This is a genomic window from Bradyrhizobium centrosematis, assembly GCF_045571495.1.
Taxonomy (GTDB): domain Bacteria; phylum Pseudomonadota; class Alphaproteobacteria; order Rhizobiales; family Xanthobacteraceae; genus Bradyrhizobium; species Bradyrhizobium centrosematis.
The window spans coordinates 847,952-904,557 of sequence record NZ_CP120703.1 but is presented as its reverse complement, the minus strand read 5'-3'; the positions used below and the strand labels follow the sequence as shown (position 1 = coordinate 904,557).

Annotated in this window: 50 protein-coding genes (2 of these 50 running past the window's edge); 32 read left to right on the top strand and 18 right to left on the bottom strand. The window is 65.7% G+C overall.

All coding sequences use genetic code 11. From position 1 onward, the window contains the following. A protein-coding gene (locus tag P6U31_RS04245; RefSeq protein ID WP_145630671.1) for a nuclear transport factor 2 family protein crosses the window boundary here: on the bottom strand, positions 1 to 367 show its 5' portion. The gene continues 20 nt to the left of window position 1, outside the view; the window shows 367 of its 387 coding nt (coding positions 1-367); it begins with the start codon at positions 365 to 367; the stop codon falls past the left edge of the window. A gap of 197 nt (positions 368 to 564) precedes the next feature. Here P6U31_RS04245 and P6U31_RS04240 point away from each other — a divergent pair, with 197 nt between their 5' ends. From P6U31_RS04240 to P6U31_RS04225, 4 genes are all read left to right on the top strand, one after another. Beyond that, the gene (locus P6U31_RS04240; RefSeq protein WP_407187014.1) at positions 565 to 1,152 is read left to right on the top strand and encodes a PadR family transcriptional regulator; all 588 of its coding nucleotides are present in this window, start codon (positions 565 to 567) and stop codon (positions 1,150 to 1,152) included. 340 nt (positions 1,153 to 1,492) lie between these two features. Further along, complete coding sequence (locus tag P6U31_RS04235; protein ID WP_407187013.1) at positions 1,493 to 4,921, top strand: hypothetical protein; 3,429 nt, start codon at positions 1,493 to 1,495, stop codon at positions 4,919 to 4,921. A gap of 347 nt (positions 4,922 to 5,268) precedes the next feature. After that, a complete protein-coding gene (locus P6U31_RS04230) occupies positions 5,269 to 6,186 on the top strand; it encodes a sulfite exporter TauE/SafE family protein (protein WP_407187012.1) in 918 nt (305 codons plus the stop codon). Continuing rightward, on the top strand, positions 6,183 to 6,953 hold the full coding sequence (locus P6U31_RS04225; RefSeq protein WP_407187011.1) for a TIGR02186 family protein: 771 nt from the start codon (positions 6,183 to 6,185) through the stop codon (positions 6,951 to 6,953). Before P6U31_RS04230 ends, P6U31_RS04225 begins: the two co-directional genes overlap by 4 nt. 113 nt (positions 6,954 to 7,066) lie before the next feature. Here P6U31_RS04225 and P6U31_RS04220 read toward each other — a convergent pair whose 3' ends face one another. Beyond that, positions 7,067 to 7,972: a DMT family transporter gene (locus P6U31_RS04220; protein WP_407187010.1), complete on the bottom strand. Its 906-nt coding sequence runs from the start codon at positions 7,970 to 7,972 to the stop codon at positions 7,067 to 7,069. Between the two features lie 109 nt (positions 7,973 to 8,081). Between P6U31_RS04220 and P6U31_RS04215 the strand changes: the two genes are divergently transcribed. Beyond that, positions 8,082 to 8,945 (top strand): LysR family transcriptional regulator, encoded by an 864-nt coding sequence (locus P6U31_RS04215; RefSeq protein WP_407187009.1) that lies wholly within the window; start codon positions 8,082 to 8,084, stop codon positions 8,943 to 8,945. A gap of 25 nt (positions 8,946 to 8,970) precedes the next feature. Here P6U31_RS04215 and P6U31_RS04210 read toward each other — a convergent pair whose 3' ends face one another. Continuing rightward, positions 8,971 to 9,204 carry a hypothetical protein gene (locus tag P6U31_RS04210; protein ID WP_407187008.1) on the bottom strand — a complete coding sequence of 78 codons (234 nt, stop codon included), beginning with the start codon at positions 9,202 to 9,204 and terminating at the stop codon, positions 8,971 to 8,973. Positions 9,205 to 9,411: 207 nt separating this feature from the next. On the opposite strand from P6U31_RS04210, the gene P6U31_RS04205 reads away from it, so the two are divergent. Beyond that, positions 9,412 to 11,928, top strand: a complete 2,517-nt coding sequence (locus tag P6U31_RS04205; protein WP_407187007.1) for a glycogen/starch/alpha-glucan phosphorylase — start codon at positions 9,412 to 9,414, stop codon at positions 11,926 to 11,928. A 168-nt stretch (positions 11,929 to 12,096) separates the two neighbouring features. Then, the gene (locus P6U31_RS04200) at positions 12,097 to 12,912 is read left to right on the top strand and encodes an acyl-CoA thioesterase (RefSeq protein WP_407187006.1); all 816 of its coding nucleotides are present in this window, start codon (positions 12,097 to 12,099) and stop codon (positions 12,910 to 12,912) included. A gap of 197 nt (positions 12,913 to 13,109) precedes the next feature. Here the strand turns inward: P6U31_RS04200 and P6U31_RS04195 are convergent, their stop codons facing one another. From P6U31_RS04195 to P6U31_RS04185, 3 genes are all read right to left on the bottom strand, one after another. Further along, positions 13,110 to 14,726 (bottom strand): phosphoenolpyruvate carboxykinase, encoded by a 1,617-nt coding sequence (locus tag P6U31_RS04195; RefSeq protein ID WP_407187005.1) that lies wholly within the window; start codon positions 14,724 to 14,726, stop codon positions 13,110 to 13,112. 288 nt (positions 14,727 to 15,014) lie between these two features. Continuing rightward, a complete protein-coding gene (locus P6U31_RS04190) occupies positions 15,015 to 17,609 on the bottom strand; it encodes a CHAT domain-containing tetratricopeptide repeat protein (RefSeq protein WP_407187004.1) in 2,595 nt (864 codons plus the stop codon). 319 nt (positions 17,610 to 17,928) lie between these two features. Continuing rightward, on the bottom strand, positions 17,929 to 18,663 hold the full coding sequence (locus P6U31_RS04185) for a HugZ family protein (protein ID WP_407187003.1): 735 nt from the start codon (positions 18,661 to 18,663) through the stop codon (positions 17,929 to 17,931). A 240-nt stretch (positions 18,664 to 18,903) separates the two neighbouring features. Here P6U31_RS04185 and P6U31_RS04180 point away from each other — a divergent pair, with 240 nt between their 5' ends. The 5 genes from P6U31_RS04180 to P6U31_RS04160 all read left to right on the top strand — a co-directional run bounded on the left by P6U31_RS04180 (position 18,904) and on the right by P6U31_RS04160 (position 22,975). Beyond that, on the top strand, positions 18,904 to 19,605 hold the full coding sequence (locus tag P6U31_RS04180) for a response regulator transcription factor (RefSeq protein ID WP_008542552.1): 702 nt from the start codon (positions 18,904 to 18,906) through the stop codon (positions 19,603 to 19,605). A 206-nt stretch (positions 19,606 to 19,811) separates the two neighbouring features. Next, positions 19,812 to 21,605, top strand: coding sequence for a stimulus-sensing domain-containing protein (locus P6U31_RS04175; protein WP_407187002.1), 1,794 nt, complete (start codon positions 19,812 to 19,814; stop codon positions 21,603 to 21,605). Further along, entirely contained in the window at positions 21,602 to 22,126 is a 525-nt protein-coding gene (locus tag P6U31_RS04170; protein ID WP_407187001.1) for an HPr kinase/phosphorylase, read from the top strand. Before P6U31_RS04175 ends, P6U31_RS04170 begins: the two co-directional genes overlap by 4 nt. Positions 22,127 to 22,259: 133 nt before the next feature. Then, complete coding sequence (locus P6U31_RS04165) at positions 22,260 to 22,661, top strand: PTS sugar transporter subunit IIA (protein ID WP_007597752.1); 402 nt, start codon at positions 22,260 to 22,262, stop codon at positions 22,659 to 22,661. Next, on the top strand, positions 22,658 to 22,975 hold the full coding sequence (locus P6U31_RS04160; RefSeq protein ID WP_407187000.1) for an HPr family phosphocarrier protein: 318 nt from the start codon (positions 22,658 to 22,660) through the stop codon (positions 22,973 to 22,975). The genes P6U31_RS04165 and P6U31_RS04160 overlap by 4 nt, the downstream gene beginning before the upstream one ends. 196 nt (positions 22,976 to 23,171) lie before the next feature. On the opposite strand, the gene P6U31_RS04155 is transcribed toward P6U31_RS04160, so the two are convergent. Further along, positions 23,172 to 24,797: a glycosyltransferase family 39 protein gene (locus P6U31_RS04155; protein WP_407186999.1), complete on the bottom strand. Its 1,626-nt coding sequence runs from the start codon at positions 24,795 to 24,797 to the stop codon at positions 23,172 to 23,174. Between the two features lie 113 nt (positions 24,798 to 24,910). Here P6U31_RS04155 and lepA point away from each other — a divergent pair, with 113 nt between their 5' ends. Continuing rightward, positions 24,911 to 26,722 (top strand): translation elongation factor 4, encoded by a 1,812-nt coding sequence (lepA, locus tag P6U31_RS04150; protein WP_407186998.1) that lies wholly within the window; start codon positions 24,911 to 24,913, stop codon positions 26,720 to 26,722. Between the two features lie 297 nt (positions 26,723 to 27,019). After that, the gene (locus tag P6U31_RS04145; RefSeq protein WP_407186997.1) at positions 27,020 to 27,823 is read left to right on the top strand and encodes an alpha/beta fold hydrolase; all 804 of its coding nucleotides are present in this window, start codon (positions 27,020 to 27,022) and stop codon (positions 27,821 to 27,823) included. A 57-nt stretch (positions 27,824 to 27,880) separates the two neighbouring features. Here the strand turns inward: P6U31_RS04145 and P6U31_RS04140 are convergent, their stop codons facing one another. Together P6U31_RS04140 and P6U31_RS04135 are read right to left on the bottom strand one after the other, a co-directional pair. Continuing rightward, positions 27,881 to 28,294, bottom strand: a complete 414-nt coding sequence (locus tag P6U31_RS04140) for an SRPBCC family protein (protein ID WP_407186996.1) — start codon at positions 28,292 to 28,294, stop codon at positions 27,881 to 27,883. Between the two features lie 163 nt (positions 28,295 to 28,457). After that, positions 28,458 to 29,750: a serine hydrolase domain-containing protein gene (locus tag P6U31_RS04135; protein ID WP_407186995.1), complete on the bottom strand. Its 1,293-nt coding sequence runs from the start codon at positions 29,748 to 29,750 to the stop codon at positions 28,458 to 28,460. Positions 29,751 to 29,931: 181 nt separating this feature from the next. Here P6U31_RS04135 and P6U31_RS04130 point away from each other — a divergent pair, with 181 nt between their 5' ends. The 3 genes from P6U31_RS04130 to P6U31_RS04120 all read left to right on the top strand — a co-directional run bounded on the left by P6U31_RS04130 (position 29,932) and on the right by P6U31_RS04120 (position 32,833). Continuing rightward, a complete protein-coding gene (locus P6U31_RS04130) occupies positions 29,932 to 31,152 on the top strand; it encodes an MFS transporter (protein ID WP_407186994.1) in 1,221 nt (406 codons plus the stop codon). A 129-nt stretch (positions 31,153 to 31,281) separates the two neighbouring features. Further along, complete coding sequence (locus tag P6U31_RS04125; protein WP_407186993.1) at positions 31,282 to 32,256, top strand: ABC transporter substrate-binding protein; 975 nt, start codon at positions 31,282 to 31,284, stop codon at positions 32,254 to 32,256. Between the two features lie 115 nt (positions 32,257 to 32,371). Further along, complete coding sequence (locus tag P6U31_RS04120) at positions 32,372 to 32,833, top strand: GNAT family N-acetyltransferase (protein ID WP_407186992.1); 462 nt, start codon at positions 32,372 to 32,374, stop codon at positions 32,831 to 32,833. Here the strand turns inward: P6U31_RS04120 and P6U31_RS04115 are convergent. Genes P6U31_RS04115 through P6U31_RS04095 form a run of 5 tightly spaced genes read right to left on the bottom strand, consistent with a single transcriptional unit; the run spans position 32,802 to position 38,097 of the window. Continuing rightward, positions 32,802 to 34,040: an efflux RND transporter periplasmic adaptor subunit gene (locus P6U31_RS04115; protein WP_407186991.1), complete on the bottom strand. Its 1,239-nt coding sequence runs from the start codon at positions 34,038 to 34,040 to the stop codon at positions 32,802 to 32,804. The genes P6U31_RS04120 and P6U31_RS04115 overlap by 32 nt on opposite strands. A 2-nt stretch (positions 34,041 to 34,042) precedes the next feature. Beyond that, a complete protein-coding gene (locus tag P6U31_RS04110; RefSeq protein WP_407186990.1) occupies positions 34,043 to 36,406 on the bottom strand; it encodes an ABC transporter permease in 2,364 nt (787 codons plus the stop codon). Between the two features lie 4 nt (positions 36,407 to 36,410). Further along, complete coding sequence (locus P6U31_RS04105) at positions 36,411 to 37,118, bottom strand: ABC transporter ATP-binding protein (protein ID WP_407186989.1); 708 nt, start codon at positions 37,116 to 37,118, stop codon at positions 36,411 to 36,413. Between the two features lie 50 nt (positions 37,119 to 37,168). After that, positions 37,169 to 37,843 carry a methyltransferase family protein gene (locus tag P6U31_RS04100; protein WP_407186988.1) on the bottom strand — a complete coding sequence of 225 codons (675 nt, stop codon included), beginning with the start codon at positions 37,841 to 37,843 and terminating at the stop codon, positions 37,169 to 37,171. Beyond that, on the bottom strand, positions 37,843 to 38,097 hold the full coding sequence (locus tag P6U31_RS04095) for a DUF2933 domain-containing protein (RefSeq protein ID WP_407186987.1): 255 nt from the start codon (positions 38,095 to 38,097) through the stop codon (positions 37,843 to 37,845). The genes P6U31_RS04100 and P6U31_RS04095 overlap by 1 nt, the downstream gene beginning before the upstream one ends. Before the next feature lie 180 nt (positions 38,098 to 38,277). Here P6U31_RS04095 and P6U31_RS04090 point away from each other — a divergent pair, with 180 nt between their 5' ends. Both P6U31_RS04090 and P6U31_RS04085 read left to right on the top strand, forming a co-directional pair. Next, entirely contained in the window at positions 38,278 to 38,523 is a 246-nt protein-coding gene (locus tag P6U31_RS04090; protein ID WP_407186986.1) for a hypothetical protein, read from the top strand. Between the two features lie 236 nt (positions 38,524 to 38,759). Continuing rightward, entirely contained in the window at positions 38,760 to 39,914 is a 1,155-nt protein-coding gene (locus tag P6U31_RS04085; protein ID WP_407186985.1) for an acyl-CoA dehydrogenase family protein, read from the top strand. Between the two features lie 59 nt (positions 39,915 to 39,973). Here P6U31_RS04085 and P6U31_RS04080 read toward each other — a convergent pair whose 3' ends face one another. Continuing rightward, complete coding sequence (locus P6U31_RS04080) at positions 39,974 to 42,136, bottom strand: putative bifunctional diguanylate cyclase/phosphodiesterase (RefSeq protein WP_407186984.1); 2,163 nt, start codon at positions 42,134 to 42,136, stop codon at positions 39,974 to 39,976. Positions 42,137 to 42,565: 429 nt separating this feature from the next. Between P6U31_RS04080 and mepA the strand changes: the two genes are divergently transcribed. From mepA to modC, 5 genes are all read left to right on the top strand, one after another. Further along, positions 42,566 to 43,510, top strand: coding sequence for a penicillin-insensitive murein endopeptidase (gene mepA, locus P6U31_RS04075; protein ID WP_407186983.1), 945 nt, complete (start codon positions 42,566 to 42,568; stop codon positions 43,508 to 43,510). 270 nt (positions 43,511 to 43,780) lie between these two features. Beyond that, positions 43,781 to 44,284: a hypothetical protein gene (locus P6U31_RS04070; RefSeq protein ID WP_407186982.1), complete on the top strand. Its 504-nt coding sequence runs from the start codon at positions 43,781 to 43,783 to the stop codon at positions 44,282 to 44,284. Positions 44,285 to 44,474: 190 nt separating this feature from the next. Next, complete coding sequence (gene modA, locus P6U31_RS04065; protein WP_407186981.1) at positions 44,475 to 45,260, top strand: molybdate ABC transporter substrate-binding protein; 786 nt, start codon at positions 44,475 to 44,477, stop codon at positions 45,258 to 45,260. A 12-nt stretch (positions 45,261 to 45,272) separates the two neighbouring features. Further along, entirely contained in the window at positions 45,273 to 45,968 is a 696-nt protein-coding gene (modB, locus tag P6U31_RS04060) for a molybdate ABC transporter permease subunit (RefSeq protein ID WP_407186980.1), read from the top strand. A 2-nt stretch (positions 45,969 to 45,970) separates the two neighbouring features. Then, positions 45,971 to 46,633: a molybdenum ABC transporter ATP-binding protein gene (modC, locus tag P6U31_RS04055; protein WP_407186979.1), complete on the top strand. Its 663-nt coding sequence runs from the start codon at positions 45,971 to 45,973 to the stop codon at positions 46,631 to 46,633. Positions 46,634 to 46,698: 65 nt separating this feature from the next. On the opposite strand, the gene P6U31_RS04050 is transcribed toward modC, so the two are convergent. Next, on the bottom strand, positions 46,699 to 46,959 hold the full coding sequence (locus tag P6U31_RS04050; RefSeq protein WP_407186978.1) for a hypothetical protein: 261 nt from the start codon (positions 46,957 to 46,959) through the stop codon (positions 46,699 to 46,701). Positions 46,960 to 47,204: 245 nt separating this feature from the next. Continuing rightward, positions 47,205 to 48,998, bottom strand: coding sequence for a potassium/proton antiporter (locus P6U31_RS04045; protein WP_407186977.1), 1,794 nt, complete (start codon positions 48,996 to 48,998; stop codon positions 47,205 to 47,207). Between the two features lie 210 nt (positions 48,999 to 49,208). Here P6U31_RS04045 and P6U31_RS04040 point away from each other — a divergent pair, with 210 nt between their 5' ends. Then, positions 49,209 to 50,525: a mechanosensitive ion channel family protein gene (locus tag P6U31_RS04040; RefSeq protein WP_407186976.1), complete on the top strand. Its 1,317-nt coding sequence runs from the start codon at positions 49,209 to 49,211 to the stop codon at positions 50,523 to 50,525. 120 nt (positions 50,526 to 50,645) lie between these two features. Beyond that, positions 50,646 to 51,467: a type I methionyl aminopeptidase gene (map, locus tag P6U31_RS04035; RefSeq protein WP_407186975.1), complete on the top strand. Its 822-nt coding sequence runs from the start codon at positions 50,646 to 50,648 to the stop codon at positions 51,465 to 51,467. A 121-nt stretch (positions 51,468 to 51,588) separates the two neighbouring features. Here the strand turns inward: map and P6U31_RS04030 are convergent, their stop codons facing one another. Continuing rightward, positions 51,589 to 52,185, bottom strand: coding sequence for an Ada metal-binding domain-containing protein (locus P6U31_RS04030; protein WP_407186974.1), 597 nt, complete (start codon positions 52,183 to 52,185; stop codon positions 51,589 to 51,591). 152 nt (positions 52,186 to 52,337) lie between these two features. Between P6U31_RS04030 and P6U31_RS04025 the strand changes: the two genes are divergently transcribed. The 6 genes from P6U31_RS04025 to P6U31_RS04000 form a co-directional block, all read left to right on the top strand. Beyond that, a complete protein-coding gene (locus tag P6U31_RS04025) occupies positions 52,338 to 53,237 on the top strand; it encodes a DMT family transporter (RefSeq protein WP_407186973.1) in 900 nt (299 codons plus the stop codon). A 307-nt stretch (positions 53,238 to 53,544) separates the two neighbouring features. Further along, positions 53,545 to 54,435, top strand: coding sequence for a DUF6662 family protein (locus P6U31_RS04020; protein WP_407186972.1), 891 nt, complete (start codon positions 53,545 to 53,547; stop codon positions 54,433 to 54,435). A 24-nt stretch (positions 54,436 to 54,459) separates the two neighbouring features. After that, entirely contained in the window at positions 54,460 to 54,915 is a 456-nt protein-coding gene (locus P6U31_RS04015; RefSeq protein ID WP_407186971.1) for an FMN-binding protein, read from the top strand. Positions 54,916 to 54,917: 2 nt separating this feature from the next. Next, complete coding sequence (locus tag P6U31_RS04010; protein WP_407186970.1) at positions 54,918 to 55,733, top strand: FAD:protein FMN transferase; 816 nt, start codon at positions 54,918 to 54,920, stop codon at positions 55,731 to 55,733. 3 nt (positions 55,734 to 55,736) lie between these two features. Next, positions 55,737 to 56,222 carry a hypothetical protein gene (locus tag P6U31_RS04005; RefSeq protein ID WP_407186969.1) on the top strand — a complete coding sequence of 162 codons (486 nt, stop codon included), beginning with the start codon at positions 55,737 to 55,739 and terminating at the stop codon, positions 56,220 to 56,222. A gap of 84 nt (positions 56,223 to 56,306) precedes the next feature. Continuing rightward, positions 56,307 to 56,606, top strand: the 5' end (the start) of a protein-coding gene (locus tag P6U31_RS04000; protein ID WP_407186968.1) for a RadC family protein. Its footprint extends 303 nt past the window's final position; only the first 300 of its 603 coding nucleotides appear in the window; its start codon is at positions 56,307 to 56,309; the stop codon falls past the right edge of the window.

Below are 56,606 nucleotides of genomic sequence, written 5' to 3'. Positions count from 1 at the left end.
GCTGCTCCGCCATCAGGCGGTGCAGCATGTTGATCGCCTTGAGCGGACGCACCATCACCTTGAAATGCGTGATGCGTCCCTCGGCATCGAAGCTGATGATGTCGACGCCGTTGATCTCGATGCCGTCGATGACATTCTTGAATTCGAGCACGGCGCCATTGTCGCTGCGCCATTCACCGACATAGGTGAAGCCGGGGCCACCGAGCACCTTCTCGGCGCTGGACAGGTATTTGAAGGTGATGTCGCGGCCGCGCTGCGGCGAATGCACCACCGGGCTTTCGAACACGGCGTCGGGATGCAGGAGGTCCCAGAGCGCGGCGCGATCGTGAGACTTCATGTAGGCGTACCAGGAATCGAGGCCGGTCATTCTCAGCTGCCTCCCTTAAGGCCTGGACAAAAAACGCGAAAACAACCCCATGCACAGTAGCGTTGTGATTGATTCCGCTAGGTTTTTCGGGTCGGGTCTTGGGCCCGTGCCCGCATGCCTCATATGCACATTGACGCATATGCGCCAATGTGCATAAAGTCAAGCGAGTTGGTCGAGGTCGAAGAAGGAGGCCGATCATGGCCCTGGGCGACGCAATCCTCGCATGCCTGACGGAACGTCCGATGACGGGCTACGAGCTCGCCAAGACGTTCGACTCCTCCATCGGCTTCTTCTGGAAGGCCGACCATCAGCAGATCTACCGCGAGCTCTCCAAGCTGCGCGACCGCGGCCACATCCAGGGCCGCGAGGTCGTGCAATCGGGCAAGCCCAACAAGCTGGTTTATACGCTCACTCCGGAAGGGCGAACAGCGCTGCGGCACTGGGCCGCGCGGCCAAGCACGCCGGCCTCGACCAAGGATGACCTCCTGGTCCGCCTCCATGCGCTCGACAGCATCGACATCGAGCCGCTGCGCACCGACCTGATGGCCCGCCTGGAGCACCACCGCGACCGCCACGCCAATTACGAGCGCATCCTGAAGAAGCGCTTTCCCGACGGCACGGCGGAGGGAAGGCTCGACCTCGGGAATTTACTGCTGCTCCGCTTGGGAGCGCGGCATGAGCAGATGGTGGCCGACTTCTGCGAGGAGGCCCTCGCCGCACTGTCGACGATGACCGGCAAGGCCGCGGTGGTGCCGATCGAGGATGGCAAGCGCGAGAAGGGCTGAGGGGGCGGCGGTGTCAAAACCTCTCCCGCTTGCGGGAGAGGTCGCGCCGAGGGCGCGGGTGAGGGCTTTCTCCTCTTGGGGTCTGTCCCATCGCGGAAAGACCCTCTCCCCAGCCTCCCCCGCAAGCGGGGGGAGGGAGCGCACCGGTTCCGTGGCTGGCATCCGTCGCCCAACTTTAAGACACCGGCGCCGCATTCCTTAACCCGTTATTTACCGTAACAGGAAAAAGTCGGTTTTCGAGGCAGACGACCCACGCCAAATTCGATTGTCTTTGCAACCGGCACGCGTGGGGAGGCTGGAGGCGCCGGGTGGGGCGCCGGAGTCGGAACCGGACAGAGTCATGAATTCGCGCGTATCGTGGAGTGTTGACGGCATCGATCCCTCCGTCAGAGAGCGGGCCGAAGCTGCTGCGCGTCGTGCGGGCATGTCACTCAATGATTGGCTCAACTCCACGCTCGGCGAGACCGCCCCGCCGAATTTTCGCGGACCCTACGATCAGCGTCAGGATCAGCGTGCGCAACACATGCCGAGCCAAGGACCTAGCCGGGAGAGCCGCGAAGTGGCCGACATCCACCAGCGGCTCGACGCGATCACCCAGCAGATCGAACGGATTTCAAGGCCCGCGCCGCGCCAGGACGCTTCAAGACCAGACGCCTCGCGCGAGCAGGGCGTCGCACGCCAGCTCAACGATGCGATCTCGCGGCTCGATGCGCGGCTGTCGCAAATTTCCCGTCCGCAGCAGCCTCAGGCGCCGCGACCTGCTCCCGCACCCATTGAAACGCGCCAGCGCCAGGCCGATGCGGTCGAGCGCGCGGCAGCTCAGGTCTATCGCAACGCGCCTCCCCTGAGCCCGGCCTCGTTCGACGTCGCGGTGGCCGAGATCACCGCGCGCCAGAGCGAACTGGACGGCTTTACGCCGAGGCAGATGCCGCCGCGTGCCGCGCCCTCGATTGCCCCCGCGGCTGCTCCCTACACTCCCCCGATGGCGCCGCCCGCGCCTGCCTATGCTCCGCCGCCACCACCGCCGGGGCCGGATTTCTCCTCGCTCGAGCGCCATCTGCTCAAGATCACGAGCCAGATCGAGTCGCTGCAGCGCCCCGACAATACCGAGCAGGCGATCAACGCCTTCCGCAGCGAGCTCGCCGAGATTCGCGCCGCCATTACCGAGGCGATGCCGCGGCGCGCGATCGAATCCATCGAGAACGAGATTCGCTCGCTGCACCGCCGGATCGACGAGACGCGGTCGAGCGGAACCGACGGCCAGGTGCTGTCGGGCATCGAGCATGCGCTGTCCGACATCAAGCAGGTGCTGCGCACGCTGACGCCGGCCGAGCAGCTCACCGGCTATGACGAGGCGATCCGCAATCTCGGCGCCAAGCTCGACCTGATCCTGCGCGCCAATGACGATCCCTCGACGGTGCGTCAGCTCGAAGGCGCGATCGCGGCGCTGCGCGGCATCGTCTCCAACGTCGCCTCCAACGAGGCGCTGGCACGCCTGTCCGAAGACGTGCAGCTGCTGTCGTCGAAGGTCGACCAGATCACCCGCGCCGCCGGCCATAGCGACAGCTTTGCGGTGCTGGAGCAGCGCATTGCCGCGCTCACCGCGGCGCTGGAAACGCGCGAGCGGCCGCAAGCCACCGAGAGCACCGAGCATCTGGAAGCGGCGATCCGCGCGCTGTCCGACCGCTTCGACCGCATGCAGGTCGGCAATGATTCCGCCTCGACCTTCGCGCATCTCGAACAGCGCGTCTCCTATCTGCTGGAGCGGATCGAGGCCGCCGCCGAACCGCGCAACGGCGATTTGAGCCGCGTCGAGGACGGGCTGCACGACATTCTGCGCCACCTGGAGCGGCAGCAGGCGACCTATTCCGCGCTGGCCGAGAGCCGCCATTCGGCACCGGCCGATTCCGACGTGGTCGATCTGGTCAAGCGCGAGCTGTCCGACATTCGCTTCAGCCAGGCCGAGACCAACCGCAGCACCCAGGACTCGCTCGACGCGGTCCATAGCGCGCTCGGCCATGTCGTCGATCGCCTCTCCATGATCGAGGGCGACCTGCGTGCGGTGCGCACCGCGCCGCCGCCGGCTGCGCCGCAGCCGATGCCCATGCCGATGGCCGCTGCTCCGGAGCCTGCGCCGGTCGCGCGTGAACCGCGGCCGCAAGCACAGCCGAAATACGAATACGATCCGAAGCCCGAGCTGCCGAATCCCGCCGCCGCGCAGGGCGCGCAAGCCGCCTTTGTCGCCGCGCCGCGCGAATTCCATGCCGCTGCGCCCGCCGCACCGCCGCCGCTGCCCGCAGCGCCACCCGTTCCACCGCGCGCGATCAGCGAGATCCTGGAGCCGCACACGGCCCCTGCGCGCCCGGCGCTCGCGCCGGAATTGCCGCCGGATCATCCGCTCGAGCCGGGCACGCGGCCGGGCGGTCGCGCCACGCCATCGGAGCGCATCGCCGCCTCCGAGAGCGCGATCAGCGGCATTGCCACTGCGCCGAAAGAGCCGGTGTCGTCGTCGAGCTTCATCGCGGCCGCCCGCCGCGCCGCCCAGGCCGCCGCCGCGCAGCCGGAAAAGCCGGCGCGCGGTGCCAAGGGTGGTGCGAAAGCTGGTGCCGATCGCGGCAAGGACAAGGACGGCGGCTCGACCATCACCTCGAAGATCCGCTCGCTGCTGGTCGGCGCGAGCGTCGTCGTGATCGTCCTCGGCACCTTCAAGATGGCGATGAACCTGCTCGAGGGCAGCCCGCCGCCGGCACCGCAGGCGATGGACAATACGTCGAGCCAGCCCGCGCCGCAGGCCCCGCCGCCGCCGGTGATCGAGAACAAGCCCGCCACGCCGGAGCAGGTCACGCCGTCGATGACCTCGCCGACGCCGATCGGGCGGCAATCCCAGAACAACGCAGCGCCGACGCCCGCCGCCAATTCGGGCAGCGCGGCCTCGGTTGAAATTCCACCGGTCCCCGCCACGACACCACCCGCGCCCCCCGCGAGCAGCGAGGTCACCGGCGCGCTGTCGGGCACGAGCCGCGCCAAGCTCGGCCTCGTCCAGGTGCCGCCGAGCGAGAAGCTGCCTGATGCGATCGGAGGTCCCGGCCTGCGCACCGCCGCGCTGAAGGGCGATGCGACCGCGGCCTACGAGGTCGGCGTGCGCTTTGCCGAGGGCAAGGGTGTCGCGACGAATTACGACGAAGCCGCCAAATGGTACGACCGCGCGGCGCAGGCCGGCGTCATCCCGGCGACCTTCCGCCTCGGCACGCTCTATGAGAAGGGCCTTGGCGTGAAGAAGGACGCCGACATCGCCCGCCGATACTACACCCAGGCCGCCGAGCGCGGCAACGCCAAGGCCATGCACAATCTCGCGGTGCTCGATGCCGACGGCGGCGGACGCGGTGCCAATTACAAGAGCGCGGCGCAGTGGTTCCGGAAGGCCGCCGATCGCGGCGTCGCCGACAGCCAGTTCAACCTCGGCATCCTCTATGCCCGCGGCATCGGCGTCGAGCAGAACCTCGCCGAATCCTACAAATGGTTCAGCCTAGCGGCCGCCCAGGGTGACGCGGATGCCGCCGGCAAGCGCGATGACGTCGCCAAGCGCCTCGACCCGCAATCGCTCGCCGCCGCCAAGCTCGCGATCCAGACCTTCAGCGCCGAGCCGCAGCCCGACGATGCGGTCAACGTCGCGACCCCCGCCGGCGGCTGGGACAGCGCGCCGCAGGCAGCCGCCAAGCCCGCGCCGAAGCCGGCCGCGGTCAAGCGCTCGGCCTCCGCGGCGCATTAAGTCAAATGGCTCTAGATTGAACCAAGCGAGCCGCGCGCTCGGTGCACCTCTCCCGCTTGCGGGAGAGGTCGCGGAGCGAAGCGACGCAGGTGAGGGCTCTCGCCTCTTGGGGGTTCTCGCGAGAGGAGACACCCTCTCCCCAACCCGCCCCCGCAGGCGGGGGAGCGCACCTCCGGTGCCGCAACGATCGAGTCTCCTTCACGCTCTCCCCGCTCGCATTCACCACGCCCGAAATTCCCGGTCCCTCCCCGCTCCGAATTCCGCTATTGAGGGGCGCGGCAATCGTTCCGAGCTTCCCGCGAGCATTCCGCGACAATCGATCCGTCTCGCCGGAGCGTGGTCCTTCGATGCAGCTCTACCTCCCGATCGCCGATCTTCCCGTCAACGTCTTCCTGGTGCTGGCGATGGGCGCGGCGGTCGGCTTCGTCTCGGGCATGTTCGGGATCGGCGGCGGCTTCCTGATGACGCCGCTGCTGATCTTCATCGGCATCACGCCGGCGGTCGCGGTCGCCTCGGTGACGAGCCACATCGCAGCCTCATCCTTCTCCGGCGCGCTGTCCTATTGGCAACGGCGCGCGATCGATCCGGCGCTGGCGAGCGTCCTGCTCTGCGGCGGCGTGACCGGCACGGCGCTCGGCGTCTGGACCTTTACGCAGCTTCGCTCGCTCGGCCAGCTCGATCTGATGATCGCGCTGTCTTACGTGGTGCTGCTCTCCACCGTCGGCAGCCTGATGTTCTCGGAAGGCCTGCGCGCCCTGATGCGGACCCGGCGCGGCGCGCTGCCGCCGCGGCGCACGCACAACTGGATCCACGGACTGCCGCTGAAGATGCGGTTCAAGCGCTCGAAGATCTATCTGTCGGTCATCCCCGTGGTGGTCGTCGGCATGGTGATCGGCTTCATCGGCGCCATTATGGGCATCGGCGGCGGCTTCATCCTGGTGCCGATCATGATCTATCTGCTCAGGGTGCCGACCTCGACGGTGATCGGGACCTCGATGGTGCTGACGCTCGTCACCATGCTGTTCGCGACCATGCTGCACGCGGTGACCAATCACCTCGTCGACGCCGTGCTGGCGCTGATCCTGATGGTCGGCGGCGTCACCGGCGCGCAGTTCGGCGTCCGCGCCGGCCAGAAGATCCGCGGTGAGCAGCTGCGCCTGCTGCTCGGCCTTCTGATCCTCTCGGTCGGAATCCGCTTTGCGATCGAGCTGGCGATCCGCCCCGAGGATCTCTTCACCATCCGCGAGCTGGGAGTGAGCGGATGACGCGCGCGGTGCTCGCACTGCTCTTCGTCCTGCTGCTCGGCGCGGCCGCGCGCGCCGAGCGACTGATCGTGTCGGTCTCCAACCACCGCGTCACCGTGACACCGAACTATTCCGGCGAGGAGCTGGTGCTGTTCGGCTCGGTGGAGAAGGATGCCACCACGCCCGCCGATCGCACCGCCTACGATCTCGTGGTCACCGTGGTAGGCCCGCGCGCCGACATGGTGACGCGGCGCAAGGAACGCACCTTCGGCATCTGGATCAACACCGATTATCGGCAATTCCTGCAGGTGCCGAGCTATCTGGCGCTGTTCGCTAACCGCCCCTTCGAGACCATCACCTCGCCCGAGATCGCACGGCGCCAGCAGATCGGGCTCAACAACGTGCTGCTGACGCAGCGGGTCGGCGGCGATTATGCCGACGTGGTGCCGAACGACGCGTTCCGCTCGGCCTTCATCCGCCTGCGCACCCAGCGCGGGCTCTATCGTGAGGATGGAAGCGCGGTGACGTTCCTGACGCCGACGCTGTTTCGCACCGGCATTCCGCTGCCGGCGGAGGTGCCGATCGGCACCTATGAAGTGGAGATCAAGCTGTTTGCGAACGGCGCGTTCATCGGCAAGACCGAGACCGCGTTCGAGATCGTCAAGGTCGGCTTCGAGCAGTTCGTCGCCACCACCGCGCGGCAGAACGGGCTGATCTATGGCCTCGTCACCGCGGCGATGGCGCTGATGACGGGCTGGATGGCGTCGATCGTGTTCAAGAAGGACTAAGATCGTCGTCATTCCGGGGCGCGCGCAGCGCGAGCCCGGAATCCATCAATCCGCAGAGTTGGTGGCCCGATGGATTCCGGGCTCGAGGCTTCGCCTCGCCCCGGAATGACAGCTCACGCCTTGGCCGGCCGCGTCACCAGATAGATGCCGAGCGCGACGGGGATGATGCCGAGCAGATCGCGGGCCTCGACGTGCTCACCGAGCACGATGTAGGCGAACAGCATGCCGAGCGGTGGCATCAGGAAATGATAGGCGCTGGCAGCGGTGGCGCCGCACACTTTCAGGAGATGGAACCAGATCCAGGAGGCGAGGATCGAACCGCCCAGCACGAGGAACGCGAAGGCGCCGATCAGGCTCGGCGTATAGTCGATCGCGCCGACATCGGCGAAGGTGAGCGCGACCGGGGTCAGCGCGATGCCGGCGGCCAGGTTCTGCACGCCGTTGCCGATCCACAGCGACCCCTTCGGCGCCAGCAGCTTGAACAGGATGGTGCCGGCGACGATCGAGGCGAGCGCGGCCAACGTGAACATGATGCCGTGCAGCGAATCGGTGCCGACCGACAGGCGGTGCCAGACGATCGCCGTGACGCCGACGACGCCGAGGGCAAGGCCGGTCGCCTTGCGCCAGGTCATGCCTTCGCCGAGCAGCAGCGCGGCGAGCGCGGCGGTGAAAACCGGATTGGCCGACACGATCAGGCCGCCGAGGCCGGCAGAGACCGATTGCAGGCCGGTGTAGCCGAGCCCGAGATAAAGCGCGTTGTTGGCGATGCCGATCACGGCGAAGATCGCAACGTCGCGCCAGGACAATGACCAGGATTCGCCGCGAATCAGCGTGGCGCCCAGGATCAAAATGCCCGCGAGCGAGAAACGCGCGGCGAGCAGGATCAGCGGCGGGCAATGGGTGACGCCGATCTTGCCGGCGACGAAGGCATAGCTCCAGAGCAGGCAGAACAGGCCGATGGCGAGCGGTAGCGTGTTGAAGCGGCTTCTCGGGGCCGAAATCGAGGGAGCGAGCGACATGAGGGGCATTCTCGGATGTTTGTTCGGGCCCTCGATCTAGGGATGGCGCTTGTCATTTGGAAATTAAATGATTAACTGCCATGCAGTGGATTTTTGAATGGAGGCAGCCATGCTCGATCTTGAGCTGCTGCGCAGCTTCATCTCGGTGGTCGAGGCCGGCGGCTTCACCCGCGCCGGCGAACGCGTCCATCGCACCCAGTCGACCGTCAGTCAGCAGATCAAGCGGCTTGAGGAGGACATCGGCCAGGTGCTGCTGCATCGCGACGGCAAGATTGTGCGCCCGACCGAGGCAGGCGAGCGGCTGCTCTCCTATGCGCGCCGGCTGCTCTCGCTGGCCGAGGAGGCGCGCGACGTGCTGCGCCAGCCGGATAGCGAAGGCGCGATCCGGCTCGGCATCCCCGAGGACTTTGCGGCCTACCGCTTGGCGAAACTGCTGGGTGCGTTCGCGCGCTCGCATCCGGGCCTGCGGCTCGACGTGCGCGCCGACCAGAGCAAGCACCTCGCCCGCGATATCGAGCGCGGCGAGCTCGACCTTGCGCTCTACAAGCGCGCGGCTGGGGCGAAGGACGCGATCGCGGTGTGGCCGGAGCGGGTGCACTGGGTCACCAGCAAGAGCCATCCGGTCGACATGAACGTGCCGTCCGTGCCGCTGATCGGCTTTCCGCTCGGCTGCATCTATCGCGCCGGGGCCATCCACGCGCTGGAAAGCGCGGGCCGCGCCTGGCACACCGCCTACACCTCATCGAGCCTCGCTGGTATCCAGGCCGCGGTCGCCGCCGGCATGGGCCTCAGCATCCTGTCGGAGATGTCGATCCAGTCCGATCACCGCGTGCTCACCGCAAAGGACGGCTTTGCGCCGATCAACAAGACCGAGGTCGCCTTGATGGCTGCGCCGGATGCGAGCCCGGCAACGCTGCGGCTGGCGGATCGTCTGGCCGAATTTTGCGACGCGGTGCAGGCCAAGGCGGCCTAGATTCGTGCGGATTGCCGCCCGGCGCTCAATTCACCGCCGACATCAGCCTGTCGCCGCACGCACTCGCATAGAACTTGCCGCCGCATTGGCGCTTGATGGCGGCGCAACGGGCCGCAGGCGAGTCATTCTGCGGGACCGTGAAGCCGCAGCTCAGACCGTCCGCGCTGCGGCCGGGCTTGCCGGCGGCAAATGCAGCGCTGGAGGCGCTGATGCAGACGACGAGCAGGGCCGCCGCGACGATTTCGATCAGCAGTCTCATGGCAATGGTCCTCCACACTGATGGCCGAATTGATCCGCAGTGTAGCACCGTAATCCGGTTTCTCCGTGCTCCTCCGGGTTCCCAAATCGGCCCGTTCCTTGCATAAATTTGCGCCAGCGCAGTGCGCAGCCGCGCCAGTGACGGTTCCGGCGCAGGGGCAGGACGCGTAGAGTCAAGTGGTGTTGTTTCGACCAGGAAGTGACGGCTTTGCAAGATCAATCGTTCCAGCCCAGTTTTCCCGCCCAAGGCCAGCCCATCGACGAACTCGCGCTGGCTGAGATCAAGGGCGCAATCCTGGCGAAGCTGCGGCTTGCCATCGGCAAGGATGCCGGCATGGCAACCAGGCACGACTGGTATCAGGCCGCGGCGCTCGCGCTGCGCGACCGCATCGTGCATCGCTGGCTCACCGCGGAGAAGCACAGCTACGACGCCGGCCGCAAGCGCGTCTACTACCTCTCGCTCGAATTTTTGATCGGCCGCCTGTTCAGCGACGCGCTCAACAACATGGGCCTGCTCAAGATCTTCGAGCTCGCGCTCGGCGATCTCGGCGTCTCGCTGCCTGAGCTGCGCAAATGCGAACCGGACGCAGCGCTCGGCAATGGCGGCCTGGGGCGGCTCGCGGCCTGCTTCATGGAGAGCATGGCGACGCTCTCGATCCCGGCGATCGGCTACGGCATCCGCTACGATTACGGCCTGTTCCGCCAGATCATCAATCAGGGCTGGCAGCAAGAATATCCCGACGAATGGCTGAGCTTCGGCAACCCCTGGGAATTGCAGCGGCCCGAGGTGATCTACGACGTCAATTTCGGCGGCGGCGTCGAGCATGTCGACGACAAAGGCCGCGACCGCGCCATCTGGCACGCGAGCGAGACGGTGCAGGCGATCGCCTATGACACGCCGATCGTCGGCTGGCGCGGCCAGCACGTCAACGCGCTGCGGCTGTGGTCGGCGCGCTCGCCCGATCCGCTCAAGCTCGACGCCTTCAACAGGGGCGATTACGTCAGCGCCAGCGCCGAGCAGTCGCGCGCGGAGGCGATCTGCAAATTCCTCTATCCAAACGACGAGAGCCCGGCGGGCCGCGAGCTGCGCCTGCGCCAGGAATATTTCTTCGTCTCGGCGTCGCTGCAGGATCTCGTCAAGCGGCACCTCGCCTCCGACGGCCAGCTGCGCAACCTCGCCGGCAAGGTCGCGGTGCAGCTCAACGACACCCATCCGAGCCTCGCCGTCACCGAGCTGATGCGGATCCTGGTCGACCTGCACAATTTCCGCTGGGACGAGGCATGGAAGATCACGGTCGCCACGCTCTCCTACACCAACCACACGCTGCTGCCGGAGGCGCTGGAGACCTGGCCGGTCGAGCTGTTCGAGCGGCTGTTGCCGCGGCACCTCGAGATCATCTACCGCATCAACGTGCAGCATCTGGCGCTCGCCGAGGCGCGCTGCCCCGGCGACATCGACTTCCGGGCCTCCGTTTCCCTGATCGACGAGAAGAGCGGCCGCCGCGTGCGCATGGGCCAGCTCGCCTTCGTCGGCTCGCACCGCATCAACGGCGTCTCGGCGATGCATTCCGACCTGATGCGCGAGACCGTATTCCACGACCTCAACCATCTCTATCCCGGCCGCATCACCAACAAGACCAACGGCATCACCTTCCGCCGCTGGCTGATGCTGGCAAACCCGAAGCTGACCGATCTGCTGCGCGAGAGCTGCGGCGATGCCGTGCTCGACGATCCCACCCAGCTCTCGCTGACCGAGGCGCGCGCCAGCGACGTCGAATTCCAGAAGAAGTTCCGCAGCGTCAAGCTTCACAACAAGACCGCGCTGGCGCGCCTGATCGGCGAGCGGCTCGGCATCAAGGTCGACCCGACCGCGCTGTTCGACGTGCAGATCAAGCGCATCCACGAATACAAGCGCCAGCTGCTCAACGTCATCGAGACGGTCGCGCTGTATCAGGCGATCAAGGACGATCCCAACGGCAATTGGGTGCCGCGGGTGAAGATCTTCGCGGGCAAGGCGGCGGCGAGCTACCGCTACGCCAAGCTGATCATCAAGCTGATCAACGACGTCGCCGAGATCGTCAACAACGACCCCGCGATCGGCGGCAAGCTCAAGGTCGTGTTCCTGCCCGACTACAATGTCAGCCTCGCCGAGGTGATCATTCCCGCCGCCGACTTGTCCGAGCAGATCTCGACCGCCGGCATGGAAGCCTCCGGCACCGGCAACATGAAGCTGGCGCTGAACGGCGCCATCACCATCGGCACGCTCGACGGCGCCAATATCGAGATCCGCGACCATGTCGGGCCCGAGAACATCGCGATCTTCGGCATGGAAGCCGGCGACGTGATGATCCGCCGCAAGCAGGGGCTGGACGCCTCCGACGTGATCCGCAATTCGCCGAAGCTGCAGCGCGCCATCAACGCAATCGGCGCCGGCGAGTTCTCGCCGGGAGATCCCGGCCGCTTCGAATCAATCGCGCATGCGCTGCGCTATCTCGACCACTACATGGTCAGTGCCGATTTCGATTCCTATTACGAGGCGCAGCGCGCGGTCGATGCGCGCTGGCAGGTCTCGCCGGCCTGGACGCGCGCCTCGATCCTCAACGTGGCGCGCATGGCCTGGTTCTCATCCGACCGCACCATCCGTGAATATGCCGAGGAGATCTGGAACGTGCCGGTCAACCCGACCACGCCCCAGCTGCCGAACCTGCGCGACGCCGCGGGCTGATTTTCCGCGGCGTGGAAGCGGCGGCTACTCGATACGTAATTGCACAAGTAGGCGATGCCTGTGATATGACGACCGTCATTCCGGGGCGGCTCGCAGAGCCGAACCCGGAATCTCGAGATTCCGGGTTCGATGCTGCGCATCGCCCCGGAATGACAGACGGAAATGCAAATGCACGCCAAGCTCCCGCACCCCTTCGACGACGCCACGCGTATCACCGCCGGTGACAGCAGCTGGCAGGGCCACACCAGCGACGACTACTGGGCCTTTGTCGGTCCGTTCGGCGGCGCCACCGCCGCGACCATTTTGCGCGCGCTGATCGAGCATCCCGAACGCGCCGGCGATCCGCTCGCGCTCACCGTCAATTACTGCGCGCCGATCGCCAGGGGGCCGTTCGATCTCGACGTGCGGCTGGTGAAGGCCAACCGCTCCAGCCAGCATTGGAGCGTCGAGCTCAGCCAGGGCGGCGGCGAGGTCGCAACGCTCGCCACCGCGGTGTTCGCCGAGCGGCGGCCGTCCTGGGAGCACCGGGTGGCGCAATATCCGGATGCGAAGCCGTACGAGGAGACGCTGCCGTTTCCGAAGATCCAGGCCTCCTGGGCCAACCAGTACGAATTCCGCTTCGTCGAGGGCGAGATGCGGATCGGCCCGCCGCAGGCCGAGCTTGCCAGCACCTATTCGAAGATCTGGATCAGCGACCGCATGCCGCGCAAGCTCGACATGCTGTCGCTGATGTCGATGTCGGACGCCTTCTTCGGCCGCATCTTCCACGCGCGCCGCGAGCTGGTGCCGTTCGGCACGGTGTCGCTGACGACCTATTTCCACACCGACAGCGAGGAGCTTGCGCGCGAAGACATCACGCGCGTGCTGGCCACGGCCGATTCGAAAATCATGCACAAGAGCTACGCCGACCAGAACGCCGAGCTGTGGTCGCCGAACGGCCGGCTGCTCGCGACCACGACGCAGATCGCGTATTTCAAGGCGTGAGCTGCTTCCGCGTCATTGCGAGGAGCTTAGCGACAACATTGCGTAGCAATGTTGCGCGGATGCGACGAAGCAATCCAGACTGTCTCCGCGGAGGGATTCTGGATTGCTTCGCTGCGCTCGCAATGACGGTGGAGAGATTTAGCACAAACAAAAAGGGCGGCCTTGCGGCCGCCCTTTCGCATTGACGACAGAGCCGCCTACTCCGCCGCGAGCTTCACGTCCGGAGCTGCCGCGCGGACCTCGGCATCGACCTGGGCTTCGAACTTGGCAAAGTTCTTCTGGAACATACCGACCAGCGCACGCGCGGTCTTGTCGAACTCGTCCTTGTCCTTCCAGGTGTTGACCGGGTTGAGGATTTCGCTGGGCACGCCCGGCAGTGCAGTCGGGACCGCGAAGCCGAAATATTTGTCGGTGCGGAATTCGACGTTGCGAAGCGAGCCGTCGAGCGCGGCGGTGAGCAGCGCGCGCGTCACCTTGATCGGCATGCGGCTGCCCGTGCCATACTTGCCGCCGGTCCAGCCGGTGTTGACCAGCCAGCAATCGACATTGTGCTGGGCGATGAGGTCACGCAGCATGTTGCCGTAGACGGAGGGATCGAGCGGCAGGAAGGGCGAACCGAAGCAGGTCGAGAATTCCGGCTGCGGCTCGTTGCCGAGACCGCGCTCGGTGCCGGCGACCTTGGCGGTGTAGCCGGACAGGAAGTGATACATCGCCTGCGCCGGCGACAGCTTTGCGATCGGCGGCAGCACGCCGAAGGCGTCGGCGGCGAGCATCACCACGTTCTTCGGCTGCGGCGCGCGGCCGGTGCGCGAGGCGTTCGGGATGAAGTCGAGCGGATAGGCCGAACGCGTGTTCTCGGTCTTGGAGCCGTCGTCGAAATCCACCACGCGGGTGTCCTCGTCGAGGACGCAGTTCTCCAGCACCGCGCCGAAGCGCGTGCTTGCGGCATAGATCTGCGGCTCGGCCTCCTGCGACAGCTTGATGCACTTGGCATAGCAGCCGCCCTCGAAATTGAAGACGCCGTTCGGGCCCCAGCCGTGCTCGTCGTCGCCGATCAGCGTGCGGTTCGGATCGGCCGACAGCGTGGTCTTGCCGGTGCCGGAGAGGCCGAAGAAGATCGCGGTATCACCCTTGGCCCCGACATTGGCCGAGCAGTGCATCGGCATCACGCCGCGCTCGGGCAGGTAATAGTTCAGCGTGGTAAAGACCGACTTCTTCATCTCGCCGGCATAATAAGACCCGCCGATCAGCACGATCTTGCGGGCGAAGTCGATCGCGACGACGTTCTCCGACCTGCAGCCATGACGTTTGGGATCGGCGCGGAAGCTCGGCATGTCGATGATGGTGAGCTCCGGCACGAAGGTCGACAGCTCGATGGCCTCGGGACGGATCAGCAGCGTGCGGATGAACAGCGAGTGCCAGGCGAGCTCGGTGAAGACGCGCGTCTTGATCCGATAGGCCGGGTCGGCGCCGCCATAGAGGTCCTGCGCGAACAGCTTCTTGCCTTCGGCGTGCTTGAGGAAGTCCTGATAGAGCGTCTCGAACTGCTCTGCGGTGATCGACTGGTTGCCGGCCCACCACATCTTCTTGTCGGTGGTGGCATCACGCACCGTGAACTTGTCCTTCGGGCTGCGCCCGGTGAACTCGCCGGTGTCGGCGCAGAGTGCGCCGTCGGCGGACAGCACCGCCTCGCCCGCCGCGAGCGAGTATTGATAGAGCTGCGGCGCACCGAGGTTCCAGTGAACCTGCTTGAGATTCTTTAAGCCGAATTTGTCGGCGCCGAAGGCACCGTTGCGCACGCCCGTTTCTTGCACGAAAAAATCCTCCTAGAACCCGCGACACTCAGCGCGACCAAGTTTGGGCGCCATCGCGGTCACCGTGATTAATGGGCCATTCGGCCTCGGCTGAACGACCTAATACTGATGAACGCTGGCGTTGCCAAGCTGGTCCCGCAGGATTTGGTTTATTCAAAGACCGCGCCAAACGTCGCGCATGTCAGCCCTGAACAGACCCATCAAGAAATTCACGAATGATCGCGCAACCAAATGCGTGTTTGCGCGTTGTACGGGGTTATTGCGTCGCACAATCCATGCAGCGTCGCCTTATCTTACCTCACCTTCGCCAATCAGTGCGAACGGTCCCCACATCGCCGGATAGGCGTTGCGCGGCGACGAGGTGTCATCAACGAATGTTAACATTGCGCGGCGCAAGGCCTCGGCGCGAGCGCTCCTCGGCTCGTTCTTGAGCAAGTCGAACGTCGACGTGGTCAAGCGAGTGGCGGCTTCCGAATCCACCGCCCAATGCGAGACCAGCAGCGCGCGCGCACCCGCGTAGAAGAACGAGCGCGCCAATCCCGACAGCGCCTCGGCGCCGGGCTTGTCGCCCGCGATGGTGTTGCAGGCAGACAGCACCACCCAATCGGCGTTGAGCTTGAGCTGAGCCACCTCGCTCGCGGTCAGAAGACCGTCATCGAGTTCCGACGGCTGATCGGGAATGGACAGCGCAAGCGAGGGCTCGCCCAGTCCCTTGACGTCGCCGGCCACGAGGCCGTGGGTGGCAAAGTAGATGATGCCGTATTGGGCAAGCGCTGCACGCTTCAGCGTCGTTTCGCTGGCATCGCGGCCGAGATGGATGTCGGCATCGGTGGCGCCGACGTCTCTCGCCACGGCATTCAGCTCATCGGCAGTATCGGGCAGCTGCGGCAGCGCCTGTGCAAGCCGCGCGCGATCGACGCCGGCGCCGCGCCAGAAGTCGGCATAGGCAACGGTCGCAACGCTACGCGCTGCGACCTTGCCGCTCGCGGCGCGACGGTCAGCCGGCCCTTCCAGCGCAGGATTGAACACGGGATCGCCGAAGCCCGTCATCGGTTTTACGCTTTGATCCCTGCGGGCGAAGGCACGCAGCGATTTCAGGCTGATCACCGACGGCAGCACCGAGACAGCCTGGCGCCGCAGCAGCCAGGCAGCGTCGCGATAGCCTTCGAGCCTGTCCGGAATCGCAGCCTGCGGTGGCTGCGTCACCAGCAGGTGAAACGGCAATGCCGTCAGCGCCGCCGATGGCACCACCAGCAGGTTGCCCTTCTCCTTCGTCAGCGCCTCGACCGGGCCGAGCAGCGCGACGTAGAGCTCATGCGCAAGCCCAAGATCGAACAGTCCCGATTTGCCGGAGGCATCGCGCGCCTTGCCGACATCCAGCCCCTTGCGGAAGGCCGAGACCTTTCGTGCCATCTCGTCCGCGCCGAGCGGGATTTCCTTCCAGTCGGCACTCTCGCGCGTGATCGCGACGACATAGCTCCGCTTGTCGACGACGGAATAGATCACCATTGCCTCGTCGGCCGAGAGCAGCGGCTGGATGTCCTTCACCGCCAGCGGCAGCGGGTTGGAGAGCGAGGCATAGTCGGGAAACTCGACGGCGAGCGTCATCTGCAAGCCGGCACGCTCGTTCGCAATCGCTGCAATCCGCGCGCGGCTGCGCTGCTCGCCTGCCACGTCGCGCTGAGCCGACTGCTTCGACACCGCGGCGATGATCGCCTTGTCGAGCGCCTCGGCCTCGGCCGTGAGATCCTGATCCCGGCGCACCAGCTCGGCGAGCCGGTCGTTGCCGGCGGCAAGCCGCACCGCAAGCTTGTTCACGGCAGAAGCGGCGGAGGATTGCGTGCCGCGCTGGATCGCGGCGAGCGCCTCGTCGAGCGCTCTGTCGCCGGGCAGCAGAGATTGCTGGCGTGCGGCGAACAGCACCGGCATGACCACGCGCAGCTGCCCCCGGCTCGTCGCAAGCGTCTTTTCCGCCAGCGGCAGTGCGTCCGCCGTACGCCCGGAGACGAAGAAGAAATAAGCGAGATTGCTGGTCGAGGTCACCACATCGGGATGGTCCGGCCCGAACGCCCGCTCGCGGATCGCAAGCGCGCGGCGATAGAGCGGCTCGGCATCGGCATAGCGCTGCTGATGCTCGTAAAGCCCGGCGAGATTGTTGAGCGAGCGCGCGACGTCGGGATGATCGGAGCCCAGCACCTTTTCGCGGATCGCGAGCGAACGCTTGATCGGCGCCTCGGCCTCCGCGTCGCGGTTGAGGTCGCGATAGAGCTGGCCGAGATTGTTCAAGAGGGTTGCGACCGCGGGATGCTCGGGTCCGCCCACCTTCTGGTAGATCGCAAGCGCCCGCTGAAACAGCGGCTGGGCTTCGGCATGACGCTGCTGCTTCACATAGTAGGTAGCGAGATTGTTGAGCGACTGGCCGATGTCGGGGTGTTCGCGCGACAGCGCCTGCTCGCGAACGGCCAGCGCACGTTTGAACAGCGGCTCGGCCTCGGCGAAACGGCTCTGCCGCTGATAGAGCGCAGCGAGATTGTTCAGGAGCGGCGCGATCTCGACGCTGCCCTGGCCGGTCCCCTTTTCCATCAGCGCCACGGCGCGCTTGTAGAGCGGCTCGGCCTGGTCGTCGTGGCCCTGGTCGGCGTAGATCTGCGCGAGATTGTTGAGCGCTGCGGCGAGGTCGCGGTTGTTGCTGGTCTTCTCGAGCGAGGCCACCATGGCCTGCGCCAGCGGCAGCGCCTCCGAATATTTGCCGGCGCTGCGGAGCGCATTGATGCGCGCGCTCTGCGCCGACAGGTCGCCCTTCTGGGCAAGAGCCGGCGCTGCAAACGACGTGGTGATCGCGAGCGCCAGACCCGCAGCCCAAGCCAAATGACGACGCGTCATGAACCCTCTCGCTGCGAGCCTCAAGACCTCACCGTCTTGGGTCGCAGCGATGGGCCGCGGCGTTCAAATTGTTGCGTTCTGGAGCATGATAAAATCAGATTCTTCGGGCTCTCGGTGATTCACCTCTCCCCGACGGGGAGGGGTCGGATTGCCCTGGCGATGCGAAGCATCGTCCACCGCAATCCGGGTGAGGGGCCGCGGCACCCAGTGAGACCAGATCCCCTCACCCGGATCGCATCTTCGATGCGCTCCGACCTCTCCCTGCGGGAGAGGTGAATCGTGCTGAGCGCACATCGATACAACCAAAACTCATCCTGCTTTAGTCGATCTTCATGCGTGCTTCGCCGGCCAGGCGCACCAGCATCTTGCGCAGCGCCGTGCCGTCGGTCACCCGCTCCGGGAAGTCCAGCCGCAGCGCAGTCTGGCCGTCCTGCATGTCGAGACCTTCCGGATCGCAGCCGGTACAGCGCCAGTCACCCGCGGCCGCGCCCAGGAGCTTGGTCGCATAGAGGCCCATGGTGTCGCGATGGTCGGCATTCATATGCGCGACAGCGCCCTCCTCCGCCGCCAGCAGATCCTCGGCGCCGGTGAGGTCGGTGAGGAAACGCTCAGGCTTGAGGTCAACAATCCGGCCAAAGCCGGCGACCAGATGGGTTCCCGTGGGGCGAATGCGGAAGAAGGAGAAATCTTTAAAGGAAACAAAGCCCTCCGCCGACGGATGGGCATTGAGATACCGCCGCTGGAGCAGGTCCTTCTCGGCATCAGCCTGCTCCGCCCGACCGGACAGCATGATCCGGGCCCCTTCCAGCGGATCGCCCGCCACTCGCTCGTCCAGCATCAGCGAGACCCGGCTGTCGGCCAGGATGTTCTTCGTGTGCACGGCGAGGGCCGAGATCAGCAGGATCGGCGAGCCATCCGGATGGCTGGCCACATTGACCAGGGAACAATAGGGATCGCCGCTGCCGGCCATCAGAGTGGCCAAGGCGCCCTGCCGGGACCGCCGCAGCAGCGATTTGGCCAGTTTTCCGGGATCGAAATCAGGGGTCGGTTGCATCAGCTTTCTCGGCTCAGGTGGTTGCAAGGGGGGCCTTTTTTCGGGTAAACGGGGGCCCGGTTATGGGTCGACATGCGGCGAATCTGCCGTGTTTCGTGGAACTTGGTCACACTTCAGCCCAGCTTGCATTGCTCGGTGACAAGGTTCGAACGCCAACTCGGCACCCATGTATGCGGCGCATCAGTGGATTGCTCGCCGTTTCAAGCCACGACCCAAACGGAAAGCAGAAAGCAGAGGCTCATGCCCACAATCGCTTTGGTCGACGACGACCGCAACATTCTCACATCCGTCTCGATCGCGCTGGAAGCCGAAGGCTACCGCATCATGACTTACACCGACGGCGCCTCCGCGCTTGACGGTTTCCGCACCACCCAACCCGATCTCGCCATCCTCGACATCAAGATGCCGCGCATGGACGGCATGGAGACGCTGCGCCGCCTGCGGCAGAAGTCCGACCTGCCGGTGATCTTCCTGACCTCCAAGGACGAGGAGATCGACGAGCTGTTCGGCCTCAAGATGGGCGCCGACGACTTCATCCGCAAACCGTTCTCGCAGCGCCTGCTGGTCGAGCGCGTCAAGGCGGTGCTGCGCCGCTCGGCGCCGAAGGACCCGACTGTCGCACCGAAGGAGAACGACGCCAAGGCGCTCGACCGCGGCCTTTTGCGCATGGATCCGGAGCGGCATACCTGCACCTGGAAAAACGAGCCGGTGACGCTGACCGTCACCGAATTCCTGATCCTGCAGGCGCTCGCGACCCGGCCCGGCGTGGTGAAGAGCCGCAACGCGCTGATGGACGCCGCCTATGACGACCAGGTCTATGTCGACGATCGCACCATCGACAGCCACATCAAGCGGCTGCGCAAGAAGTTCAAGGTGGTCGACAACGAGTTCGAGATGATCGAAACGCTCTACGGCGTCGGCTACCGATTCAAGGAAGCCTGAGGCGGCAGGCAGCTTCACGAAAGACTTAAAGAGCATTTCCGGTTCTCGTTCGATCGAGACCGGAAGCGCTCCAAGCGCGATGAGATCATCGCGCTTCAGCTTATCGTTTGAGCATGACGTTTTCGGAAAACCACTACACACTTTTCCGGATCATGCTCTAGGATGCGGGGACCTTCTCGCAAGCTGTCCTAACGCGGGCGTAAGCATTGCTGGACCGAACGCAGCCTGATCCGAACCAGAGCGCCGGGGATGTCTCATCCGACGGCGTTTCGGAGCAATTGGCCGAGAAGCGGCAGGGCTTCCGGCCGCTGAACTGGCTGAAGCGCGCCGGGCAGTTCTTCTTCGCGCTGTCCTTTTCCAGCCTGACCCGCCGCATCGTCTCGCTCAACCTCGCCGGCCTCGTCGCGCTGGTGGCGAGCATCCTCTATCTGTCGCAATTCCGCGCCGGCCTGATCGACGCGCGGGCGCAGAGTCTCCTGGTCCAGGCCGAGATCATTGCCGGCGCGATCGCGGCCTCGGCCACGGTGCAGACCAACACCATCACCATCGATCCCGACCGGCTGCTCGACCTCAAGCCGGGCGAGACCTATGGCGGCTCGGACGAATATTCGCCGCTGGACTTCCCGATCAATCCGGAGCGCGTGGCGCCGGTGCTGCGCACGCTGATCTCGCCGACCAAGACGCGCGCCCGCATCTACGATCCGAACGGCAGCCTGCTGGTCGACAGCCGCAACCTCGAGAACGTGCTGCGCTACAATTTGCCGCCTCCGGCCGAGAAGCCCGGCATCGTCGAGCGCGGCATGGTCGCAGTCCGCACCTGGCTGAACCGCGGCGACCTGCCGCTCTACCGCGAGCTCGGGCCCGAGAACGGCAACGGCTATGCCGAGGTCGCCGACGCGCTGCAGGGCCAGAAGCGCTCGATGGTGCGGGTCAATGCGCGCGGCGAGGTGATCGTGTCGGTCGCGGTGCCCGTGCTGCGTTCGCGCGCGATCCACGGCGCCTTGATGCTGTCGACGCAAGGCGACGACATCGACCAGATGGTCACCGCCGAGCGCCTCGCGATTCTCAAGGTCGGCGGCGTCGCAGCCGCCGTCATGATCATGCTGTCGCTGCTGCTCGCGAGCACGATCGCAGGCCCGGTGCGCCGGCTCGCCGACAGCGCCGAGCGCGTCCGCCGCCGCATCAAGGCCCGCATCGAGATCCCCGATTTCACCCGCCGCCGCGACGAGATCGGCCACCTCTCCGGCGCGCTGCGCGACATGACGAGCGCGCTGTACAGCCGCATCGAGGCGATCGAGATGTTCGCCGCCGACGTCGCCCACGAATTGAAGAACCCGCTGACCTCGTTGCGCTCGGCGGTCGAGACGCTGCCGCTGGCGCGCAACGAGAACAGCCGCGCGCGCCTGCTCGAGGTGATCGAGCACGACGTCAAGCGGCTCGACCGCCTGATCTCCGACATCTCCGACGCCAGCCGCCTCGATGCCGAATTGCAGCGCCAGGATGCGATCCCGGTCGATTTGCGCCGCCTGCTGACGACGCTGGCATCCGTCGCCAACGAAACCAAGCTCGGCCACGATGTCGCCGTCGAAACGCGCTTCGAGGGCCGCGGCCCGGCCGACACCTTCGCCGTGAGCGGCCATGATTCGCGGCTCGGACAGGTGGTCTCCAACCTGCTCTCCAACGCGCAATCGTTCTCCGAACGCGGCAGCAAGGTGCGCCTCACCTGCCGCCGCGTGCGTTCCGAGATCGAGATCGTGGTCGACGACGACGGCCCCGGCATTCGTGACGACGCATTGGAGCGCATCTTCGAGCGCTTCTACACCGACCGTCCGCATCAGGGCTTCGGCCAGAATTCCGGGCTCGGCCTGTCGATCTCCAAGCAGATCGTCGACGCTCATGGCGGACGCATCTGGGCCGAGAATCGCGCAGGCCCGCCGGATGACGAAGGCGTCCCGACGGTCGCAGGCGCGCGCTTCGTGGTGAGGCTGCCGGCGCTATGAACGCCGGCGCGCCCAGCATTCACGCCTCCGCGGTCAAGGTCGGACCGGTGGCGGTGCTGATCCGCGGGCCCTCGGGCTCCGGCAAGTCGCGCCTTGCCTTCGATTTGATCATGGCGGGACGCGCGGGCGTGGTCGAAGCGGCCGTTCTGGTCGGGGATGACCGTGTCCATCTGGCGACAGTCGGCGACGAAATTGAGGTCAGCGCGGCGCCTCGCCTGGCAGGCCTGATCGAGATCCGGGGCCTTGGGATTCGCCGCTGCGACTTCGTGGAGCATGCGACCGTCGGTCTCGTCGTCGATCTGGATGCCGCGGACGCCGAACGCCTGCCGCCGGCGGAGTCCCTGAAAACAAGCATTTTAGGTGTCGAAATACCGCGAATCCCGGTGAGCCGCGACTATTCGCCCCTCCCCCTGGTTGTCGCGGCCTTGACCACTACCAAGAGTTCATCTTCCGTTAACCCTTCAGGCGATTGTTTGAAGGGAAATGGTAACCATATGAACCCCACTATCGCGACCGAATAGACCGGCGCAGCTCCCCTCATCCATCCGTCTAGATTCAGGGAGATACGCAACATCCCCTCTTGCGCAGGGGCTCTGGATGGTCAAAGTGGCGCGTTCGTGCGGTGCACCAAAAGCGCCCGCGAGGAGTTTTCCGATGATTGGTCTAGTACTTGTGACCCACGGGCGCCTTGCCGACGAATTCAAGGCAGCGCTTGAACATGTCATGGGCCCACAAAAGCAAATCGAAGCGATCACGATCGGCGCCGAAGATGATTCCGATCTCTGCCGAAGCGACATCATCGAGGCGGTTAACCGCGTCGATTCCGGCGACGGCGTTGCCATCCTCACCGACATGTTCGGCGGCACGCCGTCGAACCTCGCAATATCCTGCATGAGCCGGCCCAAGGTCGAAGTGCTCGCGGGCATCAACCTTCCCATGCTGGTGAAGCTCGCCAAGGTGCGCGAGGAGCGTCCGCTGCCCGACGCGATCGCGATGGCCCAGGAAGCGGGCCGCAAATACGTTACCATCGCCAGCCGCGTGCTCGCCGGCAAATGAGCGAGGAGGCGCCACAAGCGGGGACAGGCGTGCCCGCGGGCGCGATCTCCAAGGATCTCCTGATCATCAACAAGCGTGGCCTGCATGCCCGCGCCTCGGCGAAATTCGTCCAGGCGGTCGAGCGCTTCAACGCGCAGGTGTGGGTGACGCGCGGCGGCGAGACCGTCGGCGGCACTTCGATCATGGGCCTGATGATGCTCGCCGCCGGCCCCGGCACGACGATCACCGTCGCGGCCGCCGGCGCCGAAGCCGAGGCCGCGCTCGCGGCAATCACCGAGCTCGTTGAAAGCAAGTTCAACGAGGAAGGGATCTGAGCCCTTCCTCTCGCAACGCGCCGTGCTGGCGCTCCCTCGCCCCGTTCTTACGGGGTCGCGACGAGCTTCGCTCGCGCTGAGAGGGTCGGGGTGAGGGGCTCTCTCGACACGGACGGTCGTCGATAGACCTGTACCCCCTCACGCGGATCGCAAGAGCGATCCGACCTCTCCCCGCAAGCGGGGAGAGCTGAAGAGGTCACTTCGCCGGCGGCGCGATGTAGACGTTCCAGCTCATCGACGGGCCGGCCTTGCCATGGGTGAAGCGACGCGTGGTCATCACCATGCGCTCGGCGTTCGGCGCGATCTCCGAGATCCACTTCTCGAACGCCGGCAGGCGTTCGTTGGCCGGATCGAACACGCCGATGAAGCCGTATCTCTTGACGTCGTCGAGCGAGGTCAGCCCGGACGCCCAGGCTTCGTTCGGCGTGAACGGGCTCGGATGATCGGGGCTGTAGAACACCATCGGCTGGATCGTCTCCATGGTGCCGGCGACGACGGCCCAGCGCGAGGCGAAGCGCGCGTGCCAGGCCTGGGTCAGTTCGCGCGCCAGATCCGAGCGCGCGCCGTAAGTGGCGGTGTTGCCGGCATTGGCCGCCATCTCGCGCGCGGCGATCCAGGGCGAGGCGGCCAGCGTCGCGGCGCTGAGCACCAGCCAGATCGCGGCGATGTTGAACAGGCTCGCGCTCTGCACCCGCAGCGCGGGGATCGCGACCAGCGCCAAGGGCACCAGGAAGAACAGCGAGATGCCCCAATCGGTCTTCATGTAGATGCTGAAGACCAGCGCGCCGAGCGGGGGGCCGAATGCGACGATGATCTGGACGATCCAGACATTGAGCGCCTGCGCGACATTGACGCCCGGATTGACGCCGCGCGCCCAGGCGCGCGTGACGATGCGCGAGGGCGCGCGCAACAATAGCGTCGTCCACGGCGGCACCAGCGCCATGGCGAGCCCGGCCAGCGCGACCGGCAGCGCCACCAGCGCGAAATTATGCAGGAAGTAGCCGGCGACGAGCTGATGCACCTGGTCTTTGTCCTGCAGGCTGTAGGTGTCGCCGGCATAGGTCAGCGGCACGAATTGCGCATCCGCCAGCCAGACGACGTGCGGGATCATCGCAAGTCCCATCGTCACGATCGCCACCCATGGCGCCGGCGACGACAGGAATTTCAGCCGCTCCGGATGAATCAGCGCGGCGAGCCCGATGGCGCCGATCATGGTCAGCACCCAATATTTGGTCATCAGCGCCAGCGCGCCGGCCAATCCCAGCCAGATGCCGGACTGCCAGCTCCGCTTCTCGAACGCATTGAGATAGGCGAGCACGAGCAGCGGCAGCGTGACGAGCTGGAGCAGATCCGGGTTGTACTTGAAGCCCTTGAAATTGAAGATCGGGTAGAGCGCGACCATCACCACGACCAGGAACGCGCGGCGCGCATCCACCACGCGCAAGGCCACCAGCCAGCAGATCACCATGCCGACGCTGACGGTCGCCATCGCGAGCGCATAGGTCGCCCAGTCCGCCGCCGGGAACAGCTTGAACCAGAGCCCGGCGACCCAGCCCGACAAAGGCGGGTGCTTGCCGTACCCCCAGAGGAATTGCTGGCCCCAGCCATAGGCTTCTGCGACGTCCATGTGAACGTCCTGCGCTGCCTTGAGATTGATCAGGATGAAGGTCCAGAGCACCGCATGCAGGATGGCGAGCTGGATCACCAGCCACAATCGCGCCTCGGGGCGGACCGCGCAGGCAACCAGCCAGGCCCGGAAGCGGTCGAAGCTCAGGCGGGTCTTCGTGCGCGCCCTAGGGGTCGGAAGAGAGGTGATCGACATGGCCGTTGCCTAGCGCGTTTTGGGCGATCGTGGAATCAGCTTGGCGTGAACAAAGGCCCTGAAAATACAGCAATATGGTTGCCGCACGGGGATGTGAGTGGTATCCCGCGCCCATGACGACCGTCCCCATTTCCAACATCCGCAATTTCTCCATCGTCGCCCATATCGACCATGGCAAATCGACGCTGGCCGACCGCCTGATCCAGATGACCGGCGGCCTCTCCGACCGCGAGATGGCGGGCAAGGAGCAGGTGCTCGATTCCATGGACATCGAGCGCGAGCGCGGCATCACCATCAAGGCGCAGACGGTGCGCCTGCAGTACCGCGCCAAGGACGGCAAGGACTACATCTTCAACCTGATGGACACGCCCGGCCACGTCGACTTCGCCTACGAAGTCTCGCGGTCGCTGGCGGCGTGCGAGGGTTCCCTCCTGGTGGTCGACGCCAGCCAGGGCGTCGAAGCGCAGACGCTCGCCAATGTCTACCAGGCGCTCGACAACAATCACGAGATCGTCCCGGTCCTGAACAAGGTTGACCTGCCCGCGGCCGAGCCCGAGAAGGTCAAGCAGCAGATCGAGGACGTCATCGGCATCGACGCCTCCGACGCGGTGATGATCTCGGCCAAGACCGGCCTTGGCATTCCCGACGTGCTGGAAGCGATCGTCACCCGCCTGCCGCCGCCCAAGGGCGACCGCGACGCGACGCTGAAGGCGCTGCTGGTCGACAGCTGGTACGACGTCTATCTCGGCGTCGTCGTGCTGGTGCGCATCGTCGACGGCACCATGAAGAAGGGCCAGCGCGTGCGCATGATGGGCACGGGCGCGGCCTATGACGTCGAGCGCGTCGGCTTCTTCACGCCGAAGATGCAGCAGGTCGAGGAGCTCGGCCCCGGCGAGATCGGCTTCATCACCGCCGCGATCAAGGAAGTCGCCGACACCCGCGTCGGCGACACCATCACCGACGACAGGAAGCCGGTCGCCGAGATGCTGCCGGGCTTCAAGCCGGCGATCCCCGTGGTGTTCTGTGGCCTGTTCCCGGTCGACGCCGACGACTTCGAGACGCTGCGCGCCGCGATGGGCAAGCTGCGCCTCAACGACGCCAGCTTCTCCTTCGAGATGGAGACCTCCGCCGCCCTCGGCTTCGGCTTCCGCTGCGGCTTCCTCGGCCTGCTGCACCTCGAGATCATCCAGGAGCGGCTGTCGCGCGAGTTCGATCTCAATCTGATCGCAACCGCACCGAGCGTCATCTACAAGATGAAGCTGACCGACGGCACCGAGATCGAGATCCACAATCCCGTCGACATGCCCGACGTGGTCAAGATCGCCGAGATCGACGAGCCCTGGATCGAGGCGACGATCCTGACGCCGGACGAATATCTCGGCAGCGTCCTGAAGCTGTGCCAGGACCGCCGCGGCTCGCAGAAGGAGCTCACCTACGTCGGCTCCCGCGCCATGGTGAAATACGATCTGCCGCTCAACGAGGTCGTGTTCAACTTCTACGATCGGCTGAAGTCGGTCTCCAAGGGCTACGCCTCGTTCGACTATCATCTGACCGACTACAAGCCGGCCGATCTCGTCAAGATGCAGATCCTGGTCAATGCCGAGCCGGTCGATGCGCTCTCGATGCTGGTCCACCGCACGCGCGCGGAGGGGCGCGGCCGCGCCATGGTCGAGAAGATGAAGGAGCTGATCCCGCCGCACATGTTCCAGATCCCGATCCAGGCGGCGATCGGCGGCAAGGTGATCGCGCGCGAAACGGTGCGCGCGCTGCGCAAGGACGTCACCGCAAAATGCTACGGCGGCGACATCACGCGTAAGCGAAAACTTCTGGAGAAGCAGAAGGAAGGCAAGAAGAAGATGCGGCAGTTCGGCAAGGTCGACATTCCGCAGGAAGCCTTCATTGCGGCGCTGAAGGTGGATAGCTGAGGCGACGCCTCGGGACTTCATCGCGACGCTCGCCGCCGTCAGGCCCTGGCCGGGCGGCGGGAGACCAGCCCGGTCCGAACCATCCGGGACCTGCCAAAGCAGAAATGTCGAAAACAACCCCATGCACAGTAGCGGGCGCGTTGTTTCCTTTTGCTTTTTTCGATTTGCCGAAACCCGTTTGACCCGCCGGGCAAAACGGGAGCATGATGCCATCATCGCAGCCGGCCGGATGAGCCAGCCCGATCAGGCACGTGCAATTTTTCAAGTATCAATCATTCGATCCAACGGAGTTATTTCATGATCCGTTCAAGCATCACCCGTCGCAGACTTATCGGCAGCCTCGGCGCTTCGGTTGGTTCAGCCTCTGCGATCGCGTCAGGAGCCTTCATCGCTCCGGCCCGCGCACAGACGCCGCAAAGAACCTACGTGCTCGTTCCCGGCGCGTATTACGGGGCATGGTCCTGGCATCGCGTCACGGAACGCCTGCAGAAGCAGGGGCATCGCGTCTATGCGCTGACGCTGACAGGATTGGCTGAGCGCTCACACCTTCTGAACAAGGATATTACCCTCGACACCCACATTACCGACATCGCCAATCTCGTCGAGTGGGAGGACCTGACGGACATTTGCCTCGTCGCGCATTCCTATGGCGGCTGTCCGGCATCAGGCGCGCTCGAACGCATCGGAAGCCGGGTGTCGTCCATCGTCTTGGTCGACGCCGTCAAGCCTGCGGACGGCCAGGCATTCCGGGACCTCGTCCCCTTCCCGATCGAAGAAGGCGCAATCAGCCGTCCGGCGCCCAAGGCGCTTCCGCCGAATGCCTTCAGCGATCCGAAGGACGTCGCCTGGGTGTTGTCGAAAGTCACTCCACATCCGATCGGCACTTTCCTGCAGCCGGTCAAGCTCACCGGCGCGCGCGAAAAGGTCGCCAAGAAGACCTACATCCGCCTGCCGAAATTCCAGGCGGCTGCCATGGACAAAGCAGCGGCGGAGTGCAAGGCGGACAGCTCCTGGACCGTCCTCGAGAACACGACGTCCGGACACTCGGTCATGATCGTCGAGCCGGATTGGTTGACGGACGTGTTGACCAAAGCAGCGTGAGATGACCGCGCAAGTCGATGGGCGAAGCAGCAGCGACGCCCATCGACTTCTGATCGATCACACCTTCGACTTCGCCTCGACGTACCGCGCGAAACTGTCGAGGATCGCCTGCCAGCCGCCTTGCTGCTGCTCGACCGAGTGCGTCGTTTCGGCATCGAAGACGACGCGAACGACAACACCCTTCGCGCCCGGCACAAACTCGACCTCGGCCTTGCGGTCGCCGAACGAATATTCGATCCGCTTGTGCTCGACGATTTTGGTGTAGGTGCCGGCGAAGTCGAAGCCCATGCTGCCGTCCTTGGCTTCCATGCGGGACGAGAAGGCGCCGCCTTCCCGCAGGTCGACCGTCGCCCTGGTCGTATGCCAGTCGTCGGAGGCCGCATTCCACTTCACGATGTCGGCAGGCGTCGTATAGGCGCGCCAAACCCGATCGATCGGGGCTGCGACGGTGGTTTCGACGGTGATCCTCATGGGCATTGCTCCAGTTCGATTCTTGCACGCAAGGTGCGACATCACGTCCGGTGTGGCGGGTCCTCCGCGGCACGTCCGGGATTTGCAAACCAAGGACGATCGAACGCGGTCGGCTCCGACATGGTCGTCGTGAATATCTGGGATTCAAGCCGCCGTCAGCTCGTCATTGCCCGAGCTGCTGAAGCACGGCGAACCACAACGCGAGCGGCTCCCTGAGGGCGCCCGGCTCGGACGGCTTTTGGCGAACGGCCGTGTGCACCATGACGAGCTTGGAGGCGGGATCGACCAGGATGACCTGGCCGCGGATGCCGAGCAGGGCAAATCTGCGCGGCTCGCCGGGGAGGAGCCACACCTGGTAGCCGTAGCCGAAATAGGGCGTGGCCACGCGCGGAGCGAGATGACCATCCTCCGGCCTGACGGTCGTCGCATCCAGCAGCCACTGCCGGGGGATCAATTGACGACCTTCCCAGGCGCCGTCATGGGCGAGCAACCGGGCCAGGCGCGCATAGTCGCGCAAGGTTGCGTTGAAGCAGCAAAAGGCAATCTCCTGCCCGCTCCCGTCGATCGCCCACGAGGCATCCGCTTCGGCGCCGATCGGGTCCCAGATCCGGTCATGCAGATAGTCGGCGACCGGCGTTGCCGTGACGGCGCGCAGGACCAGGCCGAGGATCTCGGTTTCGACGCTGGCATAGTGCCATTTCGTCCCCGCGGGTGCGGTTCGGGTGTTGAATTGTGCGACGACGGCGGCGGGATCTTTCGGCTCGTCGGCGAACAGGGCGCGCCCAAGCCGGGCGATGTCGTCATGCCCATTATACTCTTCCGAGAACTCGACGCCCGAGGACATGTTCAACAAGGCGCGGAGGGATGTGTTGCCATATTCGGTGCCGGCAAGGCCGGGGACGTAGGTCGAGACGAGATCGTCGATCGACTTGATCCGTCCCTCCGAGACCGCGATCCCGACCAGCATGGCCACCAGCGTCTTGGCCATGGACTGCGAGACGAAGCGGTCGCGGTCGGTCCGCGCATATTGATAGTGCTCGTAGAGGATGGTGTCGTCCCTGGCGATCAGCAGTCCCGTCACCGGGTTGCGCTTGAGATAGTCTGCGATGCCCAGCCGTTCGGTGCCGAAGCTGTAGGCGATCGCCGGCTCCGGCGCGCGCTTGAATTGCCAGGCCGTGGTCGCGCGGCCGATCGGACGCGAGGGATAGACCTCGCCGAAATGGCTGTAGACGCCGACGAGCTTGTCGAGCTGGGGCGCGGCTCCCCGCGCACCGACCGGATAGCCCTCGGCCGCGCCATAGATATCGGCATCGGGGCCGCTATCCGAAAAGACCGGCCCCGGCGCAGCGGGCGCGCTTCGGACATCCTGTGCGCATGTCCAGGGCGCGCAGACCGCGGCGGCGATCATGACAGGCAAGAACAGCCTGCAGCACCCACGCAGCGCTCCCCATTTCATGGCAATGACCTCCTCGCACGTGCGTGTATGTGCCGACATTGCAGGCCGCTGACGAGCGGCATGCTATCACGGCAACCAGACGGTGTCAGCCTGCGGTGGCAACCCGCCTTGCTCTCGCCCGACAGATGAGCCACGATCCCTCCCGCGCACCATCAACAAAACCAAAGGCGCGAGGAAACGCATGAGCAAGCCGTCACGCTTCGACTATGGCTGGGTCGTTGTCGCCGCGGGTGCGCTGATGACTTGTGTCGGATTCGGCACGATGCTGTCGCTGGCGGTGTTCCTGCAGCCGATCTCGGAAGCGATGGGCTGGTCGCGCGCCGGCGTGTCGGCGGCGGCAACGCTGGATTTCCTCTGCATGGGATTTGCCGCGTTCCTGTGGGGCACGCTGTCGGACCGCTTCGGCACCCGCATCGTGGTGCTCGCGGGAAGCCTGCTGCTGGGGCTCGGCCTCGTCACCGCGAGCCAGGCAACGAGCCTGTGGCAATTCCAGCTTTGCTTCGGCGTCCTGATCGGCATTGCCGCCGGCAGCTTCTACGCGCCGATGATGGCGCTCGCGAGCGCCTGGATCGAGAAGAACCGGAGCCTCGCCGTGGCGCTGGTCTCCGCCGGCATGGGCGTGTCGCCGGTGACGATCGCGCCGACCGCGAGCTGGCTGATCACGGCCTATGACTGGCGCACCGCGATGCTGGTGATCGGCTGTGCTGCCTGGGCGCTGCTGATCCCCGCCTGCTTCCTGGTGCGCCCGGCGCCGGCAGCGACCGGGACCACCGCTACCGACGCAGCGCCGGACATCGAGCTGACGCCAGCGCAAGCGCTGCGCACCCCGCAATTCATCGCGCTGGCGGCGGCGCATTTCGCCTGCTGCGCGGCGCATTCCGGCCCGATCTTCCACATGGTGTCCTATGCGATGGTCTGCGGCATCGCCCCGCTCGCGGCGGTGACGGTCTACAGCGTCGCCGGCCTCTCGGGCCTCGGCGGACGCCTGCTGCTGGGTGCGCTCGCCGATCGCATCGGTGCAAAGCCCGTGCTGGTCGGCGGACTCTTCGTCCAGGCGATGTGCATCGCCACCTATCTCGCGGTCGCCCAGCTCGGCGAGTTCTACGCGCTCTCGGTCGTGTTCGGCCTCGCCTATGGCGGGGTGATGCCGCTCTATGCCGTGCTGGTCCGCGAGTTCTTCGGCGCGCGCATCATGGGCACGGTGTTCGGCGCGGTGTCGGCCTTCGCCAGCCTCGGCATGGCGCTCGGGCCATGGGCCGGCGGGCTCGTGTTTGACAGTTTCCAGCGCTACACGTGGCTGCATGTGGGCTCCTTCGCGATCGGGCTCGCCGCCGTCGCGGTGGCGCTGAGCTTTCCGACACGGCGCAGGCCGACACTCGACCTCGGCCGCGCAGCGGCCTGACGAGGTGGCGCTCCGGCGGCCTGTTCAATGAGCCGAGCCGTTGCGGTATCCGTCATCAGTGGCCGGACGGCGTGGCTGGATGAGGCGGGCAAATGCGGCTAAGCTGGCTGCTGCCGTGGAGGCGGCCAGATGGACCGACGCGCGTTTCTATTTTGCAGTGCTGGTTTCGCGCTAGCCGCGCCGCAGCGGTTGAAGGCAGCGAGCAGGCTGTTTCGGATAGGGTTTCTGACGGCTCAGCGGGAGGCGAGCCTTGCGCCCTTTGTCGAGGTCTTCAGAGCGGCTCTCAACGGACTTGGCTACGTCGAGAACGGGAATCTGGAAATCACCTATCGCTACGGTGACGATGATCCGACGCGCGTACCGGCGCTCGCCGCGGAGCTGGTTCGCAAGCCGGTCGACGTCCTGGTCGTCCAGGGATCTGCGGTCGCTGTGGTCAACGAGCTGAAACTGCCGACCCCGACGGTCTATGTCTTCAGCGGAGATCCCGTCATCGCGGGCCTCGCCCAAAGCCTTTCGCATCCGGGCGGCAACATGTCGGGCCTCACCTTCATGGCCGCCGAGCTGAACGCAAAGCGCCTGCAGATCCTACGCGATGCGGTTCCGGGCCTGCAGCGCGTTGCCATCATCGGCAACCCCGAGCACCCGGGCGCTCAGATCGAGCGCGTCTATTCGGAGGAAACGGCCAGGAGGCTTGGCGTGGCAGCCGACTTCTTCGGCACGGCAACCGAGGACCAGCTCGACTCGGCATTCGCGGCCATGAAGCCGAACCCTCCGCAAGCGATCTCGCTGTTCGCGGACGGCTTCGCCATTCAATCGCGAAACAAGATCATCGAGTTCGCCATGCAACATCGGGCGCCGGTCATTTCGGGCTGGCCGATCTTCGCCAGAAGCGGCGCGCTCTGCACGTACGGACCGAAGCTCTCCGATTCGTACCATCGGCTGGCATCGTATGTGGACCGCATCCTCAAGGGAGCACGACCGGCGGACTTGCCGATCGAGCGGCCGACGAAGTTCGAAATGGTGCTCAATTTGCGGACCGCCGGGAAACTCGGCCTGCGCTTGCCCGATTCCCTCGTGGCGTCCGCGGACGAAGTGATCGAATGATCGCGGCTCACTCGGCTCGTTTGGTGTTGCCAAACCCGCGCGTTCATCCGGGACATTCTCGCCAAGCTTGATTGATCGCCCGTCTGTCGGGTGAGCTGCATCGATGGAGCGATCCATGGACTACACGATCCGGCCCGCACTGGAAGATGACGCCGATGCCATCAGCGGCGTCATCTTGCGGTCGCTTCGGGAGACCAATGCGAAGGATTATACGGACGCGATCATCGCACGGGTCGAGCGCAGCTTCAGTCCGGACGCGGTGCGGGAGCTGATCGGAAAACGCACTGTCTTCGTTGCCACCCTTGGCGGCCGCATCGTCGGCACGGCAAGCCTCGACGGCAGTGTCGTCCGCACCGTCTTCGTGGCGCCCGATGTGCAGGCGCGCGGGATCGGCAAGCTACTGATGGCCGAGATCGAACGGACGGCATGCGCGCGAAACCTGCCGTCCCTGACCGTTCCTTCGTCGATTACCGCCGAGAGTTTCTACGCGCGGCTCGGGTTCAAGGCCGTGCGCGACAGCTTCCACGGGGACGAGCGCACCATCATCATGGAGCGACCACTCGCTGCGCGATCCTGATGCCGTCACTGATCCGGTCGCTCGGATGCAGCACGACGCGGTCGCCTGCGGCGAGTCCTGCGACAACTTCGGCGGTGCGGCTGCTGCGGTGCCCGATCTGGACCGGGGCTGTCCTGGCGCGGCCGTTCTCGTCGACAAAGACGGCCCACTGACCGCCTTGCCGGAACAAGGCGCTCACCGGTACGGTGAGAGCGTCGGGCGCGCTCCAGGTGGTGACGTGGACCACGACGCGATAGTCGTGTCCGAGCGCGACCCAATTCTCGGGCGGATCGCTGAAATCGATGGTGACGCGAACCCGCTGCTCCTCGATGCCGAGCGCCGAGACTTTCAGGAATCCGGCGGGGTCGACGCGGATCACCTTGCCCCTGATGGGCTGTCCGCCCCAGCCGTCGATCCGCACCGGCGCGCCGACCTTGACCTGGACCGCATCGGTCGAGAGCAGGTCGGCCACGACCTCGAGATCGAGCGGGTTGCCGATATCGACCAGCGGCGTTCCCGGCAGAACCGTCGTCTCGCTGTCCTGGATGATCTTCAGCACGCGCCCGCTTGCCGGCGCCAGCACGCGGATGCAGCAGGTCGGCTCCGCCGACGGAGTGGCGCTCGCCGGGTCCATCAGCCGCGCCGCCAGGCTGGTGCGCACCGCGCGGCGCATCTCGACCTGGGCCTTGGCGCTCTTCAAGGCGGCCTCGTTGGTGGCGACTTCGAATTTCGCCTTGTCATAGGCCTGGGCCGAGGTGGACTGCGTCCGCAACAAGGTCTGCGAGCGCTGCAACTCGGTCCGCGAGAAGTCGAGCGCGGCTTCGATCCGCTGCACTTCCGCCTCCTGCTGCTGGATGGCGGCATCGGCGGCCAAGACCTCGGCCTGCAACTGATCGCGCGATCGCGCGTCGATGAAGCCGGGCAGAGTCGGCTGCATCAGGGCGACGGTCTGGTTGGCGACGACCTCGTCGCCGACGTGAAGCGAGGGTCCCTGCTCGCCGAGTGGATGCGAGATCCTCAGCACCTTGCCCGCGATCGGCGCCGACACCGTGTAGACGTGGCGCACGCGGGTCTTGCCATCGTCGTCCGCCGTGACCTCGATCGGTCCCTTCGCGACGGTTGCAAGATCGACCAGCACCGGCCGCGGCCAGGCGAACCAGGCGAGCCCTCCGAGGATCGCGGCCACGAGCGCGACGCCGGTGATGCGCTTGGTCCAGTTGGCGGGCATGGCTAATCTCGCGTCTTGAGGACCGCGACGAGGTCCAGTCTGTCGATGCGTTCGCGGATAACCGCGGCGGAAGCGATGGCGGCCAGCACCACGACGGAGGTGGCGGTGATGTAGGTCGAGTTCTCGATGACGAGGCGGACGCGCATCAACTCGCCGGCGAGGTTCGTCTTCATCACCCAGGCGAGGCCGTAGCCCATCAGCCAGCCGGGCGGCTGGGCGACCAGCGTGAGGATCGCGAGCTCCAGCAGCAGGATGCGCAGCACCTCGCCGCGCGTGAAGCCGAGCACGCGCAGGCTGGCCAGCTCCCGCGCTCGTTCCGACAGCGAGATTCGCGCGTTGTTGTAGACGACGCCGAACGCGATCACGGCGGCAAGCCCGGTGTAGATGCTCGCCATCGTGGTGACGAGCAGCGCGACGGTCTTGCGGAAATTCGCCAGCGAGACACGCTGCAGCGCCACGCCCCCCACGGTCGGCATCGACTTCACCGCCGTGTAGAACTCCTCCGTCCGGCTCGCATCGAGGCTGAGATTGACGCTGGTCACGACCGGAGCCTCGCGCATCAGCTTGCGCAACGCCTCGCTCTGCATCATGCCCTTGATGCCGAAATAGTCCTCGACGGTGGCGACCACCGGCACCGTGACCGTTCGCCGGGCGCCCTCGAGCAAGTCGATCTCGACGCTGTCGCCGGGGCCGACGCCGAGGATGTGCGCGAGCATGCCGGAGATGGCGAGGCCCGTCTCCGGGAGCGCGACCGGCCGAAGCTCGGCATCGATGATGCGCCGGAGGTCGGCGTCGGCCGGCCGGCCACTGATGACGATGCGGCGCTCGACATTGCTGTGGCGGATCCGCACCGGCACCTCGCGGAACGGCTCGGCGGCGAGAACGCCCGGGAGCCGGCTCACCTGCTCCACGACGTTCGCGATCCGCTTCTCGGCAAAGCCGATGGTCGCGTCCTGCCGGTCGGCGAGGAAGTAGGTCACGTCGATCAGGTGCTCCATGCTGTCGCGTGTGAACAGCGAGACGACCAGGATCGCGGTCGCCAGCGCCATGCCGAGCGCGGTGAAGAAGGCTCGCATCGGATGCCGCACGATGTTGCGGACCATCATCAGCGTCGGCTGCGACACGATCCGGTCGAGCTCGATGCGCGCAGGGAGCAGCCGGCGATAGACCGGCGGGGCCGGCGGCTGCATGGCGACGGCGGGCGGCAGCCTCACCACCTCGCGCAGCGCTCTGAGTGCGCCGATCGCCGCGGCCGCCGCGCTCAGCGCACCTGCGGTGAGATACAGGTCCGGCGCCTTCGCGAACACCAGGAACGGGAAGTGGAAGAAGTCGCCGAACAGGGCGGTGACGCGCAGCCCGAGCCAGGTGCCGGCGACGCTGCCCAGCGCAATGCCGACGACGACGATGAAGGCGACGAACTTGAAATAATGCAGCACGATGCTGCTGTCGGAATAGCCCAGCGCCTTCAGCAGGCCGATCTGCTCGCGCTCGAGCGCGACCAGCCGGGTCAAGGTGAGATTGACGAGGAAGGCCGCAACCAGGAGAAAGATCGGCGGCAGCGTGCGGCTCATGTTGTTGAGCATGTCGAGCTCGTGGTCGAGCCAGGCGTGCGAGGTCTGGTCCTTGCGACCGTGGGCCGCCTGTCCGCCATATGGGTCGAGCACGGCATCGAGCCGCAGCACCACCTCGCGCTCGGAAGCGCCGGGCTGCAGCTTGACCGCGACCGCCGAGAAGGCGCCATCGAGATCGTAGACGCCGGCGAGCGCCTTCTCCGACATCCAGATGATGGCGTAGCGGCGATCATCCGGCATCAGGTCGCCCGGGCCGACGGTGTAGACGAACTCCGGCGACAGCGCGGTGCCGACGATGACGAGCTCGCGCTTCCTGCCGTTGAGGATGGCGGAGAACCGCGCGCCCTCCGAAAAGCCGTGCGCGCGGGCAAACGGCTCGTTGACGACGACCTCCTCGGTCCGGCCCGGCTCCGGAAGCCTCCCCGAGCGCATATAGAGCCGGTTGAGATGCGGCTCGCCGTCGTCGGGCAGCGAAACGAACTGCGCGCTGGCCGGCGCGGAAAAGCCGGGAATGTCGAGCAGTGCCGGCTTAGCGATGCGGGCATCGACGGCGGCAACGCCGGGGATCTCGCCGATCCTGTCGATGAGGGCCTTGGGCGCCCGCTTCACCTGCGCGAACACGTCGGCAAAGCCGTAGCGCTCGTAATAGGCGATCCGCGTCTCCTCCAGCGATCGATGCGAGCCCACCGCGAGCACCAGCGTCGCGACCCCGCCGCCGACGACCAGCGCGACCGCGAGCACCTGCGCCCAGAGCCGCCTGACGTCGCGAAGCAGCTTGATGTCGAGCACCTTCATGACATCACCAGGTCAGCTCGGCAGCGTCCCGGCGAACCTCGTTGGCCTGGATGCGGGAGATGCGGCCGTCGGCGAAGAACAGCACCCGGTCGGCGACCTCCTGGATGCTGGCATTGTGGGTGATGATGACCGTGGTGGTCCCGAGCTGCCGGTTGACGCCGAGCAGCGCCTCGATGACGCGGATGCCGGTCTTCGAATCCAGCGCCCCGGTCGGCTCGTCGCAGAGCAGCACCGCCGGGCGCTTGGCGATCGCACGGGCGATCGCCACGCGCTGCTGCTCGCCGCCGGAGAGCTGGGCGGGAAAGTGATGCATGCGCGTCTCGAGCCCGACGAGGGCGAGCGCGTCGCCCGCGCGCATCGGGTTCCTCGCGACCTCGGTGACCAGCGCGACGTTTTCGTAAGCCGTGAGGCTGGGCACCAGATTGTAGAACTGGAAGACGAAGCCGACATGGTCGCGGCGATATTTCGTCAGCTCGCGATCCCCGAGATCGGTCAGATCCAGATCACGAAAGAAGAGCCGGCCCCCGCTCGGCCGGTCGAGTCCGCCCATGATGTTGAGCAGCGTCGTCTTGCCGCTGCCGGAGGGGCCGAGCAGCACGACCACCTCCTTCTCGGCGATCTCGAGATTCACGTCGTTGAGAGCATGCACCATCACTTCGCCGGAGACGTAGGTCTTGGTCAGGCCCTTGGCGGTGAAGACGGGCACGCTCATCGACGTCCTTTCAAGCCGGTGCCCTGCGCCGGCATCTCCTCGCGCGCAGGTCAGCCGTGACGATAGCCGCCGGAAGAGCCCTGACCGGATTGCCGGTTGAGATGGGGAATGAACGCCGGCACCTGCGCGGCGTAGCGGGCATAGGCCTCGCCGAACTCCGTTCTTGCCTCACGCTCCTCGTCTTTGGCGAGCTTCACGTACATCACGGTCAGCACGGGAAACATCGCCAGCGTCAGGATCGTCGGCCACTGCAACAGGAAGCCGAACATCACCAGGATGAAGCCGACATATTGCGGATGCCGGACGTAGCTGTAGGGGCCGGTGGTGGCGAGGCTCCGGGTCTGCTGCGCCTCGTACAGCACCCGCCAGGCGGCCGAGATCAGGATGAAGCCGGCGCCGATGAAGATGAAGCTGAGAACGTGGAACGGCCCGGCGTGCGGATTGGCCTTCCAGCCGAACATCATCTCGAGCAGATGACCGGCATCGTGCGAGAACCAGTCGATGTTCGGATAACGCGACTGCAGCCAGCCCGACAGGATGTAGATGGTGAGCGGGAAGCCGTACATCTCCACGAACAGCGCCACCAGGAACGCGCTGAAGGCGCCGAAGGAGCGCCAGTCGCGCGAGGTCTGCGGCTTGAAGAAGCTGTAGGCAAACAGGATGAACACCGCCGAGTTGACGATGACGAGGCTCCAGAGGCCGTAGGCAGGCGCGGTGTCGTGCATCACGCGCTCCTCGAATCGTCCGGCCGGCCGCCGCCATGATGATGACCATGTCCGCCGTGCATGAAGATGTGCATCAGCGGACAGGCGAGAAGCGGAAGCCAGACCAGCAATCCGAGCACGTGAGCCCTGTGCTCGGTGAACAGCAGCACGCCGGCGATGGCCAGAAACCCGATCAGGACCAGGCCGGCCTTGGCCTTCATTGACATACCCTCGGCCTGCCGCTCTGGATAAGCGGAATGATCCTGCACCGGCATGGGCGCTCCTCTCGATCGCCGCAGCATAGGAGCACCGCCGCCATCGCTTTTGACGCAGATCAACGGCTCGCGAGGCTGAACGCGCCGACACGGCCAGGAGCTGTCCGCAACTTGAGATTCCTCAAAACCGAGTTTGCCTGGATGCCTATCGTGGAGCCTCCGAAACCTGGAGGACTGAACATGATCACCAAGACCCTTCTCGCCGCCATCGGCATCGTTTCCCTGCTCGCCGTTCCCGCAATGGCTCAAAGCACCGACAAGGAAAAGAACGGCCATCACTACAGCGGCGGACCGAAGACCGAAGTCCCGCACCACATGGGCAAGAAGGAGAAGTCCGGCACGTCGGCGAACGCCGAGTCCGGCGGCCATCATTACACCGGCGGCCCCAGCACCTCGACGCCTCACCACATGGGCGAGAAGAAGTAATTCGGGCCTCGGCCGGTCTGCGACGGCAGGAAGCGGGTGCGACGGCGCGGCAAGGACCGACGCCGGCGACCGCGCCGAGCCGATCGCACGCATCGACCGTCATTCCGGGAACGCGCTGGAAAGCGCACTTGGCACGAGCCCGGAATGACGGTCATTCCTCCGTCTTGATCCTTCCGACCAAATAGACCACCATCCGCGCCTCTCACAGCTCACGACAGAATGAGCGAGGAAGGCGCATGGACGCTATTGCCGGACTTGACCTGGTCGAACGTGCCCGCGCCATTGCGCCATTGATTGCGCGTGAGGCCGACGAGATCGAGCGCACCCGTCGGCTGACGCCGGTCGTCGTGAACGCCCTGATCGAGAACGGGCTTTATCGCGCGCTGCTGCCGCAGAGCCTTGGCGGCGCCGAAGCGCCGATTGAAATCGTCATGCAGATGCTGGAGCAGATCGCGAAGGCGGATGCTTCCACGGCGTGGTGCCTCGGCCAGTGCAGCGTCTGCGCGATGATCGCGGCCTGGCTCGACCACGGCACCGCGCAGGAGATCTTCAACACGGCGCCCGGCATCCTCGCCTGGGGCGCGATCGGGCATGAGGCGCGCGCGGTCGAGGGCGGCTATCGCGTCACGGCGCGCTGGGATTTCGCCTCGGGCTCGCGGCAGGCGAGCTGGCTCGGCGCGCATGTGCGCATCGTGGACGCTGACGGTGTGCCGCGCAACAATGCCGACGGATCGCCGGAGCTGCGCACCATCCTGTTTCCCGCCGGGAGCGCGATCTTGCACGACGTGTGGCAGGCGATTGGCCTTGCCGGCACCGGCACCGATTCCTATGAGGTGCACGACCTCTTCATCCCCGAGCGCTTCACGGCGTTCCGCGACGTGCCGGCCGCGCTACGCGAGCCCGGCCCGCTCTACAGGATCGGCACCGGCTCGACCTTCAGCCTGGGCTTTGCCGCGGTCTCGCTCGGCGTCGCACGCGCCACGCTGGATGCTGCCATCGCGCTGGCGCGTGGCAAGCACCCCTCACTCGCGGCCAGCGCCATGCGCGACAGCTCCGCGGTCCAGGGCCTGATCGGCCGCACCGAAGGCGATCTGCGTGCCGCGCGCGCGTATCTCTATGGGACCGCCAACGCAATGTGGCACGATCTCTGCGCAACCGGCGAATTCAGCCCTGCACATCGGAGCGCAGTCCGGCTCGCCGCGACCTGGACCATCCATCAATCCGCGCGCGTGGTCGACACCGCCTATCACATGGCCGGCGCGACCGCGGTGTTTCGCAGCCAGCCGTTCGAGCGGCGGTTTCGCGACATGCATGCGATCGCGCAGCAGATCCAGGCGCGGGACACGCATTACGAGGATGTCGGGAAGGCGATTTTGGCGGGAGGTCGGTAAACGGCAAACCCACCGATGCGGCGCGCCCTCGCCCCGCCCTTCGCGGGGAGAGCTAGAGCTCACGCCACCAGCGCGGCGGCGTCGCCGTCGATGCCGCGCTGCGCGGCGAGCAGGCTGACGATCTCGGCATGGGGGCGGGCCTTGCTGAACAGGAAGCCCTGGCCCTCGTGGCATCCTTCGGCGCGCAGGCAGCTCAGCTCGGCTTCGGTCTCGACGCCTTCGGCGGTGATGGTGACGCCGAGGCCCTTGCCGAGGCTGACGATGGAGCGGATGATCGCCTGCGCCTCGCGGTTGGCTCCGAGATCGCGCACGAACGACTGGTCGATCTTGATCTTGTCGAACGGGAAGCTGCGCAAATAGCTGAGGCTGGAATAGCCGGTGCCGAAATCGTCCATCGAGATGCGCACCCCGAGCGCGCGCAAGGCATGCAGCGTCGCCAGCACCTGTGCGCTTTTTTCCAGGAGCAGCGTCTCGGTGATCTCGAGCTCGAGCCGGCGCGGCGGCAGGCCGGAAGCTTTCAGCGCGTCCGTCACGATCGAGAGCAGATTGCCGCTGCGGAACTGCAGCGGCGACAGGTTGACGGCGACGCGGACGTCGTCCGGCCAGGCCGCGGCATCGAGGCACGCTCGGCGCAGCATCAGCCCGCCGAGCGGATTGATCAGGCCGGTGTCCTCGGCAACCGGAATGAACTCGGCCGGAGAGACCATGCCGCGCTCGGCATGCGGCCAGCGCACCAATGCCTCGAAGCCGGTGATGCGGCCGCTCTGGAGGTCGATCAGCGGCTGGTAATAGGGCCGCAGCACGTCATTCCGGATCGCATCGCGCAGCTCGACCTCGATCTTGCGGCGGCTCTGCGCTTTTGCATCTAACGCGGCCTCGAAGAAGGCGAAGGTGCCGCGTGCATCCAGCTTGGCGCGCGACAGCGCCATGTCGGCGCTCTGGAGCAGCTTTTCGGAATCGTCGCCGTCGCCCGGCGCCATCGCGATGCCGATTGAGGCGCCGATCACCACGGAATGGCCGTCGAGCAGATAGGGATCGGCGATGGCCTCGAGCAGGCGCTTTGCGAGGCCCGCCGCGTCCTCGGGCCGCGTCAGCCCGCTCTGCAGGATCGCGAATTCGTCGGAGTTGAGCCGCGCCAGCGCGTCTTCCTCGCGCAAGGTCGAACGCAGCCGCTTGGCGACGCCGCGCAAGAGCTTGTCGCCGACCGCATGCCCCAGCGTGTCGTTGACCGCCTTGAAATTGTCCAGCCCCAGCATCAGGAGCGCGACCTTCTCGGGGCTGCGCCGCGAGTGCAGCAGCATCTCGTCCATCTGCTGGCGCAGCAGGGTGCGGTTGGGCAGGCCGGTCAGGGCGTCATGCTGGGCCATGAAGGCGAGCCGCGCCTCGGCGCGCTTGCGCTCGGTGATGTCCATCAGCGCAAGCAGCACCGCGGGCCGCTCGGCATAGGTCAATTCTCGCGAATAGATCGCAAGGTCGATCAACGCGCCGTCGGCCTTGACATGCTTCCAGGTGCGGCCAGCCTGTTCCTCGCTCGAACGGTTGGCGGTCCAGGGCGGCTCGCTGTCGAAGGCCTGCAAGGAGCGGATCGTCAGCTTCTCGAACTCGGCGCGGCTGTAGCCATAATGTGCGACCGCCGCATCATTGACGCCGAGGATGCGCTCGTCGTCCAGCGCGCAGACGACCATGGGGACGGGATTGCCGTCGAACAGCAGGCGGAACGAGGCCTCGCGCTGCTTCAATTCGGTGATGTCGACGCGCAGGCCGACGACGCCGCCGTCGTCGGTCAAGCGCTCGTCGATCAGGATGACGCGACCGTCCGACAGCTTCTGCTCGTGGCGCGCGCCGGGCTGATAGAGCTTGCGCAGCCGCTCGGCGATCCACTCCTCTTCGTGCCCGGCGGCCTCGGGATAGTCGCCGCGGGCAACGCCGATGCGCAGCGTGTCTTCGAGGCGCGCGCCTTCCTCGAACAGGTCGGCGGTCTTGCTATAGATCTCGGCGTATTTCCTGTTCCAGAGCACGTAGCGGCCTTCGGCATCGAGAAACACGATGCCCTGCGGCAGGATGTCGATGGCTTGGCGCAGGCGCTCATGGGATTTGCGCGCGTCCGCGATTGCGGCTTCCGCTTCGGCGCGGCTGCGCAAGATTTCGTCGCGCTCGGACAAGGCGCGTGGCGCGCGCGCGAAGCGCGGCTTGCGCGGCGATTGGCCGGCCCGGGCAAGCACGCTTTGCTTTCGCTTTCTTGTATTTCGAGACTTCAAACCCAACTTCACTCGTCCCAGTCGCGCCCGGCAGCGCAAAGTCTTGGGGCAAGTGTCTGAAAAAAAAGTAATCCTCGCCGGCCGGGGCCTGCGCCGGAGGAACATCGCTGCCTGTTTGCGCGGCCCGGCTAGGTCGGCGAGCGGGATCGAACCGGCGACAATGCCGCAATCATAGCGCGATCTGACGCAAAATTGCGCGCGTGCTTGAATCGTTTCCGCAATCGCGTGGAATTGCATGCGAGCGGCAGTGATTCCTGGCACCGCGCACGATTTTTGGTCAATGCACGATACGGTTATTGCAGCGTAAAGAAACCGCGGCCGGGATGCCATCCGGGTGAGTTCGCGAGCCCCGTTGTTAACCCGGATGCAACATTGGGCTATAACGACAGCTGCATGAGTCGCCGCGGCATCACCCTCCTCCTGCTTTGGTTCGCGCTTCCGGCCGCCGGCGGCGCGCTGGCCCAGGACAAGGGCAGCGTCAATCCGAAGCCGCTGCCGCCGCTCGCCAATCCCAACGACCCCGATCTTGCCGCCAAGGAGCTGTTCGCGCGAAAGCTGCTGCCCTCGAAGGGACCGGCCCATGTCATCGGTTCCTACACCAAGGGCTGCATCGGTGGTGCGGAACAGATCCCGGTCAACGGCGATCACTGGCAGGTGATGCGGCTGTCGCGCAATCGCAGCTATGGCCATCCCGACATGATCGCGCTGATCAAGCGGCTCGCGGCCAAGGCGCACAAGGACGCGGGATGGCCCGGCATCCTGGTCGGCGACATCGCCCAGCCACGCGGCGGCCCGGCATTGTCGGGCCATGCCAGCCACCAGATCGGTCTCGATGCCGACATCTGGCTGACGCCGATGCCAGACCGTCGTCTCTCGCGCGAGGAGCGCGAAGACATGTCGGCGGTGATGATGGTGCGCCAGGACCGGCTCGACATCGACCCCAAGGTGTTCACGCCCGGCCATGTGCTGGTGCTGCGCGATGCGGCGCGGGAGCCGGCGGTGCAACGCATCTTCGTCAATGCCGCGATCAAGAAGGCGCTATGCCGCGAGGCCAAGGGCGACCGCACCTGGCTGTCGAAGATCCGTCCCTGGTGGGGCCACGATTATCACTTCCATATCCGCATGCGCTGCCCGCCGGGCGCCAGCGAATGCGAGGGTCAGCCGTCACAGGCCGAAGACGAGGGCTGCAAGCCCGCCGATCTCGCTTATTGGTTCTCCGACGCGGTGCTGCATCCCAAGCCGCCGCCGGAGCCGCCAAAGCCGAAGCCGCCAATGACGCTGGCGCAGATGCCGGCGGCGTGCAAGGCGGTGCTGCACGCGGCGGACGCAAAGCCGTAAGGGTCTGGCTGGACAAGCTGCCGCCTCACCCACCGCTGTCGTCCCGGACAAGCGCGCCCAAAGCGCGCGCCGATCCGGGACGACAGCGGTGATTGGGGCGCGCGGCCCGGGCTGACGAACTCGTTGGCTGGTTCGCGCTACCCAATTGCGCTAGGATCCACCCCGCCGCGGTGCCGTAAGCCTGCGGCATCCCCGGGATGCGCATCCCGTTTATCAACAAGCCTGACCGCAAGCCTCGCGCCGTTCGCGTGGCCAACGATGGAAATTCAGATGCGCGCCCTCACCTTCGTCGCTGCACTCACGATCAGCACGGCCTCCGCTTTCGCAGCCGAGGAGCCCAGCGGCTGCGACAAGTTCAAATGGCCGATCGAGCGCGCGCGCGCCGCGCTCATTGCACCAGACCGCGCCAAGCTCGCCTCGGGCAGCGAGCAGGCCGCACTGCCCTCCTCGGCCATCACGCTGCGGCTGGTCGCTGCGGGCGATGCGAGATTGCCGACGCCGCCGGAGCGCGCGCCGAAGGACGGCAGCTTTGCCGGCTTCACTGGCATCAAGGCGCCGAAGGCCGGGCTCTACACGATCAGCCTGTCCAGCGGGGCCTGGATCGACATGGTCCAGGACGGCCATGTCCTCAAGCCCGTGGCCTTCAGCGGCGCGACCGATTGCGACGGCATCCGCAAGACCGTGAAATATGAGCTGTCGTCGCAGCCCGTCGTGCTCCAGGTCAGCGGCGCCAAGGACGATACGATCTCGATCGCCATCCTGCCGGCCCAATAGGCCCATTGATCAGGCAAACGGTCGCCTTTGACCTGTGGCTCCAGCCTGCTATCTTCGCAGCTGCGATATCCCGGTCGGCCGTAAGCCGTCGGGGCTCCGTGGAACAGCGCTTCCGCCCGTCGCGAATAACTTAACCCAACGCCGGATTTGCGCGTGCATGTGCACGCGCGACCTCGCACGGAGCGCATCCATGATTCGTATTTCCGGACTTTTCACCGCCTTCGTCATTCTCGCGAGCGCCAGCCTTGCGCCCGCGAGCGCCGAGGACAAGACCATCACGGTGTTCGCCGCCGCCTCGATGAAGAACGCACTCGACGAGATCGACGCCGCCTACACGGCCAAGACCGGCGTCAAGTTCAGCGTCAGCTATGCCGCAAGCTCGGTGCTGGCCAAGCAGATCGAGCAGGGCGCGCCGGCCGACGTGTTCGTCTCCGCCGACACCGACTGGATGGACTATGCGATCTCCAGGAAGACCATCAACCAGCCTTCCCGGGTCAATCTGCTCGGCAACAGCATCGTGCTGATCGCACCGAAGGATTCCAAGATCGACAACGTCGCGATCGCGCAGGGTTTCGACCTCGCTAAGCTCGCCGGTGACGGCAGAATCGCGACCGGCGACGTCAAGTCGGTGCCAGTCGGCAAGTATGCCAAGGCGGCGCTGGAGAAGCTGGGAGCCTGGCAGGCTGCAGAGCCGAAATTCGCGATGGCCGAGAGCGTGCGCGCCGCGCTGACGCTGGTTGCCCGCGGCGAGGCCGCGCTCGGCATCGTCTATGCTACCGACGCCAAGGTCGAGCCGGGCGTCAAGATCGTCGGCACCTTCCCGGCAGATTCGCATCCCGCGATCATCTATCCGGTCGCCGCGACCACGGTCGCGAAGCCGGAGACGAACGACTATCTCGCCTTCCTGCGCTCGACTGCCGCCAAGACGATCTTGGAGAAATACGGCTTCAAGTTCTTGGTGAGCCCCACGACTTGATTTTACGACTTGATGCTCGACATCTCACCCGCTGAATGGACGGCAATCCTGCTTTCGCTCAGGGTCGCCGTCGTCGCCACGCTGGTCGCAACGCCGTTCGGCATTGCGCTGGCATGGCTGCTTGCCCGCCATGACTTCTGGGGCAAGTCGGTGCTCGATGCCGTCGTGCATCTGCCGCTGGTGCTGCCGCCTGTCGTTACCGGCTATCTCCTGCTGCTGACCTTCGGCCGCAGAGGTCTCCTCGGCGGATTTCTCGCCGACCATCTCGGCATCGTGTTCTCGTTCCGCTGGACCGGCGCGGCGCTCGCCTGCGGCGTGATGTCGTTTCCGCTGCTGGTGCGCCCGATGCGGCTGTCGATCGAGGCGATCGACCGCCGGCTCGAACAGGCCGCCGAAACGCTCGGCGCCGCGCCCTGGAAGGTGTTCTTCACGGTGACGCTGCCCCTGGCGCTGCCCGGCGTGCTCGCCGGCATGGTGCTGGGCTTTGCCAAGGCGATCGGCGAGTTCGGCGCGACCATCACCTTCGTCTCCAACATCCCCGGCGAGACCCAGACGATTTCGTCGGCGATCTACTCGCTGATCCAGACGCCTGATGGCGACACCGCCGCGAGCCGGCTCGTGATCGTCTCGATCGTGCTTGCGATCGGCGCGCTGATCGCAGCCGAGTGGTTCGCCCGCCGCGCCACGCAGCGCCTGCACGGGAATTGACCATGCTGCGGGTCGATCTCGAAAAGAAGCTCGGCGAGTTCGCGCTGTCCGCCTCCTTCACCGGCGAGGGCCGCGTCATCGGCCTGTTCGGCGCCTCCGGCGCGGGCAAGAGCTCGCTGGTCAACATGATCGCCGGCCTGCTGCGACCCGATCGCGGCACCATCGTAATCGACGGCGAGACCGTCGACGACACCGCGGCCGGCATCCACGTGCCGACCTGGCGCCGCCGCATCGGCTACGTCTTCCAGGACGCGCGCCTGTTTCCGCATCTCAGCGTCGCGCAGAATCTCGATTATGGGCGACGGATGAACGGTCTCGTGCCGGATCAGACGCAGCACAAGCGCATCGTCGATCTGCTCGACATCGGCGCCCTGCTGGACCGTCGTCCCGGGAAACTCTCCGGCGGCGAGCGCCAGCGCGTCGCGCTCGGCCGCGCGCTGCTGTCGAAGCCGCGTCTCCTGCTGCTCGACGAGCCGCTCGGCGCGCTCGACGAGGGTCGTAAGCTCGAGATCCTGCCCTATCTGGTGCGGCTGCGCGACGAGGCCAACGTGCCGATGGTCTATGTCAGCCACGACGCCGCCGAGCTGCGCCAGCTCGCGACCCAAATCGTGATGCTGAAGCAGGGACGGGTCACGAGCTTCGGCGGGGTGAAGATGCTGACGTAGAACCGCAGCCCGGCTGGAGATGCCGCAGCCCGGAAGGAGCGAAGCGCAATCCGGGCCAGGTACAGCTACCAGCCGCGGTCGACATTGCGGACCTCGCCGGTCCGGGCATCCACATCGACTTCCATCCAGCGCCCGGTGCGATCGCGGCCTTCGATCTGCCATTCATCGCCGAGGAACTGGGTGTGAGAGACCGTCATGACGCCGATATCGGCCGCGACATCGAGCGCGACCTGCATCGAGATCTGGTCGCCGGTGTCATAGGCCATCGCCGGCGCAGCCGATCCGAGACCGATCGCGACGATGGCAGGGAAGATGAGGCTTCGCATGGAACTGCTCCTGTCAAAGACGTTGACCGTCACGCGAAGAACGAGGGACGCCGCGGAGCGTTCCGGATACCCAGGTCACAAAGCCGCGCAAATCTTCGGCGGATGCGGCGATTTGGTGGCGGATTTCCCGCTCCGTCATTCCGGGGCGCCCGAAGGGCGAACCCGGAATCCATCTCGCCCCTCGTTCAGAGGATAGATGGATTCCGGGTTCGCGCTGTCGCGCGCCCCGGAATGACGAGAAGAGGCTAGACCCCCGCGACCGACGTCCACAAATCCGCAAGCTTCTTCCGCAGTGCCTGGGTGCGCGTCAGCGGTGGCGGCGTTTCGTCTTCTTCCGGCAGGCGCAGGCCGACGACGTTGACCCTGCCGCCGGAGATGCTGCGGGCGACCAGCACGATCTCGTCCAGCGGCAGCTCGGCGCCTTCCTTCGGCGCGCGGTCGAGATGGACGTCGAAATAATCGGCGAGCGTGAGCTTGCCCGCATCATCGCTCACCGTGACGCCGTAGATTTCGGCAAGCTCGGCAAGAGTGTGCTCGCCGGAGACCATGAAGTCGCCGAGCAGATGCGGATCCGGCGCCGAGCTCGGCTGCATGTCGACGAAGAAGCGGTCGAGCGCCTCGGCCTTTTCCGGCGGCGCGAGCAGGTAGATGTAGTCGCCGGGCGCGACCGGGTCGGCTTCCGTCGGCGTCAGGATGCTCTCGTTGCGGATCACCAGCGTCGGCTTGGACCAGGACGGGATCAGGCCGCGGCGGAAATACAGGCTCTTGGGCCGCACCGGATAACCGACCAGCTGCTGCTCGAGCTGGCCGGGCAGATCCAGTTCGACGCGACGCGGCCCGCGCTCGGCGCGCGGCAGCGCCACGTGCAGCCTGCGCGCGGCCGGCGCCAGGGTCCAGCCCTGCAGCAGCAGCGAGATGATGACGACGACGAAGGCGACGTCGAAATAGAGATAGGCCTTGGACAGGCCGACCAGCATCGGGATCGACGCCAGGAAGATCGCGACCGCACCACGCAGGCCGGTCCAGGCGATGAAGATCTTCTCGCGCCAGTTGAAGCGGAACGGCGCAAGGCACGCGAACACCGCGATCGGCCGCGCGACCAGCATCAGCACGAGCGCGACGGCGATCGCCGGCAGCACGCTGGAGCCGAGCCGGCTCGGGGAGACCAGCAGGCCGAGCAGCACGAACATCACGATCTGCGCCAGCCAGGTCGCGGCGTCGAGGAAAGCCACCACCGAATTATGCGCGCGCGTCGGCCGGTTGCCGATGATGATGCCGGCGAGATAGACCGCAAGGAAGCCGGAGGCGTGCATGATCTGCGAGCCGCCGAAGATGACGAGCGCTGCCGTGGTCACGAATGGCGCGTGCAGACCCTGCGGCAGAGCAACCTGGTTGAGGGCGATGACGACGAGACGCCCGCCGATGACGCCGACGATGGCGCCCAGCACCGCCTCCTGCACGAACTCCATCAGCACGTGGCCGGGCGAGCTCGACCCCAGTGAGATGTATTCGACCAGCATCAGCGTGAGGAAGATCGCGAAGGGATCGTTGGTGCCGGATTCCGCCTCCAGCGTCGCGCCGACGCGCGGGCGCAGGCGCAGGCCCTGGGTGTGCACCAGCAGGAACACCGCGGCTGCATCGGTCGAGGCCACCACGGCGCCGACCAGCAGCGACTCCGTCCAGTTGAGATCGAGCGCGTATTTGGCGAAGGGCGCCGTGATCAGCGCGGTCAGCAGCACGCCGGCGGTCGCCAGCACCACGGACGGTGCCAGCACGGTGCGGATGCTGGCAAAGCGCGTCCGGAGGCCACCGTCGAACAGGATCAGGGCGAGCGCCACCGAGCCGACCAGATAGGTGGTGCGCACGTCGTCGAACTGGAGCCGCCCGGGGCCGGAATCGCCCGCGAGCATGCCGATTGCGAGGAAGACCAGCAGCAACGGCGCGCCGAAGCGGAGCGCGAGCAGGCTCGACAGGATGCCGGCCATGACGAGGACCGCGCCGAGCAATATGGCGAGGCTGACGGAGTCGAGGGAAGCCATCCACCTTCCGGGTCAAAACAGCTGGAATGGCATCCTTATCGTCGGCAGACTCGCGCGCCAACCCATTTTCTCCGGCTCGCGGCAATCTGCCCGTATTATACGGCCTTAACCTCCATCACATGCCGGTGTATCGATGGCCCGGCCGCGCCCCTTGTGGGATTCTGCGGCGCCCTCGAATCAAATCCTCCCACCTGCTTCCCGACGAGACCGATGGACATGGACCTCAAAGACTTCATGGAGTTCGTGCAGACCACCGCGCGCAGCGTCGGGGCGGAAGTCTCCTCACCGTGGTTCTATCTGCAGTTCGGTCTCATTCTGGCTGCGGCCGGCATCGCCTATGCCGCGGAGACCGCCATTCGCAGCCGCGTGGACATGACCTCCCTGGCGATACGCTGGCCGCTGCCGCTCCGCCACTTCGCCCGGGTGATGATCTCCAGCGCCTCGACGGCGGTGTTCACCCTGCTCGTCATCGTCTCCCGCTTCGTGATGTACCACGCGACCTGGCCGAGCCGCTCCTATCTCTTGATGGTCGCGGCGAAGATGGGACTGGCCTGGCTGGTGATCCGGCTGGTGACCTCGGTTCTGCGCAACGCCTTCATCGTCAAGCTGGTGTCGATCACGGCGTGGTTCGTCGCCGCGCTATCCATCCTCGGCCAGCTCGACGGGGCCGTCGATCTGCTCGATTCCTTTGCGATCGTGCTCGGCGGCCTCAGGCTGACCCCACTGCTGGTCCTCAAAGCCGGCGCGCTGCTCCTGATCGCGCTCTGGGCCACCAACATCGCGAGCAATTTCGCCGAGAGCCGGATCAATTCGACCACCGACCTGACACCGTCGGTGCAGGTGCTGCTGGTCAAGATCATCCGGATCGGACTTCTGACCGTCGCCATCGTCATCGCGCTCGGCGCGGTCGGCATCGACCTTTCGGCACTCGCGGTGTTCTCCGGCGCGGTCGGCGTCGGCATCGGTATCGGCCTGCAGAAGATCGTCGCCAACTTCATCTCGGGGATCATCCTGCTCGCCGACAAATCGGTGAAGCCCGGCGACCTCGTCACCATCGGCGACAATACCGGTCGCATCAGTGCGATGAAGACGCGTTATATTTCCGTCGCCGCCGGCGACGGCCGCGAGTTCCTGGTGCCGAACGAGGATCTGGTGACGCAGAAGGTCGTCAACTGGACCTATACCGACAAGAACACGCTGGTGAAGATCGCCTTCGGCACCAATTACGATGCCGATCCGAAATTGGTCTGCAAGCTTGCGGCCGAGACCGCAGAAGCCCATCCGCGCGCGCAGAAGGGCAAGCCACCGACCTGCCTGCTGGCCGAGTTCGCCGAAGCCGGGATGAAGTTCTCGCTGACCTTCTGGATCGCCGACCCCGACGGCATGGACAAGGTCAAAAGCGACGTGATGCTCTCGCTATGGGACGCCTTCAAGCGGGAGGGCATCCGGGTTCCCTACCCGGTCCGGGAAATCCGCATCCGCGGCGGCGCGCTGCCGGTGGAAACCACCGTAGAAGTCCCGAATTAGGCCCGCTTTCGGGCGCAAGGACGAAGCTCGGCTTGCATGAAGGCAGGCAATCATTAAATTAGGGCCTGAAATCAAGCCTTTCCACCGACATCGAGATCAGCCCGAAAAGACCGCACAAGCATGAGCTACGTCGAAGCCACCGAGACCTCCCTGCGCAAGACCGGACAGATCAAGCTGCATGGGCCGGCCGCCTTTGCCGGCATGCGCAAGGCGGGCGCGCTGGTGGCCAAGTGCCTCGACGAGCTCACCGACATCGTCGGGCCCGGCGTGCCGACCTCCAGAATCGACGAATTCGTCCGCGACTTCGCCTTCAGCCACGGTGCCTATCCGGCGACGCTGATGTATCGCGGCTACCGCTACTCGACCTGCACCTCGCTCAATCACGTGGTCTGCCACGGCATGCCCGGCGACCGTCCGCTGAAGGAAGGCGACATCGTCAACATCGACGTCACCTTCATCGTCGACGGCTGGTACGGCGATTCCAGCCGGATGTATGCGGTCGGCCCGATCGCCCGCAAAGCCGAGCGGCTGATCGAGGTGACCTATGAAGCGATGATGCGCGGCATCGCCGCGGTGAAGCCCGGCGCCACCACCGGCGACATCGGCCACGCCATCCAGAGCTTCGTGGAGCCGCAGGGCATGAGCGTGGTGCGCGATTTCTGCGGCCACGGCCTGGGCCGCATGTTCCACGACGAGCCGAACATCATTCATATCGGCCGGCCCGGCGAAGGCGTGCAGCTCAAGCCCGGCATGTTCTTCACCATCGAGCCGATGATCAATCTCGGCAAGCCGCATGTGAAGATCCTCTCCGACGGCTGGACCGCCGTCACCCGCGACCGCTCGCTGTCGGCGCAATTCGAGCACTCCGTCGGCGTCACGGCGACGGGCGTGGAGATCTTCACGCTGTCGGAGCGGCACGGCGAGAAGCAGATCGGGTCGTAATATCCCTGTCATTCCGGGGCGCTGCGTAACAGCGAACTATGGTGCGCCCTTGCGCAGCTGAGAATCTCGAGATTCCGGGCTCGCTCGCTGACGCGAGCGCCCCGGGATGAGAACCAAACGGCTATCGCCGGCGGCGGAATGACGACGGCGGCCGCTTGTAGGTCGCGGCAAAGGCATCGTTGAACCTGCGAATACTGCCGAAGCCGGCCGCAAACGCAATCTCCGCCAATGTCATCTCGGTCTGGTCGATCAGGCGCTTGGCTTCCTGCACGCGGCGGGTCGCCGCGATTTCGCTCGGGCTTGCGCCGGCATGCCGCATGAACAGGCGGAGCAGGTGACGCGGTCCGACCCCCAAAGCTTCCGCAAGCTTCGTCATGGTCGCGCGATCGAGAAAGCCGTCATTGATCAGGCGCATGCCGCGCGCGACGGTGGTTGCCGTCCCCATCCAGGCCGGCGAGCCCGGCGCGGTTTCCGGCCGGCAGCGCAGGCACGGGCGAAAGCCGGCCCGCTCGGCGGCCGCCGCGGTCGCATAGAAGGTGACGTTCTCGGAGCGGGCGGGACGCACCGGACACACCGGCCGGCAATAGATGCGCGTCGAGCGCACGCCGGAGAAGAACAGGCCGTCGAAAGCGCGCGCACGCGCAAGGCGCGCCCGATCGCAGGTTGCCCAGTCGAGATGCGGTGGCAGCGTCTGCCGAAGTGCCGGGCCTGTCGTCATGGCGAAATCATAGTTTCAAGGCGCCCCGCCGAGTAGCTGAAATCGGACTCGACCGGGCGATGAGGTCCGAATTCAGCCAGCCTGCAGCGCCGCTCCGGATCATGGTCTCGATAGATTCCGGAGCAGATCGCATGAGCACACAGGCGCAACAGATGACATCAGGGCAAACCCGTCTGGCGTTCGAGATCGGGCTCCTGCTGCTTCTCGCCCTGATCTGGGGCAGCTCATTCACGCTCATCAAGGTCGCGCTTCCGACGATCCCGCCCTTCACCATGGTCGCGGCGCGGGTGACGATCGCGGCCGCTCTCCTGATCCTGATCGCGCTCGCGCAAGGACACGTCCTGCCGCGCCGGGGACCGGTGTGGGCGGCATTCCTCGTGCAGGGGCTGCTGCAAAGCGCGCTGCCATTCACCCTGATCAGCTGGGGCGAAACGCATATCGCAAGCGGTCTCGCCGGCGTGCTCAATGCGACCCCGCCAATGTTCGTGCTGGCGGTCGCGATGTCGACCGGACGCGGGCGAGAGGCAATCAGCGGCCGCAGGATCATCGGTGTTGCGCTGGGTCTGGCGGGCGTCGCCCTGACCATGCGGGTTGACGCGCGCTCCGGGATCGGCACTGACGCGCCGCTGGCGCAGGCCGCCGTCCTGGGCGCCAGCCTCTGCTACGCGCTCGCACCGATCTGGGGGCAGCGGTTCGCAGGCCTTCCCGCGGTCGTCACGGCCGCCGGCGCGATGAGCTGCGCCGCGGCCCTGATGCTGCCCATCGCCGCGATCCTCGATCGGCCCTGGACACTGGCGCCGACGATACAGGCGATCACGGCGGTGCTCGGCCTTGCGATCGTCTGCACCGCGTTCGCCATGGTGATCTATTTCCGCCTGATCCATACGCTTGGCCCGCTCGGCACGACGAGCGGCAGCTACCTGCGCGCCGGCTTCGCCGTGGCGCTTGGGACCACACTCCTTGGCGAAAGCTTCACCTGGTCGATGCTGGCCGGCATGACGCTCATCGTCCTCGGGGTCATTGCGGTGACCGCTCCCATACGGAAGCCGTGAGGGACTACAATTGTCGGTTGAGAAATTCTCCCAGCAGGCGAACCAACGAGATCACCTTGGCGTATTTAGAATCGGTCGAAATTAGAATCGCTCGAAGAGCGAGACCGGCCCGAGCACGACACGCAAGGCGTCTTGTTGCCTAACTGCCTAGTTTTCCTGGTTGTTAGCGCGGCGGCCCGAGCGCCGCCCGGATTCACCTCGGCATTTGTTAGATCGATTCCGAACTGAGACCTATTGTCACATGTGCGTGCTTCACTGTAGCCGGGCCCCAGGCTTTTCTTTGATGGGGACAGCAGTGAAGCGCTTCATGGGACCAATCTGCGCGGCAGCCGCGATGCTGTGCGCTTGCCAGGCACATGCCGGAGAATCACCGTTCGGCTGGATCTACACCGCCGATCTGCATCCTCAAGGGACCGGCGAATACGAGCACAAGTCCTTTCTGCAATCCGGCCAATCGCAGGGGCAATACCACTATTTGCAGAACAAGGAAGAGATCGAGTGGGGCGTCACGGACCGGCTGCAGCTGTCCGGCTATTTCAACTGGAGTTATGCCAACGCCTTTCGAAACGGCTTTGACGGCGCCACCGGAGGTCCGGGGGTCAGCCAATTCCTCGATGCCTCGTTCGATCCCTATTCGCGTTACGAGAAGACGCGTTTCGACTCGGTCGCGCTCGAGGCGATCTACCAGGTTCTCAATCCCGTCACCGATCCGATCGGTCTTGCGCTCTACATCGAGCCCGAGATCGGGCCGAAGGAAAAGGAACTCGAATGGCGGGTCATCCTCCAGAAGAACTTCCTGGACGATCGTCTCATTGCAGCGATCAACATCATGGGCAAGCACGAGCGCGAGGTCTATGCCGACGGCTCGATCGAGCGAGCTTCGCCGATCGATGTGACATTCGGCATGTCGTATCTGGTGATGCCGAACTGGATGATCGGCTTCGAGACGCGCATCCACAACGAATTCACCGGATACTGGTTTAACAACCCCGAGCATTCCGCATTCTTCGCCGGACCTGTCATCCACTACGGCCAAAAGGAATTCTGGTGGACGCTGGCCTGGCGCCATCAGCTGCCGATGGTCATCACCTACAACGAGGACCAGGCGGCGGTGGTGAAGCACGGACGCATCTATGGCGACGAGCACGCACGGGACGAGGTGATGTTCCGGCTCGGCGTGCCGTTCGCCGTGAAGTGAGCTCCGGGGTTTCGAGGCACACCCATGAAGTGGACACCATTCCTCACCGCGCCGGCAGCGATCGTTCTGATCGCACCGGCGAGCGCCAACGTGTACATGAGTGAGCAGCAGGCGATGCAGGCGATCTTTCCCGGCGCGTCGTTTTCGCCCGCCGGCAAGGCCGGCGTGTTCCGCGCGTCCTCCGGCGGCTTCGTCGTGATCGACCGCGTGCTCGGCAAGCACGAATACATCAAATACGCCGTCGGGGTCACCGCCAGCGGGACCGTCAAGAGTATCGAGATCCTCGAATACAACGAATCTTATGGCTACGAGGTTCGCGAGGCTTCGTGGCGATCGCAATTCGTCGGCAAGAACGCAAGCTCGCCGCTGCAGCTCAATGTCGACATCAAGAACATCAGCGGCGCGACTTTATCGTGCAAGCACATCACCGATGGCGTGCGGCGCGTGGTCGGGCAGTTGCAGAGCTTGAAGGGACAATAGCGATGAGACGGGCACGACCGCTGCTGGGCACAATCGTCGAGATCGATGTCGACGGCCTCGCGCAAGCCGCTGCCGAACCGGCCATTGCCGCCGCTTTCGAGGCGATATCATTGGTTCAGCGCCTGATGAGCTTCCACGACGCAGATAGCGACGTCGGGCGCATCAACCGCTCAGCGCTCGGCGCCTCCGTGACCGTCCACCCCTGGACCGCACGCGTTCTGCGCCACGCCCAGGCATTTCATGCCGCAACCGATGGTCTGTTCGACTGCACGGTCGGCTACGAACTCATACGGCGTGGACTGTTGCCTGCCGACGGTCTCGACCACGTCTCGCAAAGCGGCTTCGGCGCGGTGCGTCTGTCCGTCGATCAATCCGTGTGCCTGACCGCGCCGGTGGCAGTCGATCTCGGCGGGATAGCCAAGGGCTACGCAGTGGATCGCGCCATTGCAACGCTTCGCGCGGCAGGCATCCGACGTGCGAGCGTCAATGCCGGGGGCGATCTGCGCGTCATGGGCGAGACCGACCAGCCGATCTATGTGCACATTCCGAGCGGCGGCCTGGTACCAGTCGGATCCTTGCGTAACGGCGCCATCGCGACCTCCTCCTCGTTCGCTACCGTCGATCGAATGAGAGCGCCGCAATCGCCCGGCTCTCCACCGGACAAACGAGCCTATTCGGTCGTGGCCCCAAGCTGCGTCATCGCGGACGCACTGACAAAGGTTCTCGTCCAGACCGGCAACCCGCGGCATCCCTGCTTCGACCGTTTTGGCGCGACGGCGTTGATCAGCGGCGATAACCTCCAATCGGTGGCGGCCTAGTCCATGCGCCTCGGTGTCGTTCAAAAGAGCGTCGTCTGGACCACAATCGTCGTTGTCGCGCTGACCGGCCTTGCCTGGTTCATTCTGCACGATCTCGTCGAGACCGAGCGTGGTGAAGCGCAACGGCTGCTGCTGACGCTCCACGGCATCTCGGCCTACGCCACGCTGATCGTGATGGGCTCGCTGCTGCCGCTGCACGTTCGTTCAGGCTGGCATCGGCGGCGCAAGCGATGGACGGGCGGCACCACGCTTGCCGCGCTCGTGCTGCTCGCCATGACAGGCCTTGTTCTCTACTATGGCGGCGAGGAGACGCGGGAGACAGCCCGGTGGATCCATATCGGGATTGGGATTGCCTGCACGGCGCTGTTTCCCGTCCATGCGATGCTTGCGAGAGCGGTCAGGCGTAGCACCGACAGGGCCGCGTCGCCTCAGGAGGGGGCGGCCGAGAGCCGACCTCGACTTGCACCCGCATCAATCGGCCGACGTTAAGCAAGGACTCCCACGCGAAAGCCCCACTTGCCGACTACAATTGTCGGTTGAAAAATTCCCTGGACAAGGCGATGCTGGCGGCCGATGCCCGCCAAGCCGGACCACGACAAGAGCAAGCCTGACGAGACGCCGCACTATCACGGCCATCGCGAGCGGCTGCGCGAGCGCTTCTACAGTGCCGGCGCCGACGCGCTGAGCGATTACGAGCTGCTCGAGATGGCGCTGTTTCCGGCATTGCCACGACGCGACACCAAGCCGCTGGCGAAGGCCCTGATCAAGATCTTCGGCTCATTCGCCGAGGTCGTGCATGCGCCGGTGGCGCGCCTGCGCGAGGTGGACGGCATCGGCGAATCGGCGATCAACCAGCTCAAGCTGATTGCCGCC

Excerpts from the sequence above, each read along its gene's own strand:
- P6U31_RS04135 (WP_407186995.1), bottom strand. The coding sequence starts at position 29,750 with ATGAAATGGGGAGCGCTGCGTGGGTGCTGCAGGCTGTTCTTGCCTGTC.
- map (WP_407186975.1), top strand. The coding sequence starts at position 50,646 with ATGAGCTACGTCGAAGCCACCGAGACCTCCCTGCGCAAGACCGGACAG.
- P6U31_RS04220 (WP_407187010.1), bottom strand. The coding sequence starts at position 7,972 with ATGTCGCTCGCTCCCTCGATTTCGGCCCCGAGAAGCCGCTTCAACACG.
- P6U31_RS04225 (WP_407187011.1), top strand. The coding sequence starts at position 6,183 with ATGACGCGCGCGGTGCTCGCACTGCTCTTCGTCCTGCTGCTCGGCGCG.
- mepA (WP_407186983.1), top strand. The coding sequence starts at position 42,566 with ATGAGTCGCCGCGGCATCACCCTCCTCCTGCTTTGGTTCGCGCTTCCG.
- P6U31_RS04040 (WP_407186976.1), top strand. The coding sequence starts at position 49,209 with ATGGACATGGACCTCAAAGACTTCATGGAGTTCGTGCAGACCACCGCG.
- P6U31_RS04025 (WP_407186973.1), top strand. The coding sequence starts at position 52,338 with ATGACATCAGGGCAAACCCGTCTGGCGTTCGAGATCGGGCTCCTGCTG.
- P6U31_RS04200 (WP_407187006.1), top strand. The coding sequence starts at position 12,097 with ATGCACGCCAAGCTCCCGCACCCCTTCGACGACGCCACGCGTATCACC.
- P6U31_RS04130 (WP_407186994.1), top strand. The coding sequence starts at position 29,932 with ATGAGCAAGCCGTCACGCTTCGACTATGGCTGGGTCGTTGTCGCCGCG.
- P6U31_RS04120 (WP_407186992.1), top strand. The coding sequence starts at position 32,372 with ATGGACTACACGATCCGGCCCGCACTGGAAGATGACGCCGATGCCATC.
- P6U31_RS04140 (WP_407186996.1), bottom strand. The coding sequence starts at position 28,294 with ATGAGGATCACCGTCGAAACCACCGTCGCAGCCCCGATCGATCGGGTT.
- P6U31_RS04230 (WP_407187012.1), top strand. The coding sequence starts at position 5,269 with ATGCAGCTCTACCTCCCGATCGCCGATCTTCCCGTCAACGTCTTCCTG.
- P6U31_RS04045 (WP_407186977.1), bottom strand. The coding sequence starts at position 48,998 with ATGGCTTCCCTCGACTCCGTCAGCCTCGCCATATTGCTCGGCGCGGTC.
- P6U31_RS04020 (WP_407186972.1), top strand. The coding sequence starts at position 53,545 with ATGGGACCAATCTGCGCGGCAGCCGCGATGCTGTGCGCTTGCCAGGCA.
- P6U31_RS04030 (WP_407186974.1), bottom strand. The coding sequence starts at position 52,185 with ATGACGACAGGCCCGGCACTTCGGCAGACGCTGCCACCGCATCTCGAC.
- P6U31_RS04105 (WP_407186989.1), bottom strand. The coding sequence starts at position 37,118 with ATGAGCGTGCCCGTCTTCACCGCCAAGGGCCTGACCAAGACCTACGTC.
- P6U31_RS04240 (WP_407187014.1), top strand. The coding sequence starts at position 565 with ATGGCCCTGGGCGACGCAATCCTCGCATGCCTGACGGAACGTCCGATG.
- P6U31_RS04160 (WP_407187000.1), top strand. The coding sequence starts at position 22,658 with ATGAGCGAGGAGGCGCCACAAGCGGGGACAGGCGTGCCCGCGGGCGCG.
- P6U31_RS04085 (WP_407186985.1), top strand. The coding sequence starts at position 38,760 with ATGGACGCTATTGCCGGACTTGACCTGGTCGAACGTGCCCGCGCCATT.
- P6U31_RS04210 (WP_407187008.1), bottom strand. The coding sequence starts at position 9,204 with ATGAGACTGCTGATCGAAATCGTCGCGGCGGCCCTGCTCGTCGTCTGC.
- P6U31_RS04170 (WP_407187001.1), top strand. The coding sequence starts at position 21,602 with ATGAACGCCGGCGCGCCCAGCATTCACGCCTCCGCGGTCAAGGTCGGA.
- P6U31_RS04010 (WP_407186970.1), top strand. The coding sequence starts at position 54,918 with ATGAGACGGGCACGACCGCTGCTGGGCACAATCGTCGAGATCGATGTC.
- lepA (WP_407186998.1), top strand. The coding sequence starts at position 24,911 with ATGACGACCGTCCCCATTTCCAACATCCGCAATTTCTCCATCGTCGCC.
- modC (WP_407186979.1), top strand. The coding sequence starts at position 45,971 with ATGCTGCGGGTCGATCTCGAAAAGAAGCTCGGCGAGTTCGCGCTGTCC.
- P6U31_RS04125 (WP_407186993.1), top strand. The coding sequence starts at position 31,282 with ATGGACCGACGCGCGTTTCTATTTTGCAGTGCTGGTTTCGCGCTAGCC.
- P6U31_RS04115 (WP_407186991.1), bottom strand. The coding sequence starts at position 34,040 with ATGCCCGCCAACTGGACCAAGCGCATCACCGGCGTCGCGCTCGTGGCC.
- P6U31_RS04215 (WP_407187009.1), top strand. The coding sequence starts at position 8,082 with ATGCTCGATCTTGAGCTGCTGCGCAGCTTCATCTCGGTGGTCGAGGCC.
- modA (WP_407186981.1), top strand. The coding sequence starts at position 44,475 with ATGATTCGTATTTCCGGACTTTTCACCGCCTTCGTCATTCTCGCGAGC.
- modB (WP_407186980.1), top strand. The coding sequence starts at position 45,273 with ATGCTCGACATCTCACCCGCTGAATGGACGGCAATCCTGCTTTCGCTC.
- P6U31_RS04100 (WP_407186988.1), bottom strand. The coding sequence starts at position 37,843 with ATGCACGACACCGCGCCTGCCTACGGCCTCTGGAGCCTCGTCATCGTC.
- P6U31_RS04185 (WP_407187003.1), bottom strand. The coding sequence starts at position 18,663 with ATGCAACCGACCCCTGATTTCGATCCCGGAAAACTGGCCAAATCGCTG.
- P6U31_RS04015 (WP_407186971.1), top strand. The coding sequence starts at position 54,460 with ATGAAGTGGACACCATTCCTCACCGCGCCGGCAGCGATCGTTCTGATC.
- P6U31_RS04070 (WP_407186982.1), top strand. The coding sequence starts at position 43,781 with ATGCGCGCCCTCACCTTCGTCGCTGCACTCACGATCAGCACGGCCTCC.
- P6U31_RS04110 (WP_407186990.1), bottom strand. The coding sequence starts at position 36,406 with ATGAAGGTGCTCGACATCAAGCTGCTTCGCGACGTCAGGCGGCTCTGG.
- P6U31_RS04165 (WP_007597752.1), top strand. The coding sequence starts at position 22,260 with ATGATTGGTCTAGTACTTGTGACCCACGGGCGCCTTGCCGACGAATTC.
- P6U31_RS04235 (WP_407187013.1), top strand. The coding sequence starts at position 1,493 with ATGAATTCGCGCGTATCGTGGAGTGTTGACGGCATCGATCCCTCCGTC.
- P6U31_RS04145 (WP_407186997.1), top strand. The coding sequence starts at position 27,020 with ATGATCCGTTCAAGCATCACCCGTCGCAGACTTATCGGCAGCCTCGGC.
- P6U31_RS04095 (WP_407186987.1), bottom strand. The coding sequence starts at position 38,097 with ATGCCGGTGCAGGATCATTCCGCTTATCCAGAGCGGCAGGCCGAGGGT.
- P6U31_RS04180 (WP_008542552.1), top strand. The coding sequence starts at position 18,904 with ATGCCCACAATCGCTTTGGTCGACGACGACCGCAACATTCTCACATCC.
- P6U31_RS04005 (WP_407186969.1), top strand. The coding sequence starts at position 55,737 with ATGCGCCTCGGTGTCGTTCAAAAGAGCGTCGTCTGGACCACAATCGTC.
- P6U31_RS04050 (WP_407186978.1), bottom strand. The coding sequence starts at position 46,959 with ATGCGAAGCCTCATCTTCCCTGCCATCGTCGCGATCGGTCTCGGATCG.
- P6U31_RS04090 (WP_407186986.1), top strand. The coding sequence starts at position 38,278 with ATGATCACCAAGACCCTTCTCGCCGCCATCGGCATCGTTTCCCTGCTC.
- P6U31_RS04155 (WP_407186999.1), bottom strand. The coding sequence starts at position 24,797 with ATGTCGATCACCTCTCTTCCGACCCCTAGGGCGCGCACGAAGACCCGC.
- P6U31_RS04190 (WP_407187004.1), bottom strand. The coding sequence starts at position 17,609 with ATGACGCGTCGTCATTTGGCTTGGGCTGCGGGTCTGGCGCTCGCGATC.